52 protein-coding genes and 1 tRNA gene (1 of these 53 cut by a window edge) are annotated in these 55,633 nt (G+C 72.2%); 24 read left to right on the top strand and 29 right to left on the bottom strand.

Translation table 11 applies throughout. The annotated features are described in order from the left end of the window. The 3 genes from ACFVHO_RS34550 to ACFVHO_RS34540 form a co-directional block, all read right to left on the bottom strand. On the bottom strand, positions 1 to 671 hold the 5' portion of the coding sequence (locus tag ACFVHO_RS34550; RefSeq protein WP_385723635.1) for a DUF4429 domain-containing protein. 205 nt of this gene lie to the left of the window's left edge; 671 of the gene's 876 nt are visible here — the first part of the coding sequence; the start codon lies at positions 669 to 671; its stop codon lies beyond the left edge, outside the window. Positions 672 to 737: 66 nt separating this feature from the next. Then, positions 738 to 1,949, bottom strand: a complete 1,212-nt coding sequence (locus ACFVHO_RS34545; RefSeq protein WP_385723601.1) for an alpha/beta hydrolase — start codon at positions 1,947 to 1,949, stop codon at positions 738 to 740. A 246-nt stretch (positions 1,950 to 2,195) separates the two neighbouring features. Further along, positions 2,196 to 2,828: a TetR/AcrR family transcriptional regulator gene (locus tag ACFVHO_RS34540; protein ID WP_385723598.1), complete on the bottom strand. Its 633-nt coding sequence runs from the start codon at positions 2,826 to 2,828 to the stop codon at positions 2,196 to 2,198. 282 nt (positions 2,829 to 3,110) lie between these two features. On the opposite strand from ACFVHO_RS34540, the gene ACFVHO_RS34535 reads away from it, so the two are divergent. Both ACFVHO_RS34535 and ACFVHO_RS34530 read left to right on the top strand, forming a co-directional pair. Next, complete coding sequence (locus ACFVHO_RS34535) at positions 3,111 to 4,604, top strand: MFS transporter (protein WP_385723633.1); 1,494 nt, start codon at positions 3,111 to 3,113, stop codon at positions 4,602 to 4,604. 185 nt (positions 4,605 to 4,789) lie between these two features. Further along, complete coding sequence (locus tag ACFVHO_RS34530) at positions 4,790 to 5,203, top strand: peptidase inhibitor family I36 protein (RefSeq protein ID WP_385723595.1); 414 nt, start codon at positions 4,790 to 4,792, stop codon at positions 5,201 to 5,203. Here the strand turns inward: ACFVHO_RS34530 and ACFVHO_RS34525 are convergent. Beyond that, positions 5,184 to 5,993, bottom strand: a complete 810-nt coding sequence (locus ACFVHO_RS34525; protein ID WP_385723593.1) for a potassium channel family protein — start codon at positions 5,991 to 5,993, stop codon at positions 5,184 to 5,186. The genes ACFVHO_RS34530 and ACFVHO_RS34525 overlap by 20 nt on opposite strands. Before the next feature lie 100 nt (positions 5,994 to 6,093). Beyond that, the gene (aceE, locus tag ACFVHO_RS34520) at positions 6,094 to 8,841 is read right to left on the bottom strand and encodes a pyruvate dehydrogenase (acetyl-transferring), homodimeric type (protein ID WP_385723590.1); all 2,748 of its coding nucleotides are present in this window, start codon (positions 8,839 to 8,841) and stop codon (positions 6,094 to 6,096) included. 430 nt (positions 8,842 to 9,271) lie between these two features. Here aceE and ACFVHO_RS34515 point away from each other — a divergent pair, with 430 nt between their 5' ends. The 6 genes from ACFVHO_RS34515 to ACFVHO_RS34490 all read left to right on the top strand — a co-directional run bounded on the left by ACFVHO_RS34515 (position 9,272) and on the right by ACFVHO_RS34490 (position 14,132). After that, entirely contained in the window at positions 9,272 to 9,703 is a 432-nt protein-coding gene (locus ACFVHO_RS34515; protein WP_385723587.1) for a DUF3052 domain-containing protein, read from the top strand. A 301-nt stretch (positions 9,704 to 10,004) separates the two neighbouring features. Continuing rightward, positions 10,005 to 10,463, top strand: a complete 459-nt coding sequence (locus ACFVHO_RS34510; RefSeq protein ID WP_385723584.1) for a peroxiredoxin — start codon at positions 10,005 to 10,007, stop codon at positions 10,461 to 10,463. Between the two features lie 115 nt (positions 10,464 to 10,578). Beyond that, positions 10,579 to 11,154, top strand: a complete 576-nt coding sequence (locus ACFVHO_RS34505; protein WP_385723581.1) for a TerD family protein — start codon at positions 10,579 to 10,581, stop codon at positions 11,152 to 11,154. Positions 11,155 to 11,300: 146 nt separating this feature from the next. Beyond that, positions 11,301 to 11,876 (top strand): TerD family protein, encoded by a 576-nt coding sequence (locus ACFVHO_RS34500; RefSeq protein WP_030358526.1) that lies wholly within the window; start codon positions 11,301 to 11,303, stop codon positions 11,874 to 11,876. A 145-nt stretch (positions 11,877 to 12,021) separates the two neighbouring features. After that, positions 12,022 to 13,164, top strand: coding sequence for a DUF475 domain-containing protein (locus ACFVHO_RS34495; RefSeq protein ID WP_385723578.1), 1,143 nt, complete (start codon positions 12,022 to 12,024; stop codon positions 13,162 to 13,164). Positions 13,165 to 13,385: 221 nt separating this feature from the next. Continuing rightward, the gene (locus ACFVHO_RS34490) at positions 13,386 to 14,132 is read left to right on the top strand and encodes a Tellurium resistance (protein WP_385723575.1); all 747 of its coding nucleotides are present in this window, start codon (positions 13,386 to 13,388) and stop codon (positions 14,130 to 14,132) included. 43 nt (positions 14,133 to 14,175) lie between these two features. Here ACFVHO_RS34490 and ACFVHO_RS34485 read toward each other — a convergent pair whose 3' ends face one another. Then, positions 14,176 to 15,063, bottom strand: coding sequence for a TerD family protein (locus ACFVHO_RS34485; protein WP_385723572.1), 888 nt, complete (start codon positions 15,061 to 15,063; stop codon positions 14,176 to 14,178). A 334-nt stretch (positions 15,064 to 15,397) separates the two neighbouring features. Between ACFVHO_RS34485 and ACFVHO_RS34480 the strand changes: the two genes are divergently transcribed. The 4 genes from ACFVHO_RS34480 to ACFVHO_RS34465 all read left to right on the top strand — a co-directional run bounded on the left by ACFVHO_RS34480 (position 15,398) and on the right by ACFVHO_RS34465 (position 20,504). After that, on the top strand, positions 15,398 to 16,564 hold the full coding sequence (locus ACFVHO_RS34480; protein WP_385723569.1) for an HpcH/HpaI aldolase/citrate lyase family protein: 1,167 nt from the start codon (positions 15,398 to 15,400) through the stop codon (positions 16,562 to 16,564). Further along, positions 16,561 to 19,335: a phosphoribosyltransferase gene (locus tag ACFVHO_RS34475; RefSeq protein WP_385723566.1), complete on the top strand. Its 2,775-nt coding sequence runs from the start codon at positions 16,561 to 16,563 to the stop codon at positions 19,333 to 19,335. Before ACFVHO_RS34480 ends, ACFVHO_RS34475 begins: the two co-directional genes overlap by 4 nt. Continuing rightward, positions 19,332 to 20,192, top strand: a complete 861-nt coding sequence (locus ACFVHO_RS34470) for an HAD family hydrolase (RefSeq protein WP_385723564.1) — start codon at positions 19,332 to 19,334, stop codon at positions 20,190 to 20,192. Before ACFVHO_RS34475 ends, ACFVHO_RS34470 begins: the two co-directional genes overlap by 4 nt. 87 nt (positions 20,193 to 20,279) lie before the next feature. After that, complete coding sequence (locus tag ACFVHO_RS34465; protein ID WP_385723561.1) at positions 20,280 to 20,504, top strand: zinc ribbon domain-containing protein; 225 nt, start codon at positions 20,280 to 20,282, stop codon at positions 20,502 to 20,504. A gap of 24 nt (positions 20,505 to 20,528) precedes the next feature. Here the strand turns inward: ACFVHO_RS34465 and ACFVHO_RS34460 are convergent, their stop codons facing one another. The 5 genes from ACFVHO_RS34460 to ACFVHO_RS34440 form a co-directional block, all read right to left on the bottom strand. After that, the gene (locus ACFVHO_RS34460) at positions 20,529 to 21,503 is read right to left on the bottom strand and encodes a sugar kinase (RefSeq protein ID WP_385723559.1); all 975 of its coding nucleotides are present in this window, start codon (positions 21,501 to 21,503) and stop codon (positions 20,529 to 20,531) included. Then, a complete protein-coding gene (locus tag ACFVHO_RS34455; RefSeq protein WP_385723557.1) occupies positions 21,500 to 22,123 on the bottom strand; it encodes a bifunctional 4-hydroxy-2-oxoglutarate aldolase/2-dehydro-3-deoxy-phosphogluconate aldolase in 624 nt (207 codons plus the stop codon). Before ACFVHO_RS34455 ends, ACFVHO_RS34460 begins: the two co-directional genes overlap by 4 nt. A 59-nt stretch (positions 22,124 to 22,182) precedes the next feature. After that, positions 22,183 to 22,704 carry a DUF4383 domain-containing protein gene (locus ACFVHO_RS34450; RefSeq protein ID WP_385723554.1) on the bottom strand — a complete coding sequence of 174 codons (522 nt, stop codon included), beginning with the start codon at positions 22,702 to 22,704 and terminating at the stop codon, positions 22,183 to 22,185. A 133-nt stretch (positions 22,705 to 22,837) separates the two neighbouring features. Continuing rightward, positions 22,838 to 24,277 carry a hypothetical protein gene (locus tag ACFVHO_RS34445; RefSeq protein WP_385723551.1) on the bottom strand — a complete coding sequence of 480 codons (1,440 nt, stop codon included), beginning with the start codon at positions 24,275 to 24,277 and terminating at the stop codon, positions 22,838 to 22,840. A 125-nt stretch (positions 24,278 to 24,402) separates the two neighbouring features. After that, complete coding sequence (locus tag ACFVHO_RS34440; protein WP_385723549.1) at positions 24,403 to 25,242, bottom strand: DUF4097 family beta strand repeat-containing protein; 840 nt, start codon at positions 25,240 to 25,242, stop codon at positions 24,403 to 24,405. Positions 25,243 to 25,446: 204 nt separating this feature from the next. On the opposite strand from ACFVHO_RS34440, the gene ACFVHO_RS34435 reads away from it, so the two are divergent. Next, positions 25,447 to 25,518 (top strand) — tRNA-Val (locus ACFVHO_RS34435). Between the two features lie 186 nt (positions 25,519 to 25,704). Then, positions 25,705 to 25,974: a DUF1905 domain-containing protein gene (locus tag ACFVHO_RS34430; RefSeq protein WP_385723546.1), complete on the top strand. Its 270-nt coding sequence runs from the start codon at positions 25,705 to 25,707 to the stop codon at positions 25,972 to 25,974. Between the two features lie 5 nt (positions 25,975 to 25,979). Here the strand turns inward: ACFVHO_RS34430 and ACFVHO_RS34425 are convergent, their stop codons facing one another. Together ACFVHO_RS34425 and ACFVHO_RS34420 are read right to left on the bottom strand one after the other, a co-directional pair. Then, entirely contained in the window at positions 25,980 to 26,234 is a 255-nt protein-coding gene (locus ACFVHO_RS34425) for a hypothetical protein (protein WP_385723545.1), read from the bottom strand. Between the two features lie 101 nt (positions 26,235 to 26,335). Beyond that, positions 26,336 to 27,349, bottom strand: coding sequence for a GlxA family transcriptional regulator (locus ACFVHO_RS34420; protein ID WP_385723542.1), 1,014 nt, complete (start codon positions 27,347 to 27,349; stop codon positions 26,336 to 26,338). Between the two features lie 176 nt (positions 27,350 to 27,525). Here ACFVHO_RS34420 and ACFVHO_RS34415 point away from each other — a divergent pair, with 176 nt between their 5' ends. After that, positions 27,526 to 28,386, top strand: coding sequence for a S1 family peptidase (locus ACFVHO_RS34415; RefSeq protein ID WP_385723540.1), 861 nt, complete (start codon positions 27,526 to 27,528; stop codon positions 28,384 to 28,386). 37 nt (positions 28,387 to 28,423) lie between these two features. Next, complete coding sequence (locus ACFVHO_RS34410) at positions 28,424 to 29,419, top strand: GlxA family transcriptional regulator (protein WP_385723538.1); 996 nt, start codon at positions 28,424 to 28,426, stop codon at positions 29,417 to 29,419. Here the strand turns inward: ACFVHO_RS34410 and ACFVHO_RS34405 are convergent. The 3 genes from ACFVHO_RS34405 to ACFVHO_RS34395 form a co-directional block, all read right to left on the bottom strand. Continuing rightward, positions 29,370 to 29,984, bottom strand: coding sequence for a hypothetical protein (locus ACFVHO_RS34405; RefSeq protein WP_385723535.1), 615 nt, complete (start codon positions 29,982 to 29,984; stop codon positions 29,370 to 29,372). The two genes, ACFVHO_RS34410 and ACFVHO_RS34405, sit on opposite strands and share 50 nt — an antisense overlap. A gap of 108 nt (positions 29,985 to 30,092) precedes the next feature. After that, a complete protein-coding gene (locus ACFVHO_RS34400) occupies positions 30,093 to 30,437 on the bottom strand; it encodes a hypothetical protein (RefSeq protein ID WP_385723533.1) in 345 nt (114 codons plus the stop codon). Positions 30,438 to 30,650: 213 nt separating this feature from the next. Next, positions 30,651 to 31,007, bottom strand: coding sequence for a hypothetical protein (locus tag ACFVHO_RS34395; protein ID WP_385723531.1), 357 nt, complete (start codon positions 31,005 to 31,007; stop codon positions 30,651 to 30,653). 134 nt (positions 31,008 to 31,141) lie between these two features. On the opposite strand from ACFVHO_RS34395, the gene ACFVHO_RS34390 reads away from it, so the two are divergent. Next, positions 31,142 to 31,366 (top strand): DUF2277 domain-containing protein, encoded by a 225-nt coding sequence (locus tag ACFVHO_RS34390; protein ID WP_385723529.1) that lies wholly within the window; start codon positions 31,142 to 31,144, stop codon positions 31,364 to 31,366. 69 nt (positions 31,367 to 31,435) lie between these two features. Here ACFVHO_RS34390 and ACFVHO_RS34385 read toward each other — a convergent pair whose 3' ends face one another. Further along, positions 31,436 to 32,056, bottom strand: a complete 621-nt coding sequence (locus ACFVHO_RS34385) for a DedA family protein (RefSeq protein WP_385723527.1) — start codon at positions 32,054 to 32,056, stop codon at positions 31,436 to 31,438. Between the two features lie 275 nt (positions 32,057 to 32,331). Here ACFVHO_RS34385 and ACFVHO_RS34380 point away from each other — a divergent pair, with 275 nt between their 5' ends. Beyond that, entirely contained in the window at positions 32,332 to 32,874 is a 543-nt protein-coding gene (locus tag ACFVHO_RS34380; RefSeq protein WP_385723524.1) for a superoxide dismutase family protein, read from the top strand. Between the two features lie 131 nt (positions 32,875 to 33,005). Here ACFVHO_RS34380 and ACFVHO_RS34375 read toward each other — a convergent pair whose 3' ends face one another. From ACFVHO_RS34375 to ACFVHO_RS34360, 4 genes are all read right to left on the bottom strand, one after another. Next, positions 33,006 to 33,467 carry a DoxX family protein gene (locus tag ACFVHO_RS34375; RefSeq protein WP_385723521.1) on the bottom strand — a complete coding sequence of 154 codons (462 nt, stop codon included), beginning with the start codon at positions 33,465 to 33,467 and terminating at the stop codon, positions 33,006 to 33,008. 71 nt (positions 33,468 to 33,538) lie between these two features. Continuing rightward, positions 33,539 to 35,593: an FAD/NAD(P)-binding protein gene (locus ACFVHO_RS34370; RefSeq protein ID WP_385723518.1), complete on the bottom strand. Its 2,055-nt coding sequence runs from the start codon at positions 35,591 to 35,593 to the stop codon at positions 33,539 to 33,541. 233 nt (positions 35,594 to 35,826) lie between these two features. Continuing rightward, positions 35,827 to 37,545, bottom strand: coding sequence for an alkaline phosphatase D family protein (locus ACFVHO_RS34365; RefSeq protein ID WP_385723516.1), 1,719 nt, complete (start codon positions 37,543 to 37,545; stop codon positions 35,827 to 35,829). A gap of 121 nt (positions 37,546 to 37,666) precedes the next feature. Continuing rightward, complete coding sequence (locus ACFVHO_RS34360) at positions 37,667 to 38,314, bottom strand: HNH endonuclease family protein (protein WP_385723513.1); 648 nt, start codon at positions 38,312 to 38,314, stop codon at positions 37,667 to 37,669. Between the two features lie 532 nt (positions 38,315 to 38,846). Between ACFVHO_RS34360 and ACFVHO_RS34355 the strand changes: the two genes are divergently transcribed. Next, the gene (locus ACFVHO_RS34355; protein ID WP_385723510.1) at positions 38,847 to 39,425 is read left to right on the top strand and encodes a TMEM165/GDT1 family protein; all 579 of its coding nucleotides are present in this window, start codon (positions 38,847 to 38,849) and stop codon (positions 39,423 to 39,425) included. 148 nt (positions 39,426 to 39,573) lie between these two features. Then, positions 39,574 to 40,230 (top strand): HAD-IA family hydrolase, encoded by a 657-nt coding sequence (locus tag ACFVHO_RS34350; RefSeq protein ID WP_385723508.1) that lies wholly within the window; start codon positions 39,574 to 39,576, stop codon positions 40,228 to 40,230. A 49-nt stretch (positions 40,231 to 40,279) separates the two neighbouring features. Here ACFVHO_RS34350 and ACFVHO_RS34345 read toward each other — a convergent pair whose 3' ends face one another. Next, complete coding sequence (locus tag ACFVHO_RS34345) at positions 40,280 to 41,332, bottom strand: peptidoglycan-binding protein (RefSeq protein ID WP_385723505.1); 1,053 nt, start codon at positions 41,330 to 41,332, stop codon at positions 40,280 to 40,282. Positions 41,333 to 41,455: 123 nt separating this feature from the next. Here ACFVHO_RS34345 and ACFVHO_RS34340 point away from each other — a divergent pair, with 123 nt between their 5' ends. After that, the gene (locus ACFVHO_RS34340; RefSeq protein ID WP_385723503.1) at positions 41,456 to 43,498 is read left to right on the top strand and encodes an MDR family MFS transporter; all 2,043 of its coding nucleotides are present in this window, start codon (positions 41,456 to 41,458) and stop codon (positions 43,496 to 43,498) included. A gap of 410 nt (positions 43,499 to 43,908) precedes the next feature. Here ACFVHO_RS34340 and ACFVHO_RS34335 read toward each other — a convergent pair whose 3' ends face one another. The 3 genes from ACFVHO_RS34335 to ACFVHO_RS34325 all read right to left on the bottom strand — a co-directional run bounded on the left by ACFVHO_RS34335 (position 43,909) and on the right by ACFVHO_RS34325 (position 45,244). After that, the gene (locus tag ACFVHO_RS34335; protein ID WP_385723501.1) at positions 43,909 to 44,412 is read right to left on the bottom strand and encodes a GNAT family N-acetyltransferase; all 504 of its coding nucleotides are present in this window, start codon (positions 44,410 to 44,412) and stop codon (positions 43,909 to 43,911) included. A 4-nt stretch (positions 44,413 to 44,416) separates the two neighbouring features. Continuing rightward, entirely contained in the window at positions 44,417 to 44,776 is a 360-nt protein-coding gene (locus ACFVHO_RS34330) for an antibiotic biosynthesis monooxygenase family protein (protein WP_385723499.1), read from the bottom strand. Between the two features lie 63 nt (positions 44,777 to 44,839). After that, on the bottom strand, positions 44,840 to 45,244 hold the full coding sequence (locus ACFVHO_RS34325; protein WP_385723496.1) for a DUF1992 domain-containing protein: 405 nt from the start codon (positions 45,242 to 45,244) through the stop codon (positions 44,840 to 44,842). Positions 45,245 to 45,335: 91 nt separating this feature from the next. On the opposite strand from ACFVHO_RS34325, the gene ACFVHO_RS34320 reads away from it, so the two are divergent. Beyond that, positions 45,336 to 45,737, top strand: a complete 402-nt coding sequence (locus ACFVHO_RS34320; RefSeq protein WP_385723493.1) for a hypothetical protein — start codon at positions 45,336 to 45,338, stop codon at positions 45,735 to 45,737. A 15-nt stretch (positions 45,738 to 45,752) separates the two neighbouring features. Here ACFVHO_RS34320 and ACFVHO_RS34315 read toward each other — a convergent pair whose 3' ends face one another. Beyond that, a complete protein-coding gene (locus tag ACFVHO_RS34315; protein ID WP_385723491.1) occupies positions 45,753 to 46,427 on the bottom strand; it encodes an O-methyltransferase in 675 nt (224 codons plus the stop codon). Positions 46,428 to 46,645: 218 nt separating this feature from the next. Next, positions 46,646 to 47,959: a glycine betaine/L-proline transporter ProP gene (gene proP / locus ACFVHO_RS34310; RefSeq protein WP_385723630.1), complete on the bottom strand. Its 1,314-nt coding sequence runs from the start codon at positions 47,957 to 47,959 to the stop codon at positions 46,646 to 46,648. A 589-nt stretch (positions 47,960 to 48,548) separates the two neighbouring features. On the opposite strand from proP, the gene ACFVHO_RS34305 reads away from it, so the two are divergent. Further along, positions 48,549 to 50,753, top strand: a complete 2,205-nt coding sequence (locus tag ACFVHO_RS34305) for a bifunctional glycosyltransferase 87/phosphatase PAP2 family protein (RefSeq protein WP_385723488.1) — start codon at positions 48,549 to 48,551, stop codon at positions 50,751 to 50,753. On the opposite strand, the gene ACFVHO_RS34300 is transcribed toward ACFVHO_RS34305, so the two are convergent. Both ACFVHO_RS34300 and ACFVHO_RS34295 read right to left on the bottom strand, forming a co-directional pair. Beyond that, positions 50,710 to 52,341: a hypothetical protein gene (locus ACFVHO_RS34300; RefSeq protein WP_385723627.1), complete on the bottom strand. Its 1,632-nt coding sequence runs from the start codon at positions 52,339 to 52,341 to the stop codon at positions 50,710 to 50,712. The genes ACFVHO_RS34305 and ACFVHO_RS34300 overlap by 44 nt on opposite strands. A gap of 232 nt (positions 52,342 to 52,573) precedes the next feature. Further along, a complete protein-coding gene (locus ACFVHO_RS34295; RefSeq protein WP_385723624.1) occupies positions 52,574 to 53,818 on the bottom strand; it encodes a cytochrome P450 in 1,245 nt (414 codons plus the stop codon). A 268-nt stretch (positions 53,819 to 54,086) separates the two neighbouring features. On the opposite strand from ACFVHO_RS34295, the gene ACFVHO_RS34290 reads away from it, so the two are divergent. Beyond that, positions 54,087 to 55,256 carry a steroid 3-ketoacyl-CoA thiolase gene (locus ACFVHO_RS34290; protein WP_385723485.1) on the top strand — a complete coding sequence of 390 codons (1,170 nt, stop codon included), beginning with the start codon at positions 54,087 to 54,089 and terminating at the stop codon, positions 55,254 to 55,256. The last annotated feature ends 377 nt before the right edge of the window (positions 55,257 to 55,633 follow it).

The raw sequence follows: 55,633 nt of genomic DNA, 5'->3' as shown, positions 1-55,633 counted from the left end.
GACTCGTGCACGGGGCCGTAGCCGAGGCCGAACACGACGGCCGCCGGATCCTGGTCGGCCTGTGCGGGCTGGGCGGGCTGCGCGTCACGGCGCAGCAGCCGCAGATGGCCCTCGAAGACCTCCGGCGAACGCCACTCGACCCCGCTCAGGTCGGTGACCAGGAAACTCTGGTCACCGGCCTTCCACTTCGCCGACGAGGCCCCCGTCCAGAACCAGCGGAAGGCCACCGTCTTGCCGTCGAAGGACGCCTTCCCGTCGTACGCCTTGAACTGCAGCGGCGCCTCGGGCACGGCCACCAGATGGCGGTCCGCCGGGCCCGGGTCGTCCGCCGGGAGGGCGGCGCGCAGTTCGTCCGCGTAGTACTCGGCGAGCGTCTCGCGCTCTGCCGGGAGCACCAGGCGGTAAGGATCGGAGCCGTCCTTGAGCTGTCCTGCCGCCGCCTCCATGAGCGGATCGGCGCCCGGTCTCGGGACGGCATGCAGGACGGTCGTCCCGCGTTTGCCCGGTGTGAGCGTGACCCCCGCGATCGCCTCATGAGGGATGCGGCGCTCACCGAGAGCCTGGAACAGCTTCGGCGTACGGATCCCCCGTTCGAAGCGGATGAGCACGGAGTCGGACTCGAACTCCCAGGCGGCGTGAAATCCGGCCAGTACATCACCCATGCGGCTCATCGTATGCGGCACGCGCTTCTCCGTCTCTCCTGCGGCGGGCCGCTGTTTCGTCGATTTCTACGCGCGTCAGGCCGCTGTCGTACCGGACATACCTTCCCGGCAGGCCACGGACTTATGGGCGCAGCGCACCTTGTCGTACGCGCCGACCCCGATCTGGGCGAAGTTGCGCAGGCTGTCCGTGCCCGGCTCGAAGTAGCCCGTGTGGCCCCGGGCGCGGTCGGCGGACACCACGCGCGCGCCGAAGCCCGCGGAGACGGGGTCGGCGCCGTGGCCGAGCCCGCCGACTTCCATGTGCGGCACATCCTGGATCCAGTCGTCGCTGTCCCGTGCGGCCCAGATCCGCGCGCGGCTGCCGAGGCCCGTGGCGCTGTCGGCGCGCATGCCGGGGCTGCCCGCGACCGCGATGTCGGTGACCCGCGACGGCAGCCGGTCGGCCGCGACCCCGCACACCACGGAGCCGTAGCTGTGGCAGTACAGCGCCACCGCGGCCCGGCCGGGCAGCGCGCTCACCAGGGAGTCGAGGCGGACCGCCCCGTCGTTGGCGCGCATCGAGGTGGCCGCGTCCACGCCGAGGCCGACGGGCGCGGTGTAGTCGGCCCAGGCGATCACGGCGGTACGCGCGCGGGGGTCGACCGCGCGCTCCGCGCGGTACAGCGACTGCGCCATGCCGACGGGCGCCGCGTACTTGCGCTGGGTGCGCTCGAAGGTGAGGACGTTCGTGTCGACTCCGGGCACCACGACCGACACCCGTCCGGCCCGGTCGAGGTCTCCATAGACCTCGGCCATGCGCCCCGACCCCATCGGGTCGAAGGCGAGGACCTGGCGTTCGGGGCGCATCATCACGCCGAACCGCTTCATCCTGCGCTCCGCCTCCTGCTTGCCCACGGGCGAGAGGCGGTCGTCGTGGACGCGCTTCTTCTCGATCGCGCGTGCCTGTTGCAGGGCGACGCGGTTCGCGCGGTAACGCAGTTGCACGGGGGCGCCGTTCAGGTTGCCGACCGCGAGGGGGTAGCGGGCGGCGAGGCGCGTGCGCTGGTGGGCGGTGAGCGAGGCGAAGAACTGCGCGATCCGGGCCGCGGGGGCGCCGGAGTCGGGCAGGTCGCGCCCGTCGATGCGCCCACGGTCCCAGGCGGCCAGGGTGGCTTCGAGCGGTGAGCCCGCGCCTCTGTTCTGGCGCACCGCGGTCCAGCCGGTGGTCGCGAGCATGACGAACACCACGGTGAGCGCGAGCAGTGCGCGCCAGACGCCGAGTTGGGGGGATGAGTCGAAGGAAGTCACTGCGGGACACCCTAGGAGAAGCGTGAAGCCTCCCGTGCACCGGGTGAGGCAGATCACGTTTCTGGAGGGGTAATTGTGGTGAAGCGGACACTTCTCTTGCGTGTTCGTCACGCTCTGTGCGCAGGGTGCGTACGAGGCGCATGCGTGGCGCGCGGTGACGCGGAGTGCGCCGTGGTCACTCAACGTGGGTGCGCCGGTGGGGAAATCACCCGTCGGGGTGTTCGGCGCGTTCGGCGTCGGGGTGCGTCAGCCCGTGCGCCAGTCCGCGGAGAGCGCGGGGCCGAGGTGGTCCAGGTAGGACTCCGTGATCGCGCGGATCGAGTCGACGCTGATGTCCTCGCCCGCGCCCCACAGCCGCCCGGTGACCCGCATGACGCCGCTGAACGCGGCGACCGCCACCCGCGGGCGCGGATCCACGGCGAGGTCGATGCCCTCGCGTTCGGCGATCAGCTGTGCCACCTGCTCCTCCACCTCGATGGAGCGGCGCAGATGGACGGCGAGGAGTGCGGGGGTCGACTCGATCATCCGGTAGGTGCGCATGTGGAGTTCGACCGGCACGACGGCCTCGATGGACTCGCCCACCGCGTCCCAGGAGCCGAGCACCGCCCCGCGCAGCGCCGCGAACGGGGCCTCGTCGGCGGGGCGTTCGCGCAGCGCCCGCACGAACCGCGCCTCCACCATCCCCTGCATGGCGAAGGCGGCCTCCTGCTTGCCCGCGAAGTGCCGGAAGAAGGTGCGCTGGGAGACCTCGACGGCCTCGACGATCTCGTCGACCGTCGTCTCCTCGTACCCCTTGGTGGTGAACAGTTCGAGCGCCGCGCGCAGCAGGGCGTCACGCGTGCGCTGCTTCTTGCGTTCGCGCAAGCCCGGACCGGTCACGCCCGCACCCCGTCTCTCCCGCTGTTTCCGCCCGTTTGGCCAGCTCACCATACCTGCGAGGGTGTGCCTGTGAGCTAAATGACAGCGACCGACTTATGCCATGCGCTGTCAACTGTCAGTGGCTGACATTAACCTCGGCGCATGACCAGTCAGACCACCGTCGACAAGGCGGACGAGACACCGGATCCCGTCCCGACCACCGCTCCCGGCAGCGGACTTGACGCCCCGCGCGGCCTGCGCGGCCATCCGTGGCTCACGCTGTTCTCCGTCGCGATCGGCGTGATGATGGTCGCCCTGGACGGCACGATCGTCGCCGTCGCCAACCCCGCGATCACCAAGGACCTCGGCGCCTCCCTCGCGGACGTCCAATGGATCACCAACGGCTATCTCCTCGCGCTCGCCGTCGCCCTCATCACCGCCGGAAAGCTCGGCGACCGCTTCGGCCACCGCCAGACCTTCCTCATCGGCGTGGTCGGCTTCGCCCTCGCCTCCGGGGCCATCGGCGTGTCCGGCAGCGTCTCCCTGGTCATCGCCTTCCGCGTGCTCCAAGGGCTGTTCGGCGCGCTCCTGATGCCGGCCGCGCTCGGCCTGCTGCGGGCCACGTTCCCGGCCGCGCAGCTCAACATGGCCATCGGCATCTGGGGCATGGTCATCGGCGCCTCCACCGCGGGCGGCCCCATCATCGGCGGCGTCCTGGTCGAACACGTCAACTGGCAGTCCGTGTTCTTCATCAACGTGCCCGTCGGCGTGCTCGCGCTGGTGCTCGGCGTGCTGATCCTCAAGGACCACCGGGCACAGAACGCGCCGCGCTCCTTCGACATCCCCGGCATCGTGCTGCTCTCGGCCGCGATGTTCGCCCTGATCTGGGCGCTCATCAAGGCGGGCGACCCGTGGGGCTGGGGCAGCGGGAAGACCTGGGCGTTCCTCGGCGCCTCCGTCGTGTGCTTCGCGCTGTTCGCCTGGTGGGAGAACCGGGTCGCGGAGCCGCTGATCCCGCTCGGCCTGTTCCGCTCGGTGCCGCTGTCCGCGGGCACCGCCCTCATGGTCCTGATGGCCTTCGCCTTCATGGGCGGCCTGTTCTTCGTCACCTTCTACCTGCAGAACGTGCACGGCATGAGCCCCGTCGACAGCGGACTGCACCTGCTGCCGCTGACGGCCATGATGATCGTCTCCTCGCCGCTCGCCGGAGCGCTGATCACCCGGTTCGGGCCACGCGTGCCGCTGGTGGGCGGCATGGTGTGCACCGCGGTCGCGATGTTCGGCATGACCACGATGACGACGGGCACCGGCACGCTGCCGATGTCCCTCTGGTTCGCGCTCCTCGGCCTCGGCCTCGCCCCCGTCATGGTCGGCGCCACCGAAGTCATCGTGGGCAACGCCCCGTTGGAGCTCTCCGGCGTCGCGGGCGGCCTCCAGCAGGCCGGCATGCAGGTCGGCGGCAGCCTCGGCACCGCGGTGCTCGGCGCCGTGATGTCCAACACCGTCGACTCCGACCTCAAGGGCAACTGGCAGGACGCCGGGCTGCCCGGTGGCCCGCCACCCGGCCTCGACAAGGCGGCCGCGACCGGGTCCGTGCCGGAGAAGGTCGGCCAGGCCCCCGGCGTGGACGAGGGCGTACTCGGCACCATCACGGACGTCGTGCACGACACGTTCATGTCGGGCATGGGCGTGGCCTTCACGGTCGCCGGAGTCGTCGGCGTGATCGCGGCGGTGGTGGCCACCCTGACGAAGCGCGGGGCGAACGCGGAGGCGGGCGCCGGGGCCGCGCACATCTAGGGACGCGGGGCGGGTCCCTAAGGGCAACCCCGAGGCCCAGGAAAGCCGCCTCGGGGAAGGGCGTCCGGGGCGGCTCCGGGGGCTTTCGCCTATCAGGGTGAGCGGTACGGAAACCCCTTTCCGGCCCCGTGTCCCACGGTCGAGAGTGGCGACAAGTGAGCGATACGACACGGGGGTTGAAGCACATGCGTACGACCACGCGAACCACCCTGCCCGCCGCCGCGGCCGGAGCCACGGCCGTCCTGGCGCTGACCACGGCCGCCCTGGCCGCCGTGGTCCTGACGCCCGCACACGCCGGGGCCGCCGGGCCACCACGGCTCGGCGGCTGCGGCCCCGGGGAGCTCTGCCTCTGGGAGAAGGCGGGCTTCAAGGGCCAGCGGCACACGTACGAGCTGGCCGGTACGGACATCGAGAGCTGTGTCGCGCTGCCGGAGGGGGGCAGCGCGCAGGCCATCGCCAACCGCACCGGCCGGCCCGTCACGACGTACCAGTCGGCGGAGTGCGCCGAGACGGGGGAGTTCAACACCTATCCGGGCAACGGCACCTGGGCCCCGGAGTCGCCCTACAAGGTGCGGGCGTTCAAGATCTGGGAGAGCTGAGCGGCGGTCCCGCCTCGCCGACGGAGCCGTCGGCCGCGGCCTGGCGGGGCACGGTGGTCTTCGCGGACACCCCGGTCAGGGTGCTGACCTGCGCGCGCAGGGCGATGACCTCCGCGGTCAGGGCCTCGATCGCGGCGGTCTGACGGCGCTCCTCGGCGTCGTCCTTCTCGAACCGGGCGATGAACCACGCCGCGATGTTGGCGGTGACGACACCGAGCAGCGCGATGCCCGACAGCATCAGGCCGACCGCGAGCACCCGGCCGAGCCCGGTCGTCGGCGCGTGGTCGCCGTAGCCCACGGTGGTCATCGTGGTGAAGGACCACCACACGGCGTCGCCCAGCGTCTTGATGTTGCCGTCCGGCGACTCCCGCTCCACCGAGAGCACGGCCAGCGAGCCGAACATCAGAAGACCGACCACGGCGCCCACGACATACGTCGTCAGCTTGATCTGCGACGCCATCCGGGCCCGCCGTCCGACCAGCAGGAGGGTGGAGACGAGCCGCAGCAGCCGCAGCGGCTGGATCATCGGCAGGATCACCGCACACAGGTCGAGCCAGTGCGTGCGCACGAACCGGGCACGGCGCTCGGCCAGCGCGAGCCGCACCAGGTAGTCGACGGCGAACGCGCCCCACACGGACCACTCCACCGCGGTGCACGCGCTCGTCACGGACTCACCCGCCTCGGGCCTGACTATGGGCACGGCGTAGGCGACCGCGAAGGCCACGGCGAGCGCGAGCAGCGGACGCTGCGTCCGGCGCTCCCAACGGACCTGTGCCGACTGTTCCTTCATGACCGCATCGTAGAAAGCCCGAAGGGCGGCGGGCCCGGTGCCCACCGCCCTTCGCACTGATGAGGTGTTTATGTACCAGTCGTGCCGGTTGTGCCGGCCGTCAGGCGTCGCCCCCGGCGGCGCCCGGGTCGGCCGCCGCGACGTCCAGGAGCTGATAGCGGTCGATCGCCTGCTTCAGGACGGAGCGGTCGACCTTGCCCTCACGGGCCAGCTCGGTGAGCACGCCGACCACGATCGACTGGGCGTCGATGTGGAAGAAGCGGCGGGCGGCACCGCGCGTGTCCGCGAAGCCGAAGCCGTCCGCGCCGAGCGACTGGTAGGTGCCCGGCACCCAGCGCGAGATCTGGTCGGGCACGGACCGCATCCAGTCGGAGACGGCCACGAACGGCCCCTCGGCGCCGGTGAGCTTCCGCGTCACATAGGGGACGCGCTGCTCCTCCTCGGGGTGCAGCAGATTGTGCCGCTCCGCCTCGACGGCCTCACGGCGCAGCTCGTTCCAGGAGGTCGCCGACCAGACGTCCGCCCTGACGTTCCACTCGGCGGCGAGGATCCGCTGGGCCTCGACGGCCCACGGCACCGCGACGCCGGAGGCGAGGATCTGCGCCGGGATCGCCCCCTGCTCGCCCGCCTTGAAGCGGTGGATGCCCTTGAGGATGCCCTCGACGTCCACGTCCTCGGGCTCGGCCGGGTGCTGGATCGGCTCGTTGTAGACCGTCAGGTAGTAGAAGACGTCCTCGCCGTGCGGGTGGTCCGCCGACGAGCCGTACATCCGGCGCAGGCCGTCCTGGACGATGTGCGCGATCTCGAAGCCGAAGGCCGGGTCGTAGGCGACGCAGCCCGGGTTGGTCGAGGCGAGCAGCTGCGAGTGCCCGTCCGCGTGCTGAAGGCCCTCACCGGTCAGGGTCGTACGTCCTGCGGTCGCGCCCAGGACGAATCCGCGTGCGAGCTGGTCGGCCATCTGCCAGAACTGGTCGCCGGTGCGCTGGAACCCGAACATCGAGTAGAAGACGTACACGGGGATCAGCGGTTCGCCGTGGGTGGCGTAGGCCGAGCCCGCGGCGATCAGGGACGCCGTGCAGCCCGCCTCGGAGATGCCGTCGTGCAGCATCTGCCCGGTCGGGGACTCCTTGTAGGCGAGCAGCAGATCCCGGTCCACGGCCTCGTACTGCTGGCCGAGCGGGTTGTAGATCTTCGCACTCGGGAAGAAGGAGTCCATGCCGAAGGTGCGGTACTCATCGGGCGCGATCAGCACGAAACGCTTGCCGATCTCCTTGTCCCGCATGAGGTCCTTCAAGAGCCGCACAAACGCCATGGTGGTGGCGATGGACTGCTGCCCGGAACCCTTCTTCACGGATGCGTACGTCTTGTCCTCGGGCAGGCGCAGAGGCTCGGAGCGCACCACACGGGTCGGGACATAGCCGCCGAGGCCCTTGCGGCGGTCGTGCATGTACTGGATCTCTTCCGAGTTCCGCCCCGGGTGGTAGTACGGCGGCGCGCCGTCCTCCAGCTGCTTGTCCGTGATCGGCAGGTGCAGCCGGTCGCGGAAGCCCTTGAGGTCGTCGACCGTCAGCTTCTTCATCTGGTGGGTCGCGTTGCGGCCCTCGAAGTTCGGGCCGAGCGTCCAGCCCTTGACGGTCTGGGCCAGGATCACCGTCGGCTGGCCCTTGTGGGCCTTGGCCGCCGCGAACGCCGCGAAGATCTTCTTGTGGTCGTGACCGCCGCGGCCCAGGTGCAGGATCTGGTCGTCGGTCATGCCCTCGACCATGGCCCGCAGCCGCTGGTCGTCGCCGAAGAAGTGGTCGCGGATGTAGGCACCGGTCTCGGTGGCGTACGTCTGGAACTGGCCGTCGGGCGTGGTGTTCAGCTTGTTGACCAGGATGCCGTCCCGGTCCTGCGCGAGCAGCGGGTCCCAACTGCGGTCCCACACCAGCTTGATGACGTTCCATCCGGCGCCGCGGAACTGCGACTCCAGCTCCTGGATGATCTTGCCGTTGCCACGCACCGGGCCGTCCAGGCGCTGCAGATTGCAGTTGACGACGAAGGTGAGGTTGTCGAGCCCCTCACGGGCGGCGATGGACAACTGCCCGAGCGATTCGGGCTCGTCCATCTCACCGTCGCCGAGGAACGCCCAGACGTGCGACTTGGAGGTGTCGGCGATGTCGCGCGCCGCCATGTAGCGGTTCATCCGCGCCTGGAAGATCGCGCCCAGCGGGCCGAGGCCCATGGAGACCGTCGGGAACTCCCAGAAGTCCGGCATCAGCCGGGGGTGCGGATACGACGAAAGGCCGTACGGCGCCTTCGACTTCTCCTGCCGGAACGCGTCGAGCTGCTGCTCGGAGAGCCGGTCGAGGAGGAAGGCGCGGGCATAGATACCGGGGGAGGCGTGCCCCTGGAAGAAGATCTGGTCGCCGCCGTCGCCCTCGTCCTTGCCGCGGAAGAAGTGGTTGAACCCCACGTCGTACAGCGACGCCGAGGAGGCGAAGGTGGCGATGTGACCGCCGACCCCGATGCCGGGGCGCTGGGCGCGGGACACCATCACGGCCGCGTTCCAGCGGGTCGCGTTCAGGACCTTGCGCTCGATCTCCTCGTTCCCGGGGAAGAACGGCTCGTCCTTGGTGGCGATCGTGTTGACGTAGTCCGTGCTGCGCATCTCGGGCACGGCGACGCGCTTCTCGCGGGCGCGCTCGATCAGGCGGAGCATCAGATAGCGGGCCCGCTCACGGCCGCGCTCGTCGACGGCGGCGTCAAGGGAGTCGAGCCATTCCTGGGTCTCTTCTGGATCGAAATCCGGGACCTGGCTGGGAAGGCCGCCAATGATGATCGGGTTGCGATCGGATCCGGAAGCCACGCTGTTCCTTCGCTGTGTTGTCGCGCGGTGAGCGCGTTTCGGTTCGTGCTCGGACTTGGTCTCTGCTCCGGCCCTGGCCGGGCTCTGCTCTGGACTCTCTGGGCTCATACGTACGACGCTCACCATCGTCTACCCCGGCGCGGTCCACGTCATCTCTACCTCCAGGTAACCGGGACGACGGCCGCCGTCCCTGGGGTAGGCTCGACCAAATCGCAACGATACGCCCATCCCGCCCAACGGCTCCGAGGAGCCGTCCGGCCCCTTCCGGATGCGGCCACAGTTGCGGTGACACGGTCGGGAACGTCACCGTTTCGGCGGTCTTGACGGCTGGGTACTTGCGCGATCCGTCCCGCCCGTGTGGACTACGGCCAATGCCCCACGTACGCGCGGGGCCGAAGGCATTCCCAAGAACAAGATCAGGAGGCAATCCGTGAGCGCGACCGCGGACCACGCGGAGACGAACCTTGCCGTAAGGCTGGGGTTCCAGCCCGACATGGTGGTCCAGGAGATCGGCTACGACGACGACGCCGATCAGGAGCTCCGCGAGGCCATCGAGCAGGCCACCGGCACAGAACTCGTCGACGAGGAATACGACGACGTGGCTGATGCCGTGGTGCTCTGGTTCCGAGAGGACGACGGGGACCTGACCGATGCGCTGGTCGATGCCATCGCGTACATGGAGGAAGGCGGTTCGATCCTCCTCCTGACACCGAAGACTGGGCGGGAGGGGTACGTCGAGCCCAGCGACATCGGTGAGGCCGCAACCACCGCGGGTCTGTCCCAGACCAAGAGCATCAACGCGGGCAAGGACTGGAGCGGCACGCGGCTGCTCACGCCGAAGGCGGCTGCCAAGAAGCGGTAGCTGGCCGTAGGCCCTCTGTAGCCCCCGTGAGGCCCCCGACGGTTCGTCCGTCGGGGGCCTCACTTGTTTTCCCACCCGCCCGCCCTTCCTGGGGCTCCGCCCCAGACCCCGCTCCTCAAACGCCGGAGGGGCTGTCCCCCCACCCACCCTTCCAGCCCGTCCGGCGATTGAGGACGAGGCGCGGAGAGCCGATCAGGGGGGTCCAGGGGGCGCAGCCCCCTGGGGCGCCCCGCGAGGGCCTGGCGGCCACCCGTACGCTGGGGGGCACCCCAATGGCCCAGGCGAAGGGAAGTGGCTCCTCGTGGCGATCGAGGTCGGCGTCAAGGCTCCGGAATTCGTGCTCAAGGACAACCACGGGCGCACGGTGCGGCTCGCGGACTTCCGGGGACAGAAGAACGTGGTCCTGCTCTTCTACCCGTTCGCGTTCACCGGGGTGTGCACGGGCGAGCTCTGCGCCCTGCGCGACGAGCTGCCGAAGTTCGTCAACGACGACACCCAGCTGCTCGCCGTGTCCAACGACTCCATCCACACCCTGCGGGTCTTCGCCGAGCAGGAGGGCCTGGAATACCCCCTCCTGTCGGACTTCTGGCCGCACGGCGAGACCTCGCGGGCGTACGGCGTCTTCGACGCGGACAAGGGCTGCGCGGTGCGCGGCACCTTCATCATCGACAAGGACGGCGTGGTGCGCTGGACCGTGGTCAACGGCCTGCCCGACGCACGGGACCTGAACGATTACGTGAAGGCGCTCCAGAACCTCTGAGAACACCCGTGTGGAAGCCTGTGGCCACCGGGAACCGGTCACTAGGATCCACACGTTGATCCGATGGCAAGCACGACTGGGGCTCCCCGCCCCTGGACACTATTTGGGAGGAATCGTGGGAGTCAGCCTCAGCAAGGGCGGCAACGTATCGCTGAGCAAGGAGGCGCCGGGCCTGACCGCAGTTCTGGTCGGCCTCGGCTGGGACGTCCGTACCACCACCGGCACGGACTTCGACCTGGACGCCAGCGCCATCCTGACGAACGCGGAGGGCAAGGTCAGCAGTGACGCCAACTTCGTGTTCTTCAACAACCTGAAGAGCCCCGACGGCTCGGTCGAGCACACCGGTGACAACACCACCGGTGAGGGCGAGGGCGACGACGAGGCGATCAAGGTCGACCTCTCCGCGGTGCCGGCCGACATCGAGAAGATCGTCTTCCCGGTCTCGATCTACGACGCCGAGAACCGCCAGCAGTCGTTCGGCCAGGTCCGCAACGCGTTCATTCGCGTCGTGAACCAGGCGGGCGGCGCTGAGCTCGCCCGCTACGACCTCTCCGAGGACGCCTCCACGGAGACGGCCATGGTCTTCGGCGAGCTGTACCGCCACGGCGCGGAGTGGAAGTTCCGCGCCGTCGGCCAGGGGTATGCCTCGGGTCTGCGCGGCATCGCGCAGGACTTCGGCGTCAACGTCTGAGCCGAGCAGTATCCAGCCGAGCAGTCCGGCGCCGCACACGACAGGTGCGGCGCCGGACGTGCTCGGCATCGCACGGCCGCCGTGCCCCGGCTCTCGCGCCGGGGCACGCGGCAGCCACAGGCAGCACCTCGGGGAGGACCAGCATCATGGGCGTCACGCTCGCCAAGGGAGGCAATGTCTCCCTGTCCAAGGCCGCACCCGATCTCACGAAGGTGATGGTCGGCCTCGGCTGGGACGCTCGCTCCACCACCGGAGCCCCGTTCGACCTGGACGCCAGCGCGCTGCTGTGCCAGTCGGGCCGGGTCCTGGGCGACGAGTGGTTCGTGTTCTACAACAACCTGACGAGCCCCGACGGCTCCGTCGAGCACACCGGGGACAACCTCACCGGCGAGGGCGACGGCGACGACGAGTCGCTGATCCTCGACCTCACCAAGGTCCCGGCCCACTGCGACAAGATCGTCTTCCCGGTCTCCATCCATGATGCGGACAACCGGGGGCAGACATTCGGTCAGGTCAGCAACGCGTTCATCCGCGTGGTGAACCAGGCGGACGGCCAGGAGCTCGCCCGCTACGACCTCAGTGAGGACGCCTCCACGGAGACCGCGATGATCTTCGGAGAGGTGTATCGATACGGCGGCGAGTGGAAGTTCCGCGCCGTCGGGCAGGGGTACGCGTCCGGCCTGCGGGGCATCGCTCTAGACTTCGGAGTCAATGTTTCCTAAAGGACTCTCCCCGGGTTCCCCAAACGGCTGACGGTCCACCCGGCAGCCGACTGAGGAGTCCGGGGGCACCCCCCGGTGAAGGCTTCGCGAAGCCGGATCCGGGGACGGCGCGGGGGAGACCCGTACACACACGATTGGGTAGCCAGTGGTTCTGAAAACCTTCGGCTGGTCGTTCGCAGTTACTGCGCTCGGCCTGGTCGCAGCGGTGCTCTTTGGGGGGTGGACGGCGTTCGGGATCGTGGCGATCCTGTCCATCCTCGAGATCTCGCTGTCTTTCGACAACGCGGTGGTCAACGCCGGAATCCTGAAGAAGATGAATGCCTTCTGGCAGAAGATCTTCCTCACCATCGGCATCCTCATCGCCGTCTTCGGCATGCGCCTCGTCTTCCCGGTCGTGATCGTCGCCGTCAGCGCGAGCATGGGCCCGATCGAAGCCGTCAAGCTCGCGCTCAACGACAAGGACCAGTACCAGCAGCTGGTCACCGACGCGCACCCGTCGATCGCGGCGTTCGGTGGCATGTTCCTGCTGATGATCTTCCTCGACTTCGTCTTCGAGGACCGGGACATCAAGTGGCTCGGCTGGCTCGAGCGCCCGCTGGCCAAGCTCGGCAAGGTCGACATGCTGTCGGTGTGCATCGCGCTCATCGTCCTGCTCGTCTCCGCGATGACCTTCGCCAAGCACGCGCACCAGCACGGCGGCACTCACGCCGACAAGGCTGAGACCGTCCTGATCTCGGGCGTCGCGGGTCTCATCACGTATCTCATCGTGGGCGGACTCTCCAGCTACTTCGAGGACAAGCTGGAGGAAGAGGAGGAGCGCGAGCACGAGGCCGAGGAAGAGGCCAAGGCCAAGGGCAAGCAGGTCTCCGTGATCCAGCTCTCCGGCAAGGCCGCGTTCTTCATGTTCCTCTACCTGGAGGTCCTGGACGCGTCGTTCTCCTTCGACGGCGTCATCGGTGCCTTCGCGGTCACCAACGACATCGTCCTGATGGCGCTCGGCCTCGGCATCGGCGCGATGTACGTCCGGTCGCTCACCGTCTACCTGGTCCGCCAGGGCACCCTCGACGACTACGTCTACCTGGAGCACGGCGCGCACTACGCCATCGGCGCCCTCGCCGCGATCCTGCTCATCACCATCCAGTACGAGATCCCCGAGCTCATCACCGGCTCCATCGGCGTGATCCTCATCGGTGCCTCGTTCTGGTCGTCCGTGCGCCGCAACAAGCGGCTCGCGGCCGAGGAGGGCTCCGGCTCGGACGAGAAGGCAGAGGTCTCGTCCGGCGTGTAGCGGTCCCGCCGCCCCGAACACCGCGATGGCGGCGTCCCCGACCGGGGGCGCCGCCATCGGCGTACCCGGGGTGACGTACGGTGAGCCGACTTCGGGATCCGGACGTGTGGGGCCCGCCTCGGTGAGGAACGCTCTTGTGCGGGGCGGTAGTTGAGGCGTGGCCCGGGGGACCGTCCCGAGACGTACGGACAGCAGCGCGGGGCATCTTTCTTGGGGGTGGCATGTCCTTCTGGGACGGTCTGCGGCCGGGGCGTTCGATGGACTTCGCATCGGGCAGCGCCGCGACCAACTCCATCGAACTGACCAAACGGCATCCGACGGTCTCACTGACCAAACAGGGCGCCGCCACGGGCAATCTGCGCGTCACCCTGACCTGGCAGATGCGCACGTCCGACCTCGTCGGCAAGAAGCGCGGCGGCGGCAGTCTGCTGCGGCACCCGCTGAAGATGTTCCAGCCGGAGCCGGTGCAGGCGCACACCCAGAGCATGGTCAACGTGGACCTCGACCTGGGCTGCCTGTACGAGCTGACGGACGGCAGCAAGGGCGTGGTGCAGCCCCTCGGCAACTTCTTCGGGAGCCTCAACTCCCCGCCGTACGTGAAGGGCAGCGGCGACGACCGCTTCGGCTCGGGCTCCGGCGAGACCCTCTACGTCAACCTCGACCACCGCGAGTCGATCAAGCGCCTGCTGGTCTTCGTCTACATCTACGACCAGACGCCCGCCTTCGACCGCACCCACGCCAAGGTGACGCTCTACCCGAGCAACGGCCCGCGCGTGGAGATCGACCTGGAGGAGCGTGCCCCGCAGGCCCGCTCCTGCGCGGTGCTCACGATCGAGAACATCAAGGACGAGCTGATCGTGCGCCGCGAGGTGCGGTACGTGTACGGCTTCCAGGCCGAGCTGGACCGGCTGTACGGCTGGGGGCTGCAGTGGGGCCGCGGCTACAAGACCAAGGTGGGCGGCACCTGAGCCGTCCCGCGGGAGCCGCCCCGGGGGACGGGCGCCGGGCGGCTCAGCGGGACAGGAACTGCGGCCCCTGCGGCGGCAGCCGGAAGTTCGGGTCGGGCACCGGCGCGGGCGCGACCGGATGCGGGTAGCCGTACGCCGGTACGGGGGGCTGGGTGGGCGCGGGCTGCGGGTAGCCGTAGGACGGCTGGGGCGCGGGGTAGCGCGGCGGCTCCGGCGGGTAGCCGTACGCGGGCTGGGGCGCCGGGGGCGCGGCGGCCGGGTACGGGACCGAGGGCTCGGCGGGCGGCAGGGTGTGCGCCGGGGGCACCGGGGCGGGACCCGTCGTCCCCAGGCGCTGCGTCTGCGGCGCGGACGCGTCGGGTGACGGCTCCGGCACGGCCTCCGACTCGTCCACGGAGATGCCGAAGTCGGTGGCGAGGCCCACCAGGCCGTTGGAGTAGCCCTCGCCGAGCGCGCGGAACTTCCAGCCCTCGCCGCGGCGGTACAGCTCCCCGCAGATCAGCGCGGTCTCGGCGCCGGTCTGCGGGGTGATGTCGAAGTACGCGAGGGGCTCGGCGTCGGACGCGGCCGGGGAGGCGTCGTACAGCAGGATCCGCAGGGCGCGGACGTGCTCGAAGGGCACGTCGTCGGCGGACGCGACGAGCAGCACCCGGCCGACCGCCGGGTCCAGGCCCGCGAGATCGGTCTGGACGGTGTCCGTCAGGCCCTCGGCGACCCGCTTCTTGCCCAGGCGCCAGACCTTGCCCGAGGGGTGGCGCGGCTGGTTGTAGAAGACGAAGTCCTCGTCCGAGCGCACCCGGCCGTCGATGCCGAGCAGCAGCGCCGACGCGTCGACGTCGGGGGTGCCCTGGCGCGGCGTCCAGCGCAGCACGGCGCGGACGGCGGTGGCTTCGAGCGGGACGTTCGACCCCTTCGACATCGCGTGCGTCATGCGGTCATCCTGCCTTCCTGGTCCGGCGCCGGACAACGCGGGGCCCCGGCCTCCGGCCCGCCGTGTCCCCGCCCGGCTGGCCGGCCCGCGCCCGGGCGTACGCTTTCGGACACCTGCCCGTCCCGGCACGGTCCTGCCCGTGTCCTGCCCGTCTTGTGGCCTATGACACCTGCCTGTGCCGGTGTGGGGCACTCGTGTGCGACATGGCCGGGTTACCTGAATTTCATGGCCGGAGGGAACCTCCGACACCCGCCCCTACGTACTATTACCGGCCACATCACTTCGGATCGCGTCGGCGATACGGGCGATATCAGGAGAATTCCAGGGGAACCCCATGCGTCATTTCGGGCACATAGCCCCAGAGGTGCGAAAGCGCCTCTTCCACAGGGAGCCGTGTGCCTTCACCGCGGACTCCCCGCCACAGCTGCTCGCGGTGGCGCTCGGCGCCACGCTGTACAGCCCGGCCACCCGGCCGCGGCTCGCGGACGACATCCTCAAGCAGGCCAGCCGTGGCGTGATCTCGATGGTCATCTGCCTGGAGGACTCCATCGGCGACGCGGACGTCGTGGCCGCCGAGGAGAATCTGATCCGGCATTTCGTGGACCTCGCCGGGCGTCCGGACGTCGAGCCTCCTCTCCTCTTCATCCGGGTCCGCACTCCCGGGCAGATCCCTGACCTGGCCCGCAGGCTCGGCCCCGCGATCCGTCTGCTGTCCGGATTCGTACTGCCGAAATTCACCGAGGAGCGCGGCGTCCCGTTCCTGGAGTCCCTCTCGGCCGCCGAGGCCGCCACCGGGCGCCGCCTTTTCGCGATGCCGGTCCTCGAATCGCCCCAGCTGCTGTATCTGGAGAGCCGCCCCGAGGTCCTCGCGGGCATCGCCCGCACCGTCGACAAGTACCGCGAGCGGGTGCTCGCGCTGCGCCTCGGCGTCACCGACTTCTGCTCCGCGTACGCCCTGCGCAGACCCCCGCACATGACGGCGTACGACGTCCAGATCGTCGCGTCCGTCATCGCCGACGTGGTCAACCACCTCGGCCGGGCCGACGGCACGGGCTTCACCGTCACCGGGCCCGTCTGGGAGTACTTCCGCGTCCAGGAGCGGATGTTCAAGCCGCAGCTGCGCCAGAGCCCCTTCCTCCAGGTCCGCGCCGAGGAGCTGCGCCAGGCCCTGATCGAGCACGACCTGGACGGCCTGCTGCGCGAGATCGAGCTGGACCGGGCCAACGGTCTGCTCGGCAAGACCTGCATCCACCCCTCGCACGTCCTGCCCGTGCACGCCCTCTCGGTCGTCAGCCACGAGGAGTTCAGCGACGCGCAGGACATCCTGCGCCCGGAGCGGGACGGCGGCGGCGTCATGCGGTCCGCGTACACGAACAAGATGAACGAGGTGAAGCCGCACCGCGCCTGGGCGGAGCGGACCCTGCGGCGCGCCGAGGTCTTCGGCGTCGCCCGCGAGGACGTCGGCTTCGTGGAGCTGCTCAGTGCGGGGTTGCCCTCGTGACGGACGTAAGGAAGACAGAAGACGTGGTGTGGTCGGGTGAGTGGGTCGCCGAGCGGCTCGGGGTCGAGCTGGTCGAGGACGGGGGTCCCGAGGGTGGGGGCCCCGAGGGCGGGGGCACCGAGGCCGGGGGCGCCGGCGCGGAGGGTGCCGCCGGGCCGGGGCCGCTCAAGGAACTGCTCGGGCTCGCCCTGCGCCGCAACCCCAAGCGGGCGCACCTGCTCGTCTCGAACGTCCTCGGCAAGCACGTGCCGCAGCACCCGTCGGTGATCTGGCGCTCCGGGTACGACCTCGGCGTGCGCGTCCGCGAGCTGCTCGGCCCGGACGAGGCCGCCCGCGCCGTCGTCCTCGGCTACGCGGAGACCGCGACCGGCCTCGGCCACAGCGTCGCCGACGGCCTCGCCCTCGCCCCCTACCTGCACTCCACCCGCCGCCCCGTCCCCGGCGTCGAGCGCGCGGGCGGCTTCGAGGAGTCCCACTCCCACGCCACCTCCCACCTGCTGCTCCCCGAGGACCCCCGGCTGCTCGCGGGCGACGGCGCCCTCGTCCTCGTCGACGACGAGTTCTCCACCGGCAACACCGTCCTGAACACCATCCGCGACCTGCACGAGAGCTTCCCGCGCGAGCGGTACGTCATCGTCGCCCTGGTCGACATGCGCGGCCCCGACGACCGTGCCCGCCTCGACGCCTTCGCGCGCGACCTCGGCGCCCGCGTCGACCTGATCGCGCTCGCCTCCGGCACGGTGCGGCTGCCCGCCGACGTCCTGGCGAAGGGGCAGGCGCTGGTCGCCCGGCACGAGACGGAGGCACCGGCGCCGGTGCCCGCGCCGGGCGGGGGGCGGGCGCCCGTCACCCGCGTCGACCTCGGCTGGCCCGCGGGGGTGCCCGACGGCGGCCGGCACGGCTTCACGGCCGCGCACCGGGCGCGCCTGGACGCGGCGCTGCCGGACATGGCGGAGCGGGTCGCGGCCGCGCTGCCGGACGCGGCCCGCCGGGTGCTCGTGCTCGGCTTCGAGGAGCTGATGTACGCGCCGCTGGCGCTGGGTGTGGCGTTGGAGCGGAGGGTGGGCCGGGGCCTTGGTGCCGGTGGTGCCGGTGGTGCCGGTGGTGCCGATGGCGCGGCAGGTGTCCGCGGAGGTGGCGCCCTGGCTGTCGGTGGTGGCGGCGCTCTGGCTGTCGGTAGTGGCGGCGTCCCGGCTGCCGGTGGTGGCGGTGATGGCGTGGAGGTCCGCTACTCCACGACCACCCGCTCACCCGTCCTCGCCGTCGACGACCCCGGCTACGCCATCCGCACCCGCCTCGTCTTCCCGGCGCACGACGACCCGGCCGACGGTCCGGGCCCGCGCTACGCGTACAACGTGGCGGGCGGCGGCTTCGACGCGATCGTCGCGGTCGTGGACTCGGCCGCGGACACGGAGCGGCTGCACGCGGCCGACGGCCTGCTGGCCCAGCTGTCCGCGCACACCGGGCAGGTGCTGCTCGCGGTCGTCCCCTCGTACGTGCCGTCGTCCGTCCCCCCGTACGACCCTTCGCACGCCCCGGACCTCGCGGACGCCGACGCCCGCACCACCCCCACCACCCCCGAAAGGCCCTCCTCCGTGCTGCCCGACCCCCTCCGAGGCCCCGCCTTCTCCTCCTACGCGCCCGACGACGTCGGCTGGCTCCTTCAGGACCTGTCGGACGTCACGCTCGAAGCGCCGACCGAGGAGCGCGAGGAGGCCATCCAGAGCGGCGGCGCGCACTACGCCGAGTCGCTGCCGGTGGAGTACCAGCCGAGCCCGCGCTACCAGGAGCTGTTCCGGGCCGCGCTCGACGCCTCGGCGGCCCGCATCGCGCAGGCCGTCGGCACGGTCACCGAGACCGTCCTCGCCGAACGCGCGTCCCGCGACGGCACCGGCCGTCCGGTCCTTGTGTCCCTGGCCCGCGCGGGCACCCCCGTCGGCGTCCTGATGCGCCGCTGGGCGCAGCACCGGCGCGGCCTCGACCTGCCGCACTACGCCGTGTCCATCGTGCGCGGCCGAGGCATCGACGCCAACGCGCTGCGCTGGCTCGCCGCCCACCACGACCCGGCCGACGTCGTCTTCGTCGACGGCTGGACCGGCAAGGGCGCGATCACCCGTGAACTTGTCGCCGCGATCGAGGAGTTCGAGGCTGCGGGCGGAGCCCACGGCTTCGACCCGGCGGTGGCGGTGCTCGCCGACCCCGGCTCCTGCGTGCGCACCTACGGCACCCGCGAGGACTTCCTCATCCCGTCCGCGTGCCTCAACTCCACGGTGTCCGGGCTGATATCGCGTACGGTGCTCCGCGCCGATCTGGTCGGCCCCGACGACTTCCACGGCGCGAAGTTCTACCGCGACCTCGCGGACGCCGACGTCTCCGGCGACTTCGTCGACGCGATCTCCGCCCGCTTCGACGAGGTGGCCGACGCCGTGGACGTCCAGGTCAAGGAGCTGCTGGCCGCGGACCGGGCGCCCACCTGGGAGGGCTGGGCCGCCGTCGAGCGCATCAGCGAGGAGTACGGCATCCACGACGTGAACCTCGTGAAGCCCGGCGTCGGCGAGACCACCCGGGTGCTGCTGCGCCGCGTCCCGTGGAAGATCCTCGCCCGCCAGGGTGCGGGCGCCGACCTCGACCACGTCCGGCTGCTCGCCGAGCAGCGCGGCGTGCCCGTCGAGGAGGTGGCCGAACTCCCCTACACCTGCGTGGGGTTGATCCACCCGAAGTACACGCGCGGCGCGACCGGCGCCGACGGCAAGGCGGTGGCCGGCGCATGAGCACCCCGCACCCCTCTCCCGCCCCCGGCGCCCCCGGCTCCGTAGGCCCCCGCCCGCTCGTCGCGAGCGACCTCGACCGCACCCTCATCTACTCCGCCGCCGCGCTCGGCCTGCGCATGCCCGACGCCGAGGCCCCGCGGCTGCTCTGCGTCGAGGTGTACGAGGGCAAGCCCCTGTCGTACGTCACGGAGGCCGCCGCCGCGCTCTTCGTGGAACTGGCGGAGCGCACCGTCTTCGTACCCACGACGACCCGTACCCGCGAGCAGTACCACCGCATCCATCTCCCCGGCCCCGTACCGGAGTTCGCGATCTGCGCCAACGGCGGGCACCTGCTGGTCGACGGCGAGTCCGACCCGGCATGGCGGGCCGCCGTCGACCGCCGTCTGGCCGCCGAGTGCGCGCCCCTCGCCGAGGTCCGCGCCCACCTCCAGCGCACCGCCGACCCGTCCTGGCTGCTCAAGGAACGCGTCGCCGAGGACCTGTTCGCCTACCTCGTCGTGGACCGCGCGCTGCTGCCGTCCGGCTGGGTCAAGGAACTGGGGGAGTGGGCCGCCGGGCGCGGCTGGACCGTCTCCCTCCAGGGCCGCAAGATCTACGCCGTGCCGCGGCCCCTCACCAAGAGCGCGGCCATGCGCGAGGTCGCCCGCCGCACGGACGCCCCCGAGGTCCTCGCCGCCGGCGACTCCCTCCTCGACGCCGACCTCCTCGAAGCCGCCACCCGCTCCTGGCGCCCGTCCCACGGTGAACTCGCCGACACGGGCTGGACGACGCGGGGCCTGACGGTGCTCCCGGAGCGGGGGATCGCGGCGGGCGAACAGATCCTCCGAGAGTTCCTGGGGCGTCAGAGGTTTGCATGACCTTCTCGGTCCGGCCTGAAGGCGGCGGACTCGCGTCCGCCGCCGCTGTGGGCACCTGGGCCGCCCCCACCCCCGTACCCTGTCCCCATGCCCCGATACGAGTACCGCTGCCGCCCCTGCGGCACCACCTTCGAGCTGACCCGCCCCATGGCGGAATCCGCCGCCCCGGCCACCTGCCCCTCCGGCCACGAGGACACGGTCAAGCTCCTCTCGACCGTGGCGGTGGCAGGCACGGCCTCGGTACAAGCCCCGGCCCCGGCGGCCGGTGGCGGTGGCGGAGGCGGCTGCTGCGGTGGCGGCTGCTGCGGCTGACGCCCGGGCGCAGGGCGGACGGGGCTAGCGCAGCACGGCCCCGTCCCCGCCTCCCAGCATTCCCAACTCCGCCCGAGTGGGCGCCCCTTCCCAGTCCCCCCGAGAGGCCACGGCGAACGCCCCCGTGGTGACGCCCCGCTCCAGCCGCTCGCCCACGCCCTCCCCGTCGAGCAGCGCGGACAGATACCCGGCGACGAAGGCGTCCCCGGCGCCCACGGCGTCCACGGCCCGAACGGCCCGCGCGGGACAGTGGAGTTCACCGTCCGGCGTGTACGCGGTGGCCCCGCGCGAGCCGAGCTTGACGACGACCTCGCGCACCCCGAGTCCGAGCAACAGCCCGGCCTGGTCGGCGAGTTCACCGGGGGTGCCGTCGGCGGGCAGGCACAGCGGCAGCTCGTCGTCGGAGGCGACGAGCACGTCGACGTACGGGATCCAGTCCCGAAGCGCCGCCCCGGCCTCCTCGTCGCTCCACAGCCGCGACCGGAAGTTGACGTCGAGGCAGACCCGCACGGAGTGCCGCCGGGCAAGGCGCAGCGCCCGCTCGCAGGCGGCCCGCGGCCCCGCCCCGAGGGCCGGGGTGATCCCGGTCAGATGCAGCACCCGAGGCGGCGGCCCCGCGTCGAAGGCCCGCTGCACGGCGTCGGGGCCGAGCCGTGAACCGGCGGACCCGGCACGGTAGTAGTGCACCCGCGTCACCTCGGGCAGCCGGGGCTCGAAGAGCAGCAGCCCCGTCGGCGCGCCCGCGTCCCGGGCCGCGCCGGAGACGTCCACGCCCTCGGCCCGCAGCGTGCGCAGCACCAGCTCCCCGGCCTCGTCGTCGCCGACGGCCCCCGTCCAGCGCACGGTGTGCCCGAGCCGGGCCAGGCCGATGGCGACGTTCGACTCGGCCCCGGCGACGGACACCGCCATCGACCCGCCGAGCCGCAACGGCCCGTCGCCGCGCAGGGCGACCATGCTCTCGCCGAAGGTGAGGACGTCCGCACCGCTGGGGGCGCTCACCCGCACACCGCCACGAACTCCGCGGCCCGCGCCCGCAGCGCCCCCAGGTCCCCGCCGTCCGCCGCGTCACCGACCAGCGGCGAGCCGACGCCGACGGCGACCGCGCCCAGCTCCAGGTACTCCGCCGCGGCCGCCGCGTCCACGCCGCCGACCGGCACGAACGGCACGTCGGGGAACGGCCCGCGCAACGCCTTCAGATACGCCGGACCGCCCACGGCCGACGCCGGGAAGATCTTCAGGGCGCTCGCACCCGCCGCCCCGGCCGCGATCACGTCGGTCGGCGTGAGGACCCCGGCGAGCACCGGAAGGCCCCGGCCGACGGCGGTGTCGACACCCGGGCCCAGCCCCGGCGTCACCACGAGGTTCGCGCCCGCGTCGGCCGCGCGCGCCGCGTCGTCCGCCGTGAGCACCGTGCCCGCGCCCAGCCACGCCTCAGGCCCGAGCTCGGCCCGCGCCCGGCGCAGCACCCCCAGCGCGTCGTAGCCGCTCAGGGACACCTCGACCAGCGGCACACCGCACTCGACGAGCGCCATGACCGTACGGAACGACGCCTCCGCGTCCGTGCCGCGCACGATGGCGACGAGCCGCCGCGCCCGCAGCTCCTGCATGAAGTCGACCATGCCCCCAGGCTCGCACAGCGCCGCAGGCGCAGCTCAGCGCCCCCGAGGCGGCGACCAGGTCAGGTTCTGTCCGGGTGACGCGCCTTCCAGTACGGGTTGTCGTGCGGAAGCGTCGCGCTGACGCGCCCGTACATCCCGAAGAACATCAGGAGCACGCCCACCACAAAACTGAACAGCACGTTCTGGATGCGGAACGCGAGGAAGTTGAGGCTGCTCTCGAGGAGGGCGAGGTTCACGAAGCCGCTCAGGATGAACGCGATGCCGAGGACCATGTTCAGCGTCGACGCGAAGTTGCCGCCGATCACCATGCCGGCGAAGAGCAGCAGTCCGACGCAGATCGACAGGACGCTCAGCGCTCCGTTGGTGTTCAGGCCCGCCACGGTGTCGCCGCGGGTGTCGAAGAACCCGATCTTGTCGATCAGGCCGAGGATGCCGAACGCGAGCAGGACCAGGCCCATCAGACCGGCGCCGAAGCGGTAGATCCGGCTCAGCCGGTGGTCGACGGGCAGATGCTCGTCGAGGGTGACGTGCCGCCTGCGGTCCTTGGACCGGGGACCGGGGTGAAGTACGTGCGTGGCCATGTCCGCCTCCCTGAATGCGCGCGGAAGACCCGTCCTTCGTCCTTCCAGGATCCGCCCGGAGGCCGCAGATCGCCAACAAGAACCCCGCCGACCAGCACATTCGCGGTTTCCCCTGGCAGTGCTCCTCCGGGCCCTAGGCCCCCTGCCCCCGCTCCTCCCGGATCTGCGCGACGACCCGGGCGACGGTCGTGCGCACGCCCTCCGTCTCGGTCAGGAAGTGCCAGTAGTCGGGGTGGCGGCCCTCCAGGGCGGCGACGGCGCGGTCCAGACGGGCCACCGAGTCGTCGAGGGGGTGGGCGTGGCGCGGGTCGGGCTTCTGGCGGCCCGCCATGGCCAGGCGCTGGGCGTCCCGGATGGCGAAGCGGGTGCGCTCGATCTCCGCCTGCGGGTCCTTCGACACGGCGTTCAGACGGCGCAGCCGGTCACCGGCGGCGGACACGGCCTCGTCGGTGGAGTTCAGGAGCGCGCGCACGGTGGAGAGCTGGGCCGTGGCGTCCGGCCAGCGCTGGTCCTCGCGGGCCCGCTGCGCCTCCTTCAGCTTGGCCTCGGCCTGCCGCACGTTCTCCTCGGCCTGCTGCGGAACCCGCTGGAGGTCCTGCCAGCAGGCGGCGGTGAACCGGCGCCGCAGCTCGCTGAGGATCGGCTGCACCTGCTCGCTGCGGGTGGTCAGGGCCTGCGCGCGCGTACGCAGCGACACCAGGCGCCGGTCGATCTCACGGGCCCGCTCCGGCAGCCGCTCGGCCTCGGCACGGACCGCTTCGCCGTCCCGTACGACACGGTCGGCGCGCTGCAGGGTGTCGGCGACGCCGTGCTGCCCCGCGCCCTGGTTCAGCTTGGTCAGCTCGGGGGCGAGCGCGGCGAGGCGGCCCGCCAGATCGTCGGCCTTCAGACCCGCGGCCCGGACCGCGTCCAGGGCGTTGCTCGCGGCGAGCAGGGTCTGCCGGGCGCGCTCCACGGCCGGGGCCAGGCGCGCCAGTTGGGTCTCGGCCTTGTCGAGCAGCGGCGAAAGGCCCTGCGAGAACCGGTCCAGGTCGTTCTTGGCGTTGCCGAGGGCGTCCTTGGCCTGGGTCAGCTCGGCGCGGGCACGCGCGGCGGCCGACGCCTCCAGGTCGTCGCGGTCGAGGTCGTGCGCGTCGACGGCGGTGATGTACTGATGGCTCACCTCGTCGATGCGCCGCCCGAACGCCTCGAAGTCGGCGGCGGCCTTGCGGGCGGCCGGGGAGGAGTCCACGGCCGCGATGGTCTCGATGGAGATCCGCAGGTCGCGCTGCGCGGTGTCCAGCTCGTAGAACGCGGCCGCGGCGGCGTCCTTCGCGGCCTGCGCCTCGGCCCGCACGCTCTCGCCGCGCCCGCCGAACCAGCGCCGCGTACCGCCGCCGGTGAAGGAGGCGGGCAAGGTCGCGGCGAGGAGGGGGAGGGGCAGCAGGACGAGGGCGAGGGTGTCGCGGGCGGCGGTCCGCAGGGGCGGGCGCGACTGCTGTCGCCGTCGGCCGCCCGGCCCGCGTCCCGATCGGAGGCGACCGCCGTAGGCCGCGGCGCCGCAGCGCGAGACGACGGCATCCGCGGCGGACACCGCCAACGACGTCCATCTGTTCCTTGTGTACGGCCGCGGAGGTGTCGCCGTCACTGTCCCTCTCCCGTGCTGTTCGCCCTGCCCGGTTCATTCTCCCACCGGTTAGGGACGAACACACGGGCCGGTCAGTTCGCGCTGCGCACTGTGACGTTGCCGTCGGCGCTCCGTACGGACACGTGGTGGGGGCTGTGGTCGTCGCGGGGAACGGTGACGTTGGTGCCACCGTCGACGGTCTCGGTGTCGACGCGGTACGAGACGGCCCCGCCCTCCCCACCACCCCCCTTGCTCCCCTTCACCGGCAGCGCGATGTCCACGGACCCGTCCTGGCTGCGGGCCTGGAGCCGGTCGGGGGCGGAGGAGAGGTCGAGCCGCACGGAGCCGTCCTTGGAGGTGGCGCTGACACGCTTGGACGTGACGTCGACGGCGCGCACGGAGCCGTCGACGCTGCGCAGGTCGAGCGGACCGCTGATGTCGCGCAGCCGCACGGACCCGTCCGCCGTACGCACCTTCAGCGGCCCCCGGAACCCGGTGGCCGACACCGAGCCGTCCTTGTTCACGATGTTCACGGCCGTGCCGCGGGGGACGACGACACGGTGCTTGGCGGAGCAGTTGCTGATGACGCCGCTGCACTTCATGCGCAGCGTGAGCCGGTCCCCGTCCATCTTCCACGTGACCTCGGGGCTCTTCCCGAGCACGGTCCGCCCGTCGAACCACCGCGTCACGCGCACGTCCTCGGTCCCCTTGTCGCCCGCGACCACCAACTCCAGCGCCGAGTCATCGGAATCCACCGTGAGGGTCCGCCCCGACAGCGCGAACGACCGCTGCTCCGGGTCGGAGTCGTCCGAGGCGTCGGCCCCGCACGCCGCGACGAGCCCGACGACGGCGGTCGTCGCCCCCACCGCGACCAGAACCCGGACTCCCCGCGGACCCGACTGCTGCCCCGGACGACGACTGCGGACGGCCATGACGCTCTCCCCTTGTCCCACCTGCCCACAGCCCCTGCCGCAAGCACAGGACGACGCTACGAACCCCCGCCCGCCAAGGGCATCCGGCCGCCCACCGGATCCAAGGTGGGGCTAGCCCCCGCACCCCCCGGGCCCTTCGCCCCCACCCCTCACCAGGGGTTTGCGAGCCCGACCCACCGGCAAGGTAGGCTGTCGGAACATTCCGGGCGCGTAGCTCAGGGGTAGAGCGCTGCCCTTACAAGGCAGATGTCGGCGGTTCGAAACCGTCCGCGCCCACCCGGAACGAAGACCCCCAGCCGATCAGGGCTGGGGGTCTTCGGCGTTCAGCGCGATGACGAAGCCGCGGTGGTCCAGAGGCCGGCGATGAGTTTCCCCGCCCGTCTCCGTCTTACCTTGCGAATGCCAAGGAAGCGGCGTACGGCAACAACCTCATCGAAGACTCCTGAACAGGCGGTATCCGTGATGGACAAGCAGTTCACCGCAACTCTGCAGAAGAGCCCGGACAAGGGCGGCTGGACCTATGTCGTGTGGCCCGAGTCGGCCGAGTTCTTCGGCACCCGCGGCCTGGTGAAGGTCCGGGGCACGATCGACGGTCATCCGTTCCGGAGTTCGTTCATGGCCCTGGGGGACGGGACGCACAAGTTGCCTGTGAAGGCGGAGGTGCGCAAGGCGATCGGCAAGGAGGAAGGGGACACCGTGACCGTCCGTCTGCAGGAGCGGGTCAACGCCTGACGTCTTCAACGGCCCCGGTCGTCGTGTGAGTCGTGTGCGTCGTCGGCGTCGGAGACGAGTGCGGTGTAGTCGTTCTTCTTGACCCGGTCGCACGGGTCCGGGCGGGCCTTGCCGCCCTCCGCGTGCTGCTTCTCCAGGGCCCGGGCGCAGGCCTCGACGCGGTCCTCGTACGTGGAGTGGTTCAGCCAGAGGACGAGGCCGGTGATGCCTGCGGCGATGGTGAGGGTGGAGGCGGGGATGAAGATGGTCGAGCGGCGCATGGGTCCCCCCGGGGGCGGGTGTTGAGGGCCCGGAGCGTAGCGGTGCGGGGAGGGTGATCGGGCGGGAACCGTGAAGCGTCGTACAGGTGCCGCGGTGGGTGCTACTTCGGTTCGGGTGGTGGGGCGAACAGGGCCACCAGGGTGCGGAAGGCCGTGCGGTACGCGGTGGGGGTGGTGCCGTTGAGGCGTTGGAAGTGGTGGCGGAGGTTCGCGGGGGTGCCGAGGCCCGTGCGGGTCGGGATCTGTTCCACGGGGGTGTCGGTGTGTTCCAGGAGCCACTGGGCGTGGCGCACGCGGGCGCGCAGGAGGTACTGGAGCGGGGTGAGGCCCGTGTGGACGCGGAAGCTCCGGTTGAGGCTGCGGACGCTGGTGTTCGCGTGGGCCGCGATGTCCGCGAGCGTCAGGGGACGGTGGAGGTTGGACTCCAGCCAGGTCGTGGTGGGGACGAGGGGGGCGGCGATCGCGGTGTCCGGGGGCGGTGTCTCTTCGGCTCGTGCCTTCGTGGGGGTGTCCGCGCGCAGGGCCTCTGAGGGGTTCGGGAGCATCAGGAAGAGTTGGCGGTCGGCCTCCAGGGCCGCCTCCTTGCCGTGGTCCTCCTCGATGATGCGTACGCAGACGTCCTTGCCGCCCAGCACACCCGCGGAGGTGAGGAACTGGCCGTCGGCCACCGGCCAGTCGGTGAGGTCGACCTCGATCCGCGGGTGGCGGCGGGCCAGTTCGGGCGCGTGGGACCAGGCCGTCGTGGCGCGGCGGCCGTCGAGGAGGCCGGTCGCCGCGAGGGCGAAGGTGCCGGTGCCGATCGTGGCGATGCGGGTGCCGCGGTCGGCGGCGGCGCGCAGGGCTTCGAGTACGGCGGGGGGTGGCGGGGCAGGGCAGTCGCCGTATCCCGTGACCAGTACCGTCCCGGCGTCCGCCAGGCCGTCCAGGCCCCGCTCCGGTGTCACGAGGAGCGGGCCGGGCGGGGCCGTCGTGATCGCGTCCCGCGCGGCGCACACCCGCAGCTCGTACGGCGGGCGCCGGTAGAACGTGCGCGACGCCGCGCCGAACAGCAGCGCCGGAGTGCTGAGCTGGGGCGCGGGCACCCCGTCGAGCGCGAGCAGCGCGACCACGGTCATGGCCAGAATTTAGCCCAGGGTGGCAGCAGCTCGCTTTTCCCTGGCCCCTGGGCCCACGGAGCATGGAGAACACACGGGGGAGACCACGGCGACGCCTGGTCCCACCGCACGTGTGTTCCACACGTCCACTCCGCACGTTCGTTGCGCATTTCGCGTACCAGGTGAAGGGCACCTCCATGTCTGCTTCCGCCACTCCGGCCTCCCGCCGCCCCTCCCGCACCGCACGCCGCGTCCTCGGCGGCCTCGGAGCCCTCGGCGCCGCCACCGCCCTGTGCGCCACCGGCCTCACCGGCAGCGCCCAGGCCATCGTCGGCGGCAAGGACGCCACCAAGAAGTACCCGTTCATGGTGTCGATCCCGATGACCCTGGAGAAGGAGGACGGCACCAAGCTGAAGGGCGTGTGCGGCGGAACCCTGATCGACCCCCAGTGGGTCGTCACCGCGGCCCACTGCGCCCAGGACGACTTCGTGGCCAAGCCGACCGGGAAGGTCCGCGTCGGCAGCGACAAGCTCAGCTCCGGCGGTACGGTCCGCACCATCGTCAAGAAGGTGGTCAACCCCGCGTACGACATCGGCGGCGACAAGCGCTCCCACGACGACATCGCCCTGCTCCGCCTCGACCGCCCCGTGACCAAGTACGCCCCGATCCGCGTCGCCGAGCACGCCCCGAAGGTCGGCGCGCACACCCGGATCCTCGGCTTCGGCACGACGGTCGACAGCACCGACCTGGAGGAGTGGAAGTTCTCCGAGCGTCTCCAGGAGCTCGACACCCGCAGGGCCGCGGCCGACAAGTGCCTCGACATCAAGGGCAAGACCGAGCTGTGCACGCAGAGCCGCGTCCGCAACGCCATGGCGTGCAACGGTGACTCCGGCGGGCCGCAGATCCAGCGCGTCGGCGGTCGCTGGCAGCTCGTCGGCGCCACCTCCGGCGACGGTGACGCCGCCGTCGACCGGCGCTGCGCGGGCGGCCCCGGGATCTACACCTCCGTGGCCGCGTACAAGGGCTGGATCGACAAGACGATCGCCTCGCACCGCTGAGCCATCCGGCCACGGGCGGATGCGGATAATGCCGGGCATGTCAGTCATCGCGCTGCTCGTCCTCGACGGCGTCCCCGCCCACCAGCTCACCACTCCCGGCCTGGTCCTGGACGCCGTCGCCCGCAGCGCCCCCGAGGCCGCGTACGAACTGCGGGTCTGCGCGGTCCCGCGCACCGTCACCACCGCCCGCCCCGCCCCGCTGACCGTCACCGCGGACCGGGGGCTCGACGGGGTGGACGGGGCCGGGACCGTGCTGGTGGCCGGGCACGACGGGTTCCGGGCGGAGCCGCCGCCGGGCGTGGTCGAAGCCCTGCGCGCGGCGGTCGACCGGGGGAGCCGGGTCCTCGCCGTGGGCACCGGCGCGTTCACGCTCGCGGCGGCCGGGGTGCTGGACGGCCGCCGCGCGACGACCGAGTGGAGCCACGTCCCCGAACTGGCCGCGCGCCACCCGAGGGTGGCGGTCGACCCGGCGGGGACCCTCGTCGTGGACGGGCCGTTCCGCACGTCGGCCGGGTTCCTCGGCGGGCTCGACCTGTGCCTGCGGCTCGTCGAGGAGGACCACGGCGCCGAGGTGGCCGCGGCGACCGTCCGGCACCTCGTCCTGCCCGTGTACGACGACGCCGGGGCCGCGCGCGCCGAGCTGGAGCGGGCCCTCGCCGAGACCGGCGGCCTGGAGCCGACCGTCCGCTGGCTGGAGGCGTCCGCGGACCGGCCCCTCACCCTCGCCGACATCGCCGCGCACGCCCGCCTCAGCCCGCGCACGCTCGACCGCAGGTTCCGCGCGCACACCGGCCTCAGCCCGCTCCAGTACCTGCTGCGCGTGCGCCTGGACCGGGCGCGCCACCTCCTGGAGCACGACGACGGCGCGACGATCGAAGACATCGCCGCACGCGTGGGGTTCGGCTCGTCGGCGAGCTTCCGACGGCACTTCCGGGACGCGACCGGCCGCACGCCCCGGGACTACCGCGCCGCCCGGAACGGGACTACCGCACCGCCCGGCTCGACTCCGACTGAAGGTGGGCCTTCGCGTTGATCAGGGCCCGGGTGCGCAGCCGGCGCCAGTCGGCGAGGTCGGTGCGGTGGCGGGCGCGGATCTCGGTGAGCGGCTGCTCGCGGAAGGCGGCTTCCGGCTTGAGGTTGTTGACGACCGTAGAGACGCGGAACCAGCGCCGCTGGTCGCCGTAGAGGGTGCGTTGGGCCGAGGCGAGACAGCCGTCGGTGTGGGCGCGTACCGAGTGGCCGGTGGGCAGGGTCAGGGACAGCTCCGTGCGGCCGGTGCCGAACAGGGCCCGCGCCACCCGCTGTTGCTCGGCCGTGGACGGCGCGCGGCTGCCGGGGCGCGGCGGGGTCAGGCCCTTGCGGGTCAGACAGGTGTCGGTGAGCTTCTGCTGCGCCGCCTTGATCATGTCGTCGGGCGGCAGCGCGGGCGTCCGCTCGGCGCGCGGCGCGCACCCGACGGCCAGGAGGGCGAGCAGCACGAGGGGGAGGGCGGCGAGGGCGCGCAGGCCCCTTACGAATCGGCCCCGTCCGGACAAGCCCGGCACGGACAAGTGCGCCCCGGCCTCCCGGCGCTCTCGTGGCGTGACTTCTCGGCGCATGCGGGCGGCTCCTGGGGCTGGTTCGGTGCGCGGTGCATGCGCACCCTCCCCACGGACCGCCGCGCTAAGCGCCTTGTCACCCGGACCGGTGAGCGGCAGGACCGGACGCTACCCGCGGCGCTGCTGCGACGCCGGGTGCGTGCGCCGGTACCTGCGGTCCCAACGCTCCTGGCGGTCCCGCCGGATGCGGTAGTCGCGGTACGTGGACGGGATGATGCCGCCGGAACCGCCGCCCCCGCCGGAACCGCCGCCACTCGCTCCGCCGCCCGCGCCGCCCGTGCTCCCGGCGCCGCTCGCGCCGGCTCCGCCGCCCGTCGGCCCCGACCGGGCGGAGCCGTTGTCGTAGTGGCGGACGAGGAAGTAGACGAGCGCCGCGGCGGCCACCCACAGCAGGGGCTGTTGGAAGCCCAGGGCGATCAGGACGGCGAGGACGGCGATGAGGAATACGTTCATGGCTGAACCTCCGCTCGCTGGACGCGGGCAGACGGGGTCGCGGGGCGTCAGCTGTGCTGGATGACAGCTGTGGTCGATGACAGGGACCACACGGGCGCGGGGCGGGGGCGGCTCCGGAGCGCGGGCCCGCTGTCACGGGGTCGTACGAGGGCTCGTTCGGCCCTCGTACCGGGAGTCAACGCCCGCCGTCACCGCCTGTCAATGCTCCTCGGCTCAGGTGTCGGGCGCGGTCTCCCGAGGGTGTTCGTGCGCGTGCTTGAGCAGCATCCGGGTATCCACCGTGTCCGGGCCCGAAACCTCCTCCCAGAAGCGGTGGCAGCTCACGAACACCGCCAGCTCCCGCTCCCGCGCGCGCAGTTTCTCGACCTCGGCCTGCTCGTCCGGCGTCCAGCCGGGGGAGGCGGGGCGCTCGACCTTGCGCCAGCCGTTGTCGTCGCTGAAGCCGTCCAGGGGCTCGACCGACCAGGGCAGCCGACGCAGCAGGGCGTGCAGCTCCGATCTGACCTGGTGCAGCTCCTCCTGGCCGGCGAGGAGGTCGCTCGGGAACTCATACGAGGGGGTGGCGGGCACGCCGCAATGGTACTCCTGTTCGAATTAGCGGGGCGAGTGGTGCGCGGTGTGTCGGCCAAAGCCGGTGGTTCGTACGTCGGTGCGTTTTGTGTGATCGGTTCACGTCGGGGTCGGATGCGCGCGAAGCTGGAGGCATGTGCCGCAGCATCAAGACCCTCCGCCCGCCCGCCCTCCCCGAGAAGGCCACCGACGACGAGATCCGGGCCGCCGCGCTCCAGTACGTGCGCAAGGTCTCCGGGTTCCGTGCCCCGGCCGCCCACAACCGCGAGGTCTTCGACCGCGCCGTCGACGCGGTCGCCGAGGCCACCGCGGACCTGCTCGCCCACATCGAGGTGCGCGGGGCGCGCGCGGCGTCATAGGCGTAGGGGCCGTCATGGGCGTAGGGGCCCGCGAGAGCGGGCCCCTACGGCGCGTGGATCGGCCGGGCGCTAGCCCGCCGTGGACTCCCGCGGCCGCCGCACCAGGAACGCCGCCCCCGCTCCCGCCAGGAACAGCGCGAGGACCGAGACGCCGGTGGCGAGCCACGTCGCGCCCAGCCACTGGCCGCCGAAGTAGCCGAGGCCCACGCTGTAGCCGGCCCAGGCCACGCCCGCGAGCACCGACCAGGGCAGGAACTCGCGCACCCGGCGGTGGGCCGCGCCCGCGCCGAGCGAGACGATCGAGCGGCCCGCGGGCGCGAAGCGGGCGATGACGACGAGGACGCCGCCGCCGCGCGCGAGCGCCGTGCCGAGCCGTTCCTGCGCGCTGGTCAGGCGCCGGGAGCGAGCGATGGCACGGTCGAGGCGCTCACCGCCGCGCCAGGCCAGGCGGTACGCGACGAGATCGCCGAGCACGGACGCCGTCGCGGCGCAGAGCATGAGCAGCAGGATGTCCGGCACGTCGTGCGGGACCCGCCCGGTGCCGGAACCGGCGGCAGCGGCCGCCGTGGCCGCCGTGATGACGAGCACGCCGCTCGGCAGCAGCGGCAGAAAGACGTCGAACAGGACGGAGAGGGCCACGACCGCGTAGATCCATGGGCTGCCGGTCAGCGCCCCCACACTCTCCAACACCGAAACTCCCCCGTTGTTTCTCCCCGGTCGGCAACTCGTCGCCGCGATGTCGCGGGGAGCGGCGGGTGGCGGCCTGACAACAGCTGTACAGCGTACGCCGCACACCCGGCCGTAGATCCACTGGGGGCTCAGATGTTCGCTACATCACGTTCACCCGGCTGCCCCCTCCGGCGCGGCGCGCACCCCTGAAGTCCCGTACGAACGGAGCAGAAGCGCACACAACGGGCGCTCGATCACAGACAAGTCGACAAGTAAGAGAAAGAGGGAACTCGACAATGGTGGCAGGGATACTCACCGCGGCCGTGGCGGCCGCCGTGCTCGCCGCGAGCGGCGGCGTACCGGGCGAGAGTGGCGACTGCGTGCGCGCGAAGGGACGGTTCGCGCCGTCCAAGGCGCTGTCGCCCGCGCTGACTTACGACCGGCAGCTCGTGCCTCCGGGCGCCCGGATCGAGGTGACGCAGCGCCACGAACGGTCCGGCACCCGAGTCGCCCTGCGGGTGCGGGGCCTGAAGCCGGGCCACGCGTACGGCGTGCACGTGCACCAGAAGCCGTGCGGCCCGGACCCGGCCGCCGCGGGCGGCCACTACCAGCACCGTCGTGACCCCGTGCAGCCCTCGAAGGACCCGGCCTACGTCAATCCGGCCAACGAAGTGTGGCTGGACTTCACCGCACGTCCTGACGGCTCGGGGGCTGCGGCCGCGGTCCACTCCTGGGGGTTCAGGCCGGGGCAGGCGTCGTCGGTGGTGCTCCACCGGGAGCAGGGCGGCGCCGGGGACCGGGTGGCCTGCTTCACGGTGCCGTTCGAGCCGCGCGCGTGAGCGGACCGTGCGCGTGAGCGGGCGGGGCGCGTAAACGGAACGGACACGACGGAGCGGACACGAAGGCGCCCCCTCCTCCGTACCGGGAACCACGTACGGAGAAGGGGGCGCCGCTCATGCGGTCTGGCGGGTCAGGCCGCGATGGGCGTGCGCTCCGCGTCCGCCGTCGCCTTCGCGTCCCGCTCGCCGCGGGCCGCCGCGATCACGCGGTCGAGGCTGAACGCCCCGGAGCCCGTGAAGACGAGGAGCAGGAAGACCCAGCAGAACATCGCGGAGGCCTCGCCGCCGTTCTGTATCGGCCACAGGGACTCCGGCTGGTGGACCTTGAAGTACGCGTAGGCCATCGAGCCGGACGAGATCAGCGCGGCGCCGCGGGTGCCGAGGCCCAGCAGGACCAGGCTGCCGCCGACGAGCTGGATGACGGCCGCGTACCAGCCCGGCCAGGTGCCCGCGTCGACGGTGCCGCCGCCGCCGTCCGTGCCGCCGAGGACGCCGAAGAGCGAGGCGGCGCCGTGGCAGGCGAAGAGCAGGCCGACGACGATGCGGAACAGGCCGAGGGCATAGGGCTGGGCGCTGTTGAGACGTCCAGTCATGGTGGGGGACTCCTTCGGTCTTGACTCGGTTTGGGGACGGGAACCGATCGAAGACCCAAGATTAGGTCCGCCTAATTAGTACTTGCAACTTCAACATCTGAGTGTTTCGTGAGAATCGGCTGTATCCAGCCGTCGCAGGCGTCCCCGGAGTTCAGCGGCCCGGCCGGAACCGTCGTCGCCGCGGCCGAGGGCGCGGCCTGGCCCGCGTCCGCCGCCGCCCGCAGCGCGGCCCGCGCCACCGCGTCCGCGTCGGACAGCGTCACCGAGTCCACCCCCGGCCTGGCCCCGGCCGCCGTCACCCAGTGCACCCCCTCCGTCGGCACCCCGAACGCGAACACCCGCGGGTGGGCCCGGCCCCGGCGGTCGAGCAGGCGGTAGGGGCGGGGGGTCACGTCGAGGCCGCCCGTCTCGTGGCCGTCGACGGTGTGCGGGCGGCACCGGCCGGACCGCAGCAGCCCCGCGAGCAGCGCGTCGCCGGTGCGCCGCAGATCGGGCTCGGGCAGGCGCGCCTCGACCAGGGTGGTCACCCGCACCCCGGACCCGGGCACGTCCGGCGAGTACGCGTAGAAGGCACCAGTGGACTCATCGCCACCGCCACCGCCACCGCCTCCGTCACCGCCTCCGTCACCGCACCGCACTTCCAGCCGCGGCCCCAGCACCTCCACCACCCCCGCCTCGACCAGCGCCGTCAGCTCCTCGATGCGCCGCCGGGGCGGGCCGATGGACAGGAACGCGTTGAACGGCGTGTACCAGCCGTCCAGATGGGCCCGGCGCGAGGCGCCCGCGAGGCCGCCGTGGTCGACGACGAGCCGCAGCTCGTTGCGCAGGTCGCGGAGCACGTCCAGGGCGGCCTTGAGCGGCCCGGCGACATTGCCGAGCGCGGCCTGCGCGGCGTCCTCGCGCAAGTGCCCGAGCAGCCAGGAGCGGAAGTCCCCGGGCGAGCGGAAGACCTGCCCCGCGTACGGGCGCGCGAGGCGCTCCCAGGACCACCGGTCGTCGGCGGCGAACCCGAACGCGTCCAGGACCCGGGACTCCTCGGGGCCGCCGTGCGCGGTGTCGAGGAAACGGTCGCGGAACGCGGCGGCCCGCCCGGCCGCGCCGGCCGCCGCGAGGCGCGCCTCGTAGTGGACGGTCTCCACCTCCTTGGCGACCAGCGGCCAGACCTCGCTGAGGAAGTCCGGCGCGTCCCCGCTGTCGGCGCGCTTGCGGAAGCGGGCGATGGCCTCCGGGGTGAGCACGGCGGGCCGGTGCCGCCCGTAGGGGCCCTTCGCGTTGTCGCCGCGCGCCTGGTACGGCACGCCCCGCCGTGAACCGGCGTACAGGCGCGGCTCGTTGCCGGACGCGACATAGCGGAGCCCGCCCCGCCCGTCGGGCACGAAGCGCCCGCCGCGCCCCGACGTCAGGAGCGCCATGTGGTCGAAGAAGTTCAGGCCGAGCCCGCGCAGCAGGACCGGCTCGCCGGGGGCGAGCGAGGTGAGGTCGACGTCGGCGGGGTTGGCGGGCGGGATGTGGCGCAGGCCGTGGCGGTCGGCGTACGCGGAGAGCTCCCCGCGGTCGCGGTCGGCGGTGTCGGGCAGATGGCCCTGTGCGAGGACGACGGCGGCGAGCCCGGATATCTCCCGGGAGTCGTCGAGGACGAGGGTCTGCGCGCCCCCGGCGGCGTCATCGGCGTCATGAAGGCGGATCGCGCGGGCCGCGTGCGTACGGACGCGGACGGAGCCCGGGGCGGCGCGCACCGTCTCGGCGAAGAACCACTCCAGATAGCGGCCGTAGTCGGCACGCGTCGGGTAGTCGTCCGGGCCGAGCCCCGGTATGTGCCCGCGCGCGGCCCACTCGTACAGGCTCGGGCCCGGCCGGACCGGCCCCGCGCAGTCGACGCTCGCGTCGGTGAACAGCGTCACCTGGGAGGCGACGGTGTTCATCAGGAGCTCCCGCGACTGGCCGGTGCGCCAGACCCGCCCGGGACCCGGCGGCGCCGGATCGACCATGTGCACCGTCAGCCGCGCCCCCGACGGAAGCAGCCCGGCGGCCGAGGCGCACAGGCGCTCCAGGACGCTGGTGCCGCGCGGACCCGCGCCGACGACGGCTATGGAGTGGTCGACGGTCGCAGCAGCAGACAAGAGCATGACTCCCGGTACGGACGGGGCGAGGACCGGCTCATCATGCCGCCGGGAACGCCGTTGCCGAAGCCCGCTTCGGAGGATCTTCATCCGGTTGTGTCCCGAGTCACGGCCAAGGCGGACATCGCCGTTACCCGTGGGAGGTTCACCCCGTCACACCCGTACCCACAGCAACCGCGCACACAGGACGCGCGGGCTCATGAGGGCGGGCCGCGCCGCACGACCGGACGTTGCGGGACTCACGGCGTGAGCGTCGTCCGGTCCACCGTCTCCAGGCGCTCCCCGCCGCCCTTTTCCGCCCGCGCCCGGTCCAGGCGCAGCTCCGCCGAACGCCCGCGCAGCGTCAGCGTCATCAGGTGGTTGCCGAACCAGGGGCCGCCCGTCCTGCGCCAGTTCACGGCGGCGCGCGGGAGCCGCCCGTGCCGGGCGAAGCGGCGGCCGAGGGCGCGGCCGACGCGGCTCCAGCCGAAGCGGAAGCCGACCCTTATCGAGGCGGGGATGGAGTTGTGCACCGGTGAGCAGGTGAGCTGCAGGACGCGGGCGTCGGGGCCGCCGCCCGCGGGCCAGGTGGGCTCGGCGACGTAGGCGTGGTGGACGTCGCCGGACAGGACGCACACCGTCGCGGGCGCGTCCGCGCCGGAGCCCGCCTCGGCGATCAGGGCGGCCAGGGCGTCGAAGGAGGTCGGGAAGGCGGCCCAGTGCTCGAGGTCGGCGCGTCTGCGCAGGTCCTCACCGAAGCGGGCCCAGCGGGGGCCGCGCTCGCCCCGGCAGAGGGCGGCGTTCCAGCCCTCGGCGTCGTGGATGAGGTGGGGGAGCAGCCACGGCAGGGACGTCCCGATCAGAAGGTGGTCGCAGCCGCCCTCAAGGGCCTGCTCGCGCAGCCAGCGCGCCTCGCCGGGGTCGAGTATGGCGCGGTTGTCCTCGTCCAGGACGCGGGCGGCGCGGGTGTCGACCATCAGCAGGCGCACCCGGCCGAAGTCCCTTCGATAGCTCCACCGGGCCGCGGTCGGGTCGGCGTCGGCGGTGGCGGCGTGGGCGCGCAGGGCGTCGGTGCCGTCGGGGGTGGCGCGCACGGCCGCGAACAGCTCGTCGCGCGCCAGCTCCTCGGGCGGCAGGTTGCCCAGGTGCTGATACACCCAGTACGACATCAGGCCGCTGAGGATGCGCTCGCGCCACCAGGGCGTGGCGCGCATCTCGGCGAGCCAGGAGGCGCTGGTGTTCCAGTCGTCGATGACGTCGTGGTCGTCGAAGATCATGCAGCTGGGGACGGTGGAGAGCAGCCAGCGCACCTCGGGGTCGAGCCAGGACTCGTAGTAGAGGTGGGTGTACTCCTCATAGTCCGCGACCTGGTCGCCCGGGGGCTCGGAGAGGTCGCGGCGGGCGGCGAGCCAGCGGCGGGTGGCCTGGGAGACCTCGTCCGCGTACACCTGGTCGCCGAGGAGCAGGAGCACGTCGGGGCGCGGGGCGTCGGGGTCGGCGGCGAGGCGGGCCGCGAGGGTGTCGAGGGCGTCGGGGCCGACGGGGTCGTGCTCCCTGCCGGTGTCCTTCCCGGCGTCCTTCGCGCCCCGGTGGCCCAGGTCGTGCAGGTGGGACGTCTTGGCGGGCGGCGCGGCCCAGCGGCAGGAGCCGAAGGTGACGCGCAGGGCCGCTGCTTCCCCGCCGTCTCCGCCGTCCCCGCCCGGCGTGCGGATCGTGCTCGCCGGGAACGGCGATTCGGGCAGCGGCCACACGGGACTGTCGTCGAGCGTGACCTCGTACGCCGTGGTGGTGCCCGGGCGCAGCCCCTCGACCGTCACCAGGGCGTAGTGGTGCCCGGCGACCTGGAAGGTCCGGGTCGTGCCGCGCGTGCCGTCGGCGCAGCGCACCTCGGCCGTGCAGGGCCGGTCGGCCTCGACCCAGACGGTCGCCCGCGCGCCGTCGACGTACCTCAGCAGTGGACCCAGACGCAGCCGCGCCACAGTGATCACCTTCCTCCGTCGCCCCGTACGGTACGGAACGACGGAGGCGGGCGGGACGGTTCCGCACAAGCGGACCGGCCTCGGGGCCGGTCCGCCGCGGATGGGCTGCCGCCCCGGCGGGTCAGCAGCCGTTCAGGATCGAGCTGAGCGCGCTCTTCTCGGCGGAGTCGACGGTGAGGCCGTAGTGCTGCTTCACGTCCACCCACATCCGGGCGTAGAAGCAGTGGTACGAGGTGGTGGGCGGCAGCCACTTCGCCGGGTCCTTGTCGCCCTTGGCCTGGTTGACGTTGTCGGTCACGGCGATGAGCTGGGGCTGGCCCAGGTCGTTGGCGAAGCCCTCGCGGCGGGAGGTGGTCCAGCCGCTGGCGCCGGACTTCCAGGCCTCGGAGAGCGGGATCACGTGGTCGATGTCGACGTCGGACGCGGCGGTCCAGGTGCCGCCGTCGTAGGGGGACTTCCAGGTGCCGGAGACGGCGGCACAGCTGCCGTCCTGCTGGACGTTCTCGCCGTCGCGCTTGAGGACGACCTCGCGGGTGTTGCAGGCGCCGGACTGGGTGGACCAGTGCGGGAACTTGTCGCGGCTGTAGCCGTCGGACGAGCCCTCGGGGGCCACGGTGAGCTGGCCGAGGTAGGTGCGGGCGGTGGCGGCGCTGACCGGGGTGGGCGGGGCGGCCTGGGCGGGGGAGCCGGAGAGCAGGGTCGCGGCGGAGGCGAGGGCGGCGACGGCGCCCAGGGCGGCGAGGCGGTGACGCGCGTAGATCGTGGGCATGCGAACTCCCTTGACGTGGGGGGACATTGACCGGTGGGGCGGCCATGCTGGTGCGCTCGGGTTGCCCCGAGGTGTGCATCGGGTGACAGGGTCGCGTCAATCACCTGTAAACATCAAGGGTTCTGGCGCCGCGTCATGGAGGCGCGCCGGGGCGGAAGTTGGTACTTCGGGGGAATTGCCCCGCACGGGGTGCTCCGGTTCGCGGTGGATTGCCGGGGCGGGCGCCGGGGCGGATGTGGTCCCGGTCACGGCGGGCCGGGGTCGAAAGTCCCTGGCCGGGGCGGTGTGCGGGTCGCGTACGATGGTCGGAGCAGAAGGGGAGTAGCTCTTCGCCGGACCGTCGACATACTGCTCAGCTCGTTCTGAGCCGGCGCCCGGAGGCAGCCCACGTGAGGTGGGTGGCCAGCGAGACCTTCGGCCAGCAGTGCCCGCGTACACGCATCCGTGTACGTCACCGTGCGCTGCCGTGCCGAGGTGTCGTACGCGAAGGCTGCGGAACTCTCGGTGGGGCGGCCCGACCGATTGAGGAACCTTGATCAGCATCAGCGTGACGGCGCTCGTCTTCGGCGTCGTCTTCCTTGCCGAGCTGCCCGACAAGACAGCGCTGGCCGGGCTCGTCCTCGGCACCCGATACCGCGCCTCGTACGTCTTCGTGGGCGTCGCCGCCGCGTTCGCCGTGCACGTGGTGCTCGCCGTGGCGGCGGGCAGTGTGCTCACCCTGCTGCCGCAGCAACTGGTGCACGCCCTCACCGGCGTCCTCTTCCTCGGCGGCGCCGCGATGCTGCTGATGAAGAAGGATGATGACGACGAGCAGGTCAAGGCCCCCAGGGATCAGAGCTTCTGGCGGGTCTCGGGGGCGGGCTTCATGCTCATCCTGGTCGCGGAGTTCGGCGACCTCACCCAGATCATGACGGCCAACATGGCGGCGCGGTACGACGACCCGCTGTCCGTGGGCCTCGGCGCGGTGCTCGCGCTGTGGGCGGTCGCGGGCCTCGGGATCGTGGGCGGCAAGGCGCTGATGAAGCGGGTGCCGCTGGCCCTCATCACGAAGATCGCGGCGATGCTGATGCTGGCGCTCGGGGTGTGGAGCCTGTACGAGGCGATTGCGTAGAACGGGCTCTGACCTGCGGTGTTGGCGTATGGGGGGCTTGTTTTGTACCGTGGTGGAACAAAGTGGCTTCGCCCGTACTCCCTGACCGGCGGGCGGAGCCGCCTTGTCTTCCTCTTCCGTGTGCGGGCCCTTCCCTTGGAGTACGCCGATGACGGCTGCGAACGTACTGACCGCCCGAGCCCTCCTCCTGGACATGGACGGCACCCTCGTCAACTCCGACGCCGTCGTCGAACGCTGCTGGCGGCAGTGGTCCGCCAAGCACGGGCTCGACGCCGACGAGGTGATGAAGGTCGTGCACGGGCGGCAGGGGTACGCCTCCATGGCCCTGCTGCTGCCCGAGCGGCCCATGGCCGAGAACCACGCCGAGAACCGCGAGATGCTGGCGCGCGAGACCGCCGACATGGACGGCGTCGTGCCCATACCGGGGGCGCCGGAGTTCATGGCCTCCCTCGCCGGACTGCCGCACGCCCTCGTCACGTCCGCCGACGTCGGGCTCTCCACCGGCCGGATGGCCGCGGCGGGGCTCGCCCTTCCCGAGGTGCGGGTGACCGCCGAGAACGTCGGGGCCAGCAAGCCCGACCCCGAGGGGTTCCTCAAGGGCGCCGCCGAGCTGGGGTTCGACCCTGCCGACTGCGTGGTCTTCGAGGACTCGGGGGCCGGGATCGCGGCGGGGCGGGCCGCGGGGATGCGGGTCGTCGGCGTCGGGCCCCGGGCCGGGGAGTACGAGCCCACGGTGTGGGTGGACGACCTCACGCAGGTGCGCGTCACCGCCGACGCGGGGTTCCTGACGCTTTCGTTCGGGTGAGCCGGGGCGGCTCCTGCGGGGCCGGGGCGCCATGGGCCCGTGGCGGTCGCTAGGGGGAGCGGGTCTCGGACTCCAGGGACCTTCTCGTCGCCGGGCCGTAGGTGCCCTGGGGGTCCGTCCTGATGCCCCTGGCCCACTGGTAGCGGGACACGGCGTCGGTCACCGGGGGTGTGTAGCGGCCGTCCGGCGGGCCTGTGTAGAGGTACAACTGGCGTAATCGGAGCTGTAGTTCGACCACCTCGGTGCCCCGGTCGCCGCCGCGCAGGGTGGGTCCGGCCGTCGGGGTGCGGGACGGGGGCGGGCCCACCGAACCCGTGGCGCGGGCCGTCGTGCGCGACGGTGCGGGCGCCGGGGACGACCTGCGCACCGGCACCGAGCGCGGCGCCGTGGCCGACGGGGTGCGGGTCGGTGAGCTGCGGGGGTGAGCGGAGGCCGAAGGGGCCGGTGCGGCCCTCGGGACGGTGCGCTGGGCGGGCTCCTTCGACGTCCGGTCCGGGGTGTCGTCCGCCAGGTCCGGCAGCGCGCGGTCCCTGCCGCCGCCCCCGTCCCCGCCCGCCCCGTCACCGGCGTCCCCGGACATCACCCCGCCCGTGAACACCGCGGCCGCCGCGACCACGAGGCCCGCCCCCGCGTACAGCGCCCCCCGACCCCGCCGCGCGGACCGCTCCGGCCCCGAGGCGGCCTCGGCGGGCCCGGTGTCCGTGGCCGCGGGCAACTGCGGCGGCAGCGGGGCCGACGACAGCGCGGGCAAGGGGGCCGACGGCTCCGGCAGCGTCACGTAGGGACGTATGCGGATCGGATCGAAGTCCTCCGCCGCGGCCGCCTCCGCGGACCGGGTCTCCAGGGCGGCGTCCGCGGCCTCGCGCGCGCAGCCGCAGGAGGGGGTGGCCCTCGGCGGGCGGGGCGTACCGCAGCCGGGACACACCGGGCCGTCCGCGCCCCTCGCGCTTGCCGCCCCCACCGCGTCTGTCACGCCCGCCGTGCCTGCCGCGCCTGCCGCGCCGGTCGGGCCTGCCGCGCCCGCTGTCCCCTCGGGCTTCCGGGTGCCCCCGGCCCCCTCGGGCTCCCGACGTCGTCCGGCCGATCCGTTCGCCTCGCTCATCGCGTGCTCCCCTCCCTCGCCGGCCCCGCAGAGCTCTGAAGGAGTATGCAGCCACTCGGCTCGACAGGCCATAACGGATGACTCGGACCACGATGGAAGGTGGAAGCACCGCAGGAGGTGTCCATGACGCAGGACGTGAGCACCCGCCCGGCCGGGCCGCGGCCCGGCGGGGGACCTCCGGAGCACGTGGGCGGCGGCGTACTGGTCTCCATCGGGGCGCTGCTCCTCGGCATGCTCCTCGCCGCCCTCGACCAGACCATCGTCTCCACCGCGCTGCCGACCATCGTCAGCGACCTCGGCGGCCTGGACCACCTGTCGTGGGTCGTCACCGCGTACATGCTCGCCGCGACCGCCGCGACCCCCCTGTGGGGCAAGCTCGGCGACCAGTACGGCCGCAAGAAGCTCTTCCAGGCCGCCATCGTGATCTTCCTGATCGGCTCGGCGCTGTGCGGCGTCGCCCAGAACATGCCGCAGCTCATCGGGTTCCGGGCGCTGCAGGGCCTCGGCGGCGGCGGACTGATGGTGCTTTCCATGGCGATCGTCGGGGACCTGGTCCCGCCCCGCGAACGCGGCAGGTACCAGGGCCTGTTCGGCGCCGTCTTCGGCGCCACCAGCGTCCTCGGACCGCTCCTCGGCGGGCTCTTCACCGAGCACCTGAGCTGGCGCTGGGTCTTCTACGTCAACCTGCCCGTCGGCGTCGTCGCGCTCGTCGTCATCGCCGCCGCACTGCACATCCCGGCCAGCAGGGCCCGGCACGTCATCGACTACCTGGGCACCTTCCTCATCGCCTCCGTCGCCACCTGCCTCGTCCTCGTCGCCTCCCTCGGCGGTACCACCTGGAGCTGGGGCTCGCCGCAGATCATCGGGCTCGCCGTGCTCGGCGCGGTGCTCGCGGTGTGCTTCGTGGCGGTCGAGCGGAAGGCCACCGAGCCCGTCATCCCGCTGAAGCTGTTCCGGATCCGCACCTTCACCCTCTCCGCCGTCATCAGCTTCGTCGTCGGCTTCGCGATGTTCGGCGCGATGACCTACCTGCCGACGTTCCTCCAGGTCGTCCAGGGCGTCTCGCCGACCATGTCCGGCGTCCACATGCTGCCCATGGTCGTCGGCCTGCTGCTCGCGTCGACCGTGTCCGGGCAGATCGTCAGCCGCACCGGACGGTGGAAGGTGTTCCCCATCGCGGGCACCGCCGTCACCACCCTCGGCCTGCTGCTCCTGCACCAGCTGAACGAGAACAGTCCCACCGGCGAGATGAGCGCCTACTTCTTCGTCTTCGGCCTCGGCCTCGGGCTCGTCATGCAGGTACTCGTCCTCATCGTGCAGAACGCCGTCGGCTACGAAGACCTCGGCGTCGCCACCTCCGGCGCCACGTTCTTCCGGTCCATCGGCGCGTCGTTCGGCGTCGCCATCTTCGGGACCGTGTTCACCAGCAGGCTCGGGGACAAGCTCACCGACGCCCTGCGCGGGCAGGACCTGCCCGCCGGGGTCACCACCGACTCCCTCAAGGCCGACCCGCGCGGCATCGCCGAACTGCCCGCCGCGCTGCGGCCCGGGGTGCTGCACGCCTACTCCTCCGCCATCACCGACGTCTTCCTGTACGCGGCGCCGGTCGCCCTCGTCGCCTTCGTCCTCGCCTGGTTCCTGCGCGAGGACCGGCTGCGCGGGGCCGTCACCGCGCCCGACCCCACCCAGACGCTCGCGAGCAACCCCGTCGAACGGTCCTCCTACGACGAGGTGGCGCGCGCGTTGTCCCTGCTCGGGACGCGGGAAGGACGGCGTGAGGTGTACGTCCGCATCACTCGGCGCGCCGGGTACGACCTGCTGCCCGCCGCCAGCTGGATGCTTCTGCGGATCGCCCGGCACGGGCACGTCGAACCGGCCACGCTCGCCGAACGCAGCATGATTCCCCTGACCGTCGTCACCCAGGCCTCCCGGCAGCTGGAGGAGCGGCGGCTCGCCCTCCGCGAAGGCCTCGGCCTTCGGCTCTCCGACTCCGGGCGCGCGGCCGCCGCGGAGCTGGCCAAGGCCCGGGAGGCCGAGCTGGCCGAGCTGCTCGGCGACTGGTGGGGGCCCGGGCGGCCCACCGATCTCATGCAGCTGGTGGAGGAGTTGGGGGCGGAGATGTGCGGCTCCGACGCGGAGCGGCCTCGCGGCCTGCCCCGGGTGTAGCTCGGCCCGGGGCCCCTGTCGGCCTTGTCGCGTCCGGCGACGGGGTGGCCCTCGGGGTGGTCGTCGCGTTGTCCCGCGCCGGGGTGGCCCCTCTCCGCCGCTCCGCGGCGGGTCTCCCACCCGCCCACCCGTTTGCTGTTGGGCGTGGGGTGGGCCCCGTGGTTGCGCCCCTGTCGTTGCCTTGCCCGGCGGTTGGGTGGTCCTTCTTCGCCGCTCCGCGGCGGGTCTCCCGCCCGCCCGTCCGTTTGCTGTTGGGCGTGGGGTGGGCCCCGTGGTTGCGCCCTTGTCGCTGTCCTGCCCGGCGCGCGGGCGCCCCCGCCCCGTCGGCCCCCGCCCGCGCACCTGGTTGCCCTCGGGTGACCACTGGGGCGGGTGGGCGGGCAGGGAGCCGCCGCGTAGCGGCGGGGCGGTCACATGGTTCGGGGGTGGAGGGGCTTGTGGAACCAGTGGTCCGCGTAGGGGGCGGAGTTGTGCGGTGACCCCTCCTCGTAGCCGTGCCGTGCGTACAGCGTCCGCGCCTCGACCAGGTCGTTGCGGGTGTCGAGGATGACGCGGGCGGCGCCGAGGGCGCGGGCGGCCTCCTCCGCGGCGGTCAGGAGGACCGGGCCGCCGCCCTTGCCGCGGAGGCCGGGGGCCACGAAGACGCGGGTGAGTTCCGCGGTGGCGGGGTCGAGGAGGCGTACTCCGGCCGTGCCCGCGGGCTCGCCGTCGTAGCGGGCGAGGAGCAGGACACCGGCGGGCGGCACGAGCCGCGCGCCGGTGTCCGAGGCGATCTCGCGCTCCAGCTCGGCGGGGTCCGTGCGGTGCCCCTCGTGCAGCTCGTACCAGCGGTCGCTGACCTCGGTGTAGTACGCGCGCCACAGCGCGACGGCCGCCGCCGAGTCGACCGGTTCGGGGGTCACGGACCAGGGCATGGGGTCAGTTCTCCGTGGGCGCCACCGGCGCCGCCTGCTGGACCACCTCGAACGTCCAGACGGCGGCGCTGGACGACGCCGGCTTGGGCCGCTCCCCGCCGCCCTCCCCGCCGGCGGCACCCGCGCCGCCCCCGCCCTGGTGCGCCGCCTTCATCGGGCCCTCCATCCACGCCTGGAAGGCCGCCTCGTCACGCCACCGCGTGTACACGAGGTACTGGTCGGTGCCCTCGACGGGGCGGAGGAGCTCGAACCACTCGAAGCCGTCCGAGCTCTCGACGGCTCCGGCGCGGGACGCGAAGCGGCGCTCCAGGACCTCGCGCTGCTCTGCGGGCACGGTCAGGACGTTGATCTTCACGATGCTCATGGGCACCATCGTCGCGCACGCCCGCGCGGGCGCGACGCCCGCCCCGGCGACACCGCGCGGGGCTCAGCCCGCGTGCCGCTCCCGCCAGTCCCGGGCGACCTCGTCGACGTCGAAGGGGCGCAGGCCGAGGGGCGGTCCCGGGGGCGGGGTGCGCAGGGCCTCGCGGATCTTCTCGTTGAGGTCGGTGACCAGGCGGCGGGCCATGGACTCCGAGGGGGCGTCGGCGGCGGCCGCGAGGACGTCCTCGGCCTCCTTGCGGAGGGCGAGGGTCGGGGACAGGGCGCCCATGCCCTCGCGGGCCAGCTTCCGCTTGACCCACCACAGTTCGTCGTAGGCCGCGCCGGGATCCTCCGGCAGGGGCTTGCCGCGGCCCGGCAGGGCGGCGAAGTCGCCCCGCTCCTCCGCCTCACGGATCTGCTTGTCGACCCAGGACTCGAAGTTGACTCCCGGTGGCTTCCGTTCAGTCATACGACCATGGTGGCAGAGGGCACGGGACGGCGCGGAGCCGCGGGGCTAGGATGCCGCCGGTTGTCCGGACTTCGGGTCAGGGGGTACCCAGGTGCTTGAACTCACCATGGCGATGGTGTCGGGGGTGTCGGACGCGGACGCGGGAGCGACCGCGGGGATGCTGCTCGCGGACGAGCCCAGCGAGCCGGGCGCGGTGCTCCGCGTGGGGCGCGACCGCAGCGTGTGCCGGCTCGCGCCGCCGCAGGACTGGCTGTTCGTCTCCCGTACGCACCTGGAGTTCCGCTGTCGCATCGACGGCGCGTGGACGGTGACCTGGGTGCGTGGCTCCCAGCCCGACCCGGCGTCCGAGGTGCGGATCCTGGCCGGGGGGACGGCGGTGCCCCTCGCGTACGGAGGGACGACGCCGTTGCCCCGGGGCGGCTCCGGTGAGGTCGTCGTGCAGGACCGGTCGGGGCCGCGCAGCGTCAACGTGGGCTTCTACCACGAGGATTGAGCGGCGGCGCCGGGCTCAGTCCAGTACGCGGGCCAGCGCGAAGCCGTCGTAGCCCTTCGTGCCGACGGTCTGCACCGCCGTGCCGTCCAGCTTCGGGTGGGTCGCGATCAGGTCCAGGGCGGCGCGGGTGCCGCGGACGCTCGGGTCCTCGCTGGTGGGGTCGGTGACGGCGCCGCCGCGTACGACGTTGTCGATGATGATCAGGCTGCCCGGGCGGGTCAGCTTGAGGGACCACTCCAGGTAGTTCGCGTTGTTCGCCTTGTCCGCGTCGATGAAGACCAGGTCGAAGGGGGCCGGGGCCTCGTCGTGCAGGGCCGCGAGCGAGGTCAGGGCGGGGCCCGTGCGGACCTCGGTGATCTTGTCGAGGTCGGCGCGGGCGAGGTTGGCGCGGGCCACCTCGGCGTGCTCGGGGCTGTACTCCAGGGTGATCAGGTGGCCGTCGGCGGGGAGGGCGCGGGCCAGCCAGATCGTGCTGTAGCCGCCCAGGGTGCCGATCTCCAGGATGCGGTGGGCGCCCTGGAGCTGGGCCAGGAGGTGGAGGAGTTTGCCCTGGTTGGGGGCTACGGCGATGGCCGGCAGGCCGGCCGCTTCGCTGTCCTGGAGTGCGGTGGTGAGGGCGGGGTCGGCGGGGGTGAGGAGGTCGGTGAAGTAGTCGTCGACCGTGTTCCAGAGGGTGGGGTCGGGGCTCATGCGGGGGTGCTCCTTGGGGTTGGGCGGCGCTGCGCTGAGCATTCCCCAACCCCGCCCCTTCCCGCAGCATCATTTTGCGGCTCCGCCGCGGGCGGGGCTCCACCACTGGACCATGGGGGCGTCCCGTACAGGTGGGCCGCACCTCCCCCGATCGGTGCTGCGCACCTCGTCCTCAAACGCCGGACGGGCTGAGGCTGACTACCTGCCGGACGGGTCGGTTACTTGCCGGCCGAGGGCCCCTCCACCGCCGGCGGTGACCCGGGCAGTGGGCGGCCCGCCGACTCCTTGAGGTACCAGACGGCGATGCCGCCGACCACCGCCGCCGCCATCATGTAGTACGCGGGCATCATCACGTCCCCCGTGGCGCCGATGAGGGCGGTGACGACCAGGGGCGTCGTGCCGCCGAACACCGAGACGGAGACGTTGAAGCCGATGGAGAGGGACCCGTAGCGGACGGGGGTGGGGAAGAGGGCGGGGAGCGTGGCCGGCATGGACGCGGTGAAGCAGACCAGGAGCAGGCCGAGGGCCGCCATGCCGAGGCCGATGGCCCACAGGGAGCCGTTGCGGATCAGGAGCAGGGCGGGGACGGAGAGGACGAGGAAGCCCGCGCAGCCCGCGGCGATGACCGGGCGGCGGCCGATCCGGTCGGTGAGCGCGCCGACGAACGGCTGGGCGCACATCATGAGGGCCATCACGACGAGCACGACGAGCAGCCCGTGCGTCTCGTCGTACTCCAGCTCGCCGGTGAGGTAGCTCGGCATGTACGACAGGAGCATGTAGTCGGTGACGTTGAAGACCAGGACCAGGCCGACGCACAGGAGCAGGGCCCGCCACTGGCCGGTCACCAGGTCCCGGAGCCGCACCTTGGGCCGGGACTGCTCGTCCTCGTGGGCCTTGGCCAGCTGCGCGGCGAACGCCGGGGTCTCCTCCAGGCGCATGCGGAGGTAGAGGCCGATGAGGCCCATGGGCCCGGCGATCAGGAACGGGATGCGCCAGCCCCAGGACTGCAGGTCGTCGCTGGAGAGCAGGGCCGTCATCAGGGTCACGAGGCCCGCGCCGCCGATGTATCCGGCGAGCGTGCCGAACTCCAGCCAGCTGCCGAGGAAGCCGCGCTTCTTGTCGGGCGCGTACTCGGCGATGAACGTGGCGGCGCCCGCGTACTCGCCGCCGGTGGAGAAGCCCTGGACCAGGCGGGCGGCCAGGAGCAGGACCGGCGCCCAGACGCCGATGGCCGCGTACGAGGGGATCAGGCCGATCGCGAACGTGCCCGCCGCCATCATGATCATCGTGAGGGCGAGGACCTTCTGGCGGCCCACGCGGTCGCCGAGCGGGCCGAAGACCATGCCGCCGAGCGGACGGATCAGGAAGGCCGCGGCGAAGGCGCCGAAGGTCGAGAGGAGCTGGGCCGTGGGGTTGCCGGAGGGGAAGAAGACCTTGCCGAGGGTGACCGCGATGTAGCTGTAGACCCCGAAGTCGAACCACTCCATGGCGTTGCCGAGCGCGGCGGCCTTCACGGCGCGCTTGACCAGCACCGGATCGGTGACGGTGGCACCCGCGGCGGGGGCCTCGGGCGTCGCCGCCCGGGCGGGGTCCGCCCCGGTGGGGGAGGGGGCCGCGGGGGTGCGGGGTCCGACGTGTTGCGCGGTCGGCAAGGGCTCGCTCGCCTGCCTTTCGTGGACGACAAGGACCCGGTGACCTTAGGTGCAGTAACCATCATTACGGGGGGTGCGGGAGTGATCGCACAGTGTTCGCAATCGCGCTGTATTCAGGCCAAACGGGGGTACTTCCGGCGGGGGCGGCATGGGCCCCATGTGATCTATGTCGCGTCCGGGCGGGGGAACCGGGCAGGGGGGTCCCCGCCGTCCTTGCCTGAATGAGTCCCGTGGAATCGGGGCGAACCGGCCCCGGCGCAGGTCCCGGAAGCGGCCGACGGGCGGCGCGGCCGCAGCGGGGCGGTTGGGCACCGGCGCCCAAAAGCCGGTAGAAAGCGGGTGTGGCTGCCAGGCGAACTGGGGGTTGCGCGCGTCTCACTCAGGGGCATGCGAGCCTCTTTGGGTGAGATCAGGAATCTCCTGGCACTTTGATCAAGGATGACGGATGGGGCGGGAGGGCCGACAGGGCGTGGCGAATGTTGAGCACAGGGGACCGGGGAATGCCTTGGGCACGGGGGCATCCGGGACACCCGAGGGGCGCGTCGGCGCGGTCCGCATCGCCCTCTGGCTGATCGCCGCCGTCCTCGCCGTGCGCCAGGTGGCCGTCGTCCTGCGCACCCCCAAGGGCGACCGCCTGACCGACTGGGAGACCTGGGTCGGGCCGAACGGCGTGCTGCACGTGAACGGCTCGCTGTACGACGCCGACAAGTTCACCGGCACGCCCTTCGCCGGACTCGTCCTCAAGCCGTTCGCCCGCTTCGCCGAGGACGCCCTCGGCTGGGCCTGGACCTTCGGCACCCTCGGCCTGGTGGTGGTCCTCGGCCTGGTCGCCGCCCGCGCGCTGCCGCAGCCGATCTCGCGCCGCACCTCGCTGCTCGCGGCCCCCCTCGCGATCTCCCTGTTGATGCTGTCCCTGCCGGTGCGCAACACCCTGCACCTGGGCCAGACCAGCATCATCCCCGTCCTGCTCGTGCTGCTCGGCTGCTTCGCCGTGCGCGGGGAGCGGGCCAGCGGCATCCTCATCGGCCTCGCCGCGGCCCTGCAGCCCACCGTGCTCCTGTTCGCGCCGCTGCTGTGGTTCACCGGGCGCAAGAAGGCCGCCCTGTCCACGGGCGCCACCTTCGCCGCCGCCACCGCCGTGGCCTGGGCGGCCATGCCGCACGACTCGTGGACGTACTGGATCCACCACCTGGCGGGCGCCGGACTCGGCGCCAACCCGGACGCCAACGCCAACCAGTCGCTGCACGGCGCCCTGCTCCGCCTCGGCCTGGAGGGACCGCTCGAAATAGGGCTCTTCCTGGCCCTGGGCGCCGGTGTCGCCTTCCTCGGCCTGCGCCGGGCCGTGCGCTACGCCCGCGACGGGCAGCTGCTCCTCGCCGTCGCGCTCACCGGCTGTGTCGCCATCGCCGTGTCCCCGACCAGCTGGCAGCACCAGCTCCTGTGGCTGCTGCTCGCCGTCGTCGGCCGGGTCGGCAAGCGGGCCTCCGACCGGTACGTGTGGCCGATCGCCGTCGTCCTGGTGATGACGCTGCCGTCGAAGATGATGCTGCCGAACATGTCGGTCCTGGACCCGCTGCGCGACAACGTCGTCCTGCTCGCCGCGCTCGCCTCCGCGCTGATCGTGCCGTTCCTGTCCCGCACGGCTCCCGAGTACCAGCGGCCGATCCCCACCTCGTACGCCGATCCCGTCCCGGCGCGCTGGAAGTGGGTGCCGCTGTTCCCGTTCTGGCGGCGCGTCCTGACCCGCCCGAACCTGCTCCTGGAACTGCTGCTCATCCGCGTCGGCTACTCCGCGTACCAGCAGACCCGCCTCGCCGCGACCGGCGGCACCATCTCCGGCGGCCGGGAGCGGGCCGAGTCGCACGGCGAGCAGATCCACTCCATCGAGCAGTTCCTGCACATCGACATCGAGCACTGGTTCAACCAGCTGACGGCGCGCACGCCCTGGATGGAGAGCTTCTTCAACTTCTACTACACGTCGTTCCACTTCGTGGTGCCGCTGAGCGTCCTCGCGATCCTGTACCTGCGCCGCCCCGCCCAGTACCGCTGGGCGCGCTCCGCGCTCGGCTTCGCCACGCTGCTCGCGCTCGTCGGCTTCTGGGGCTACCCGCTCGCGCCGCCGCGCCTGATGGAGGACCTCAACTTCATCGACACCATCCACGGCGTGCAGGACTTCTCGCAGCCGGACTACGGCACGCTGACGAAGCTCACCAACCAGTACGCGGCGATGCCCTCGCTGCACTTCGGCTGGTCGCTGTGGTGCGGTCTGGTCATCGCGATCCTCGCGCCCAAGTGGTGGATGAAGGCCCTCGGCCTGCTGCACCCGTTCTTCACGGTCTGCGCGATCGTCGGCACCGGCAACCACTGGATCCTCGACGCGGTGGGCGGCGCGGCCGTCGTCGGCGCCGGGTTCGGGCTGACCTATCTGCTCCAGGGGCCGCGCGTGAAGCATGTCCTCAAGGTCGGGACGGGGCTGAAGCCGGCGATGGCGGGACTCCCCGCGGAACCGTCCGGCGCGCCGGACGACCCGGCCGACAAGCCGAAGGACGTTCCCGGCAAGGCGAAGGACGTCCTCAGCAAGCAGAAGGACGTCAGCAAGGCGAAGGACGTCAGCAAGCCGAAGGACGTCCTCAGCACGTCGAAGGACGCGGAGAGCGACCGTACCCCGAGCTGATCCGGTAGGTGCCGGGCGTCCGGACCGTCAGCTCGGTGAACTCGCCGTTCGGCTTCAGGCACGCGCCCTCGGCCCGGAGCCACGGCGAGTACACGATCCGCACGGTCACCGCGCCCCGCTCCGGCACCCGCACCACCACGTCGGTGCTGGTGGAGCGGACGACGGAGGCGGGCGCCGACGCCATCGGCACCGCGTTCCTGACGCGGAAGATCCGCCAGTGCTTGTCCTTCCACACCGGCTCCAGCCACTTCGGCCCGCTCCTGACCAGCGCGGCCTCGTCGAGCGCGGGCCCGTCGGGCCGGCCCGAGGGCAGCACGACGAAGCCGACCGCCCACTTGTCGAGCCAGGCGCGATAGGTCGTGGCGGAGAACGAGCCGTCGTAGAAGAGGCGGCCGCGCTCGATGTCGAGCTGGCGGTTCCAGCCGCGCGCCATGTTCACGTACGGCGCGAGCGCGGTGGCCTCGCGGTGGTTGCGGGCCGGGACCACCTCGACCCGGCCCCGGTCGGCGCCGAGCCGCTTCAGTTCGCGGACGACGGCCTGGGTGTCCGTCGCCCAGGCCGGGACGACGGTGGACACCTCCAGGTCGTCGGCCGTCTTCTGCGCGACCCACGCCGTCGACAGGACCAGGGCCGTCACCAGTGCCATCCGCCGCATCACGGGCAGCGCCGGGGTCAGCAGGGCCGCGAGCAGCAGGGCGGGCGCGACGAGTTCGGCGAGGCGCTCGACGTTGGTGCCGATCGGCGACGGGATGAGGTACGTCAGGACGGTCCCCGCCGCGTACACCCCCGCCCCCCACCGCAGCACCCGCCACTCCCGGGGCCCCGCCACCACCAGGACGAGGCTGAAGAACACCGGCGGGAAGATCCGGTCCGCCCACATCAGGTGCTCGCCCTTGAAGGGGAAGAGCAGGGTCGTCAGGCCGACCACCACGATCGGCGGCGCGAGCAGCGCGGCGGCGCGCCCCCACTCCCGTACGAAGAAGTAGCCCGACCCCACGACGAGCAGGAACAGGCCGGCCACCGGGGAGGCCATGGTGGCGAGCGCCGAGCACACCACAGCGACCGCCAGACGCCTTACGCACAGCACCGCGAGGACCGCGCCGAGCCCGAAGGCGAGGCCGAGGGCGAACGTGGTGCGTCCGGAGGCGACGTTGCACCACACGGCGAGGGAGGCGAGGATCGCGGGCCACAGCGGGCGGCGCACGCCCGCGCGTTCGATGAGCACGGCGACCAGCCAGGCCCCCGCGACGCCGGACAGGACCGTGACGGTCTTCACGCCGATCGCGGCCATCAAGTACGGCGATATCAGGCTGTAGTTGGCGGTGTGCATGCCGCCGTACCAGAACAGGCTGTACGCGGCCGAGCCGTGGTCGGACGCGAATCTGGCCCAGGCCTGCTGGGCGGCGAGGTCGCCGCCGCCGGTGGCGAGGAACACCGCCCACACCGCGTACAGGGGAAGGGTGGGGACGGTGGCGAGGACCGGGATGCGGTGACGCCGGTAGAAGGCGCGGACGGCGCGGCGGAAGGGACTCTTCCGTTCGGTGGGTGCACTGCCGGTCGGGAGGATCGAGAGGTCGGCAGAGACCACGGTCACCGTTTCCGTTCGACGTCGTGGAGGGTCGGAGGGCTCAGGTACACCTCCCAAGACGCTTTGTTCGACGAAAACGTTGGCGGTGATTGCCGATCAAGTGAACATTTGGCGGATTTCTTCGGTCCGTTTCGCCGTGGGAGCCGGTCCGTTTCCGCGGCGGGCGCGGTCCGTTTCCGCGGAGAGGCAGGGGCGGGGCGTAGGGGTGTGCCCCTGCCTCCCGTCAGCGGGGTCAGCGGGTGCTGACCTGGAGTTCCTTGACTCCGTTGAGCCAGGCCGAGCGCAGTCGGCGGGGGTCGCCGACCAGTCGGAGTGTGGGCATGGCCTCGGCGATCGCGTTGAAGATCAGGTTGATCTCGAGGACGGCGAGGGACTTGCCGAGACAGAAGTGCGGGCCTCCGCCGCCGAAGCCGAGATGCGGGTTGGGGTCGCGCGTGATGGTGAACACGTCCGGGTCCTCGAAGACCTCGGGATCGTGATTGGCGGAGGAATAGAAGATTCCGACGCGGTCGCCCTTCTTGATCCGGGCCCCGCCCACTTCGGTGTCCTGGGTGGCGGTGCGCTGGAACGACACCACGGGCGTGCCCCAGCGCACGATCTCCTCGGCGGTCGTCGCCGGGCGCTCCCGCTTGAACAGCTCCCACTGGTCGGGGTGGGTGAGGAAGGCGTGCATGCCGTGCGTGATGGCGTTGCGGGTGGTCTCGTTGCCCGCGACGGCCAGCAGGATCACGAAGAACCCGAACTCGTCGGAGGACAGGTTCCCCTCGTCCTCCGCCGCGACCAGCTGGCTGACGATGTCCTTGGCCGGGCACTCCTTGCGGGCGGCGGCCAGGTTCATCGCGTACGACACGATCTCCATGGCGGCCTCGGCGCCGACCTCCTCCGTGATCGCGTACTCCGGATCGTCGTACGCCGCCATCTTGTTGGACCAGTCGAAGATCTTCGAGCGGTCCTCCTGCGGTACGCCGATCAGCTCCGCGATGGCCTGCAGCGGGAGCTCGACCGCGACCTGGGTGACGAAGTCGAACGAGCCGTCGTCGGCGGCGTTCTCCAGGGCGGTGGCGACGATCCGGTGCGCGCGGCTGCGCAGCGCGTCCTCCAGGGAGCGGATGGCGCGCGGGGTGAACCCGCGCTGCACGATCTGGCGCACCCGGGTGTGCTCGGGCGGGTCCATGTTGAGCATGATCAGCTTCTGGACCTCGATCTGGTCGCGGCTGATCGACTCGTTGAAGCGGATGACCGCGGTGTTGAGGTTCGAGGAGAACAACTCCGGGTGCGTGGAGACGTACTTGACGTCGGCGTGCCGGGTCACGGCCCAGTACCCCGCGTCCTCGAAACCGGCGATGCCGGGCCGCTGGGCGATCCAGCGCACCGGCTCCGACTGCCGCAGCCGCGCGAACTCCGGGAAGGGAACGCGGTCTTGCAGGACGTCGGGATCGGTGAAGTCGAACCCGTCGGGCAGTGCGGGACAGGGCATCGGCAACTCCAGGTGTTTCGGGACGCTCACGACTGCGGTGATGTCTGACGGTCCATCAGGAGGTGCGTCGCAACGTAATAACGGGTTCTACAAGTCGCAAGGCCCGTGACGGGATCCCTTCCGGCTCCGGTCGTACGGGTGGTGCGTGCACGACCCTTGCGGGGGTGGGGTCGGGCTCAGCAGACTGTTGGGATAACTAGAACGCGTACTAGTTATCGCGTGCGGGATGCCGGGACGCCCCGCGGGCTGTGGAGGAGAGGACGAGTCTGTGGTTGCTGAACCTGTCATCGTCGAAGCCGTACGCACGCCGATCGGCAAGCGCGGGGGCGCGCTCGCCAACCTCCATCCCGCCTATCTCCTGGGCGAGACCTACCGCGAACTCCTCGGCCGCACCGGCATCCACGCCGACTGCGTCGAGCAGATCGTCGGCGGCGCGGTCACCCAGGCGGGCGAGCAGTCCGCGAACCCGGCGCGCACCGCGTGGCTCACGATGGGCCTGCCGTACGAGACGGGGGCGACCACGGTCAACTGCCAGTGCGGCTCGTCCCAGCAGGCCTCGCACATGGTCGCCAACATGGTCGCGGGCGGCGTCATCGATGTCGGCATCAGCTGCGGCGTCGAGTCCATGTCGCGGGTGCCGCTCGGGTCCGCCTCCAAGCACGGGCCCGGCAAGCCGTTCCCCGACGAGTGGAACGTCGACCTGCCCAACCAGTTCGAGGCCGCCGAGCGGATCGCCCGCAAACGGGGGCTCAGCCGGGAGAACGTCGACTCCCTCGGGCTCATCTCGCAGGAGCGGGCACAGGTCGCCTGGGCCGAGGAGCGGTTCAAGCGCGAGACGTTCGCCGTGCAGGTGCCCACCACCGAGGCCGAGCAGGCCGCCGGGCAGGGGATGTGGCGGCTCGTGGACCGCGACGAGGGGCTCCGTGACACCTCCATGGACGCGCTCGGGCGGCTCAAGCCCGTCATGCCCACCGCCGTGCACACCGCGGGGAACTCCTCCCAGATCTCCGACGGGGCGGCCGCCCTCCTGTGGACCTCCAAGCGGATGGCCCGGGCCCTGCGGTTGCGGCCGCGGGCCCGGGTGGTCGCCCAGGCCCTCGTCGGGGCCGATCCGCACTTCCACCTCGACGGGCCCATCGACGCGACCCGGGCCGTGCTGGGGAAGGCGGGGATGTCCTTGGCGGACATCGATCTGGTCGAGATCAACGAGGCGTTCGCCTCCGTCGTGCTGAGCTGGGCGCAGGTCTTCGGGCAGGACCTGGAGAAGGTCAACGTCAACGGGGGTGCGATTGCTCTCGGGCATCCGGTGGGGGCTACGGGGGCGCGGTTGCTGACCACCGCCCTCCATGAGCTGGAGCGGGCGGACAAGGAGTTCGCGTTGGTGTGCATGTGTGCGGGGGGTGCGGTCGCCACGGCGACGATTCTGCAGCGGTTGTAGTCGGTTGCGGTGCGCTCCCCAATCCCGCCCCTTCCCGATCCCGGGGCTCCGCCCCGGACCCCGTCATCGGCGCTCCGCGCCTCGTCCTCAAACGCCGGACGGGCTGGAAATTTCGCCGAGGTGGGCTGAGAACTCCGCCGAGGTGGGCCTGACGGTGCCCACTGGCTGTCGAACGCATGGTGGGGGCGGGCGGGTGGGAGAAGGCGCGCGGAGCGCGGCCGGGGGGTGGCCCATTCGGGGCTGATGGTGCCGGGCTGCTGGTCAGCAGGTCCAAGGTTGGGCGGGTGGGTGGGAGAAAGCCCGTCCGGCGATTGAGGACGAGCGCGGAGCGCGAACAGGGGGGCCCCCCCCCCCGGGGGGGCCCCCCATAGCAGCTC

The organism is Streptomyces sp. NPDC127108, assembly GCF_042677545.1.
Taxonomy (GTDB): Bacteria; Actinomycetota; Actinomycetes; order Streptomycetales; family Streptomycetaceae; genus Streptomyces.
This window is presented reverse-complemented; position numbering and strand designations above follow the sequence as displayed.

What these genes read in the sequence shown, in the direction of transcription:
- ACFVHO_RS34500 (WP_030358526.1), top strand. Translation starts at nt 11,301, where the DNA reads ATGGGCGTCACGCTCGCCAAGGGAGGCAATGTCTCCCTGTCCAAGGCC.
- ACFVHO_RS34315 (WP_385723491.1), bottom strand. Translation starts at nt 46,427, where the DNA reads ATGAGCCCCGACCCCACCCTCTGGAACACGGTCGACGACTACTTCACC.
- ACFVHO_RS34440 (WP_385723549.1), bottom strand. Translation starts at nt 25,242, where the DNA reads ATGGCCGTCCGCAGTCGTCGTCCGGGGCAGCAGTCGGGTCCGCGGGGA.
- ACFVHO_RS34330 (WP_385723499.1), bottom strand. Translation starts at nt 44,776, where the DNA reads ATGAGCATCGTGAAGATCAACGTCCTGACCGTGCCCGCAGAGCAGCGC.
- ACFVHO_RS34405 (WP_385723535.1), bottom strand. Translation starts at nt 29,984, where the DNA reads ATGCGCCGAGAAGTCACGCCACGAGAGCGCCGGGAGGCCGGGGCGCAC.
- ACFVHO_RS34350 (WP_385723508.1), top strand. Translation starts at nt 39,574, where the DNA reads ATGACGGCTGCGAACGTACTGACCGCCCGAGCCCTCCTCCTGGACATG.
- ACFVHO_RS34450 (WP_385723554.1), bottom strand. Translation starts at nt 22,704, where the DNA reads ATGGCCACGCACGTACTTCACCCCGGTCCCCGGTCCAAGGACCGCAGG.
- ACFVHO_RS34370 (WP_385723518.1), bottom strand. Translation starts at nt 35,593, where the DNA reads ATGCTCTTGTCTGCTGCTGCGACCGTCGACCACTCCATAGCCGTCGTC.
- ACFVHO_RS34335 (WP_385723501.1), bottom strand. Translation starts at nt 44,412, where the DNA reads ATGCCCTGGTCCGTGACCCCCGAACCGGTCGACTCGGCGGCGGCCGTC.
- ACFVHO_RS34410 (WP_385723538.1), top strand. Translation starts at nt 28,424, where the DNA reads ATGTCAGTCATCGCGCTGCTCGTCCTCGACGGCGTCCCCGCCCACCAG.
- ACFVHO_RS34360 (WP_385723513.1), bottom strand. Translation starts at nt 38,314, where the DNA reads ATGCCCACGATCTACGCGCGTCACCGCCTCGCCGCCCTGGGCGCCGTC.
- ACFVHO_RS34375 (WP_385723521.1), bottom strand. Translation starts at nt 33,467, where the DNA reads ATGACTGGACGTCTCAACAGCGCCCAGCCCTATGCCCTCGGCCTGTTC.
- ACFVHO_RS34470 (WP_385723564.1), top strand. Translation starts at nt 19,332, where the DNA reads ATGAGCACCCCGCACCCCTCTCCCGCCCCCGGCGCCCCCGGCTCCGTA.
- ACFVHO_RS34535 (WP_385723633.1), top strand. Translation starts at nt 3,111, where the DNA reads ATGATGGTCGCCCTGGACGGCACGATCGTCGCCGTCGCCAACCCCGCG.
- ACFVHO_RS34400 (WP_385723533.1), bottom strand. Translation starts at nt 30,437, where the DNA reads ATGAACGTATTCCTCATCGCCGTCCTCGCCGTCCTGATCGCCCTGGGC.
- ACFVHO_RS34425 (WP_385723545.1), bottom strand. Translation starts at nt 26,234, where the DNA reads ATGCGCCGCTCGACCATCTTCATCCCCGCCTCCACCCTCACCATCGCC.
- ACFVHO_RS34530 (WP_385723595.1), top strand. Translation starts at nt 4,790, where the DNA reads ATGCGTACGACCACGCGAACCACCCTGCCCGCCGCCGCGGCCGGAGCC.
- ACFVHO_RS34380 (WP_385723524.1), top strand. Translation starts at nt 32,332, where the DNA reads ATGGTGGCAGGGATACTCACCGCGGCCGTGGCGGCCGCCGTGCTCGCC.
- ACFVHO_RS34490 (WP_385723575.1), top strand. Translation starts at nt 13,386, where the DNA reads ATGTCCTTCTGGGACGGTCTGCGGCCGGGGCGTTCGATGGACTTCGCA.
- ACFVHO_RS34480 (WP_385723569.1), top strand. Translation starts at nt 15,398, where the DNA reads ATGCGTCATTTCGGGCACATAGCCCCAGAGGTGCGAAAGCGCCTCTTC.
- ACFVHO_RS34340 (WP_385723503.1), top strand. Translation starts at nt 41,456, where the DNA reads ATGACGCAGGACGTGAGCACCCGCCCGGCCGGGCCGCGGCCCGGCGGG.
- ACFVHO_RS34455 (WP_385723557.1), bottom strand. Translation starts at nt 22,123, where the DNA reads ATGGTCGACTTCATGCAGGAGCTGCGGGCGCGGCGGCTCGTCGCCATC.
- ACFVHO_RS34420 (WP_385723542.1), bottom strand. Translation starts at nt 27,349, where the DNA reads ATGACCGTGGTCGCGCTGCTCGCGCTCGACGGGGTGCCCGCGCCCCAG.
- ACFVHO_RS34325 (WP_385723496.1), bottom strand. Translation starts at nt 45,244, where the DNA reads ATGACTGAACGGAAGCCACCGGGAGTCAACTTCGAGTCCTGGGTCGAC.
- ACFVHO_RS34465 (WP_385723561.1), top strand. Translation starts at nt 20,280, where the DNA reads ATGCCCCGATACGAGTACCGCTGCCGCCCCTGCGGCACCACCTTCGAG.
- ACFVHO_RS34525 (WP_385723593.1), bottom strand. Translation starts at nt 5,993, where the DNA reads ATGAAGGAACAGTCGGCACAGGTCCGTTGGGAGCGCCGGACGCAGCGT.
- ACFVHO_RS34345 (WP_385723505.1), bottom strand. Translation starts at nt 41,332, where the DNA reads ATGAGCGAGGCGAACGGATCGGCCGGACGACGTCGGGAGCCCGAGGGG.
- ACFVHO_RS34485 (WP_385723572.1), bottom strand. Translation starts at nt 15,063, where the DNA reads ATGACGCACGCGATGTCGAAGGGGTCGAACGTCCCGCTCGAAGCCACC.
- ACFVHO_RS34415 (WP_385723540.1), top strand. Translation starts at nt 27,526, where the DNA reads ATGTCTGCTTCCGCCACTCCGGCCTCCCGCCGCCCCTCCCGCACCGCA.
- ACFVHO_RS34430 (WP_385723546.1), top strand. Translation starts at nt 25,705, where the DNA reads ATGGACAAGCAGTTCACCGCAACTCTGCAGAAGAGCCCGGACAAGGGC.
- ACFVHO_RS34295 (WP_385723624.1), bottom strand. Translation starts at nt 53,818, where the DNA reads ATGCCCTGTCCCGCACTGCCCGACGGGTTCGACTTCACCGATCCCGAC.
- ACFVHO_RS34390 (WP_385723529.1), top strand. Translation starts at nt 31,142, where the DNA reads ATGTGCCGCAGCATCAAGACCCTCCGCCCGCCCGCCCTCCCCGAGAAG.